53 protein-coding genes, 3 pseudogenes and 2 riboswitches (1 of these 58 only partly in view) are annotated in these 55197 nt (G+C 71.0%); of the genes and pseudogenes, 27 read left to right on the top strand and 29 right to left on the bottom strand.

Annotated features, from left to right (window positions below):
- From ACFVXC_RS18770 to ACFVXC_RS18750, 5 genes are all read right to left on the bottom strand, one after another.
- Window positions 1-901 carry the 5' portion of an acyltransferase family protein gene (locus tag ACFVXC_RS18770; protein WP_389906529.1) on the bottom strand. The gene continues 254 nt to the left of window position 1, outside the view, so 901 of the gene's 1155 nt are visible here — the first part of the coding sequence; the start codon lies at window positions 899-901; the stop codon falls past the left edge of the window.
- A 130-nt stretch (window positions 902-1031) separates the two neighbouring features.
- Window positions 1032-2057 (bottom strand): hemolysin family protein, encoded by a 1026-nt coding sequence (locus ACFVXC_RS18765; RefSeq protein ID WP_389906528.1) that lies wholly within the window; start codon window positions 2055-2057, stop codon window positions 1032-1034.
- Window positions 2054-3391 carry a hemolysin family protein gene (locus ACFVXC_RS18760; protein ID WP_389906527.1) on the bottom strand — a complete coding sequence of 446 codons (1338 nt, stop codon included), beginning with the start codon at window positions 3389-3391 and terminating at the stop codon, window positions 2054-2056. The genes ACFVXC_RS18765 and ACFVXC_RS18760 overlap by 4 nt, the downstream gene beginning before the upstream one ends.
- Before the next feature lie 197 nt (window positions 3392-3588).
- A complete protein-coding gene (locus ACFVXC_RS18755; protein ID WP_389906526.1) occupies window positions 3589-4521 on the bottom strand; it encodes a M56 family metallopeptidase in 933 nt (310 codons plus the stop codon).
- 6 nt (window positions 4522-4527) lie between these two features.
- A complete protein-coding gene (locus tag ACFVXC_RS18750; RefSeq protein ID WP_389906525.1) occupies window positions 4528-4917 on the bottom strand; it encodes a BlaI/MecI/CopY family transcriptional regulator in 390 nt (129 codons plus the stop codon).
- 322 nt (window positions 4918-5239) lie between these two features.
- Here ACFVXC_RS18750 and ACFVXC_RS18745 point away from each other — a divergent pair, with 322 nt between their 5' ends.
- From ACFVXC_RS18745 to ACFVXC_RS18730, 4 genes are all read left to right on the top strand, one after another.
- Window positions 5240-5683 (top strand): VOC family protein, encoded by a 444-nt coding sequence (locus ACFVXC_RS18745; RefSeq protein ID WP_389906913.1) that lies wholly within the window; start codon window positions 5240-5242, stop codon window positions 5681-5683.
- A 339-nt stretch (window positions 5684-6022) separates the two neighbouring features.
- Window positions 6023-6955 (top strand): trypsin-like serine peptidase, encoded by a 933-nt coding sequence (locus tag ACFVXC_RS18740; protein WP_389906524.1) that lies wholly within the window; start codon window positions 6023-6025, stop codon window positions 6953-6955.
- A 10-nt stretch (window positions 6956-6965) separates the two neighbouring features.
- Window positions 6966-7268: a carboxypeptidase-like regulatory domain-containing protein gene (locus tag ACFVXC_RS18735; RefSeq protein WP_389906523.1), complete on the top strand. Its 303-nt coding sequence runs from the start codon at window positions 6966-6968 to the stop codon at window positions 7266-7268.
- A 70-nt stretch (window positions 7269-7338) separates the two neighbouring features.
- A complete protein-coding gene (locus tag ACFVXC_RS18730; protein ID WP_389906522.1) occupies window positions 7339-7599 on the top strand; it encodes a hypothetical protein in 261 nt (86 codons plus the stop codon).
- Between the two features lie 40 nt (window positions 7600-7639).
- Here the strand turns inward: ACFVXC_RS18730 and ACFVXC_RS18725 are convergent, their stop codons facing one another.
- Complete coding sequence (locus tag ACFVXC_RS18725; RefSeq protein ID WP_389906521.1) at window positions 7640-8005, bottom strand: hypothetical protein; 366 nt, start codon at window positions 8003-8005, stop codon at window positions 7640-7642.
- A gap of 425 nt (window positions 8006-8430) precedes the next feature.
- Between ACFVXC_RS18725 and ACFVXC_RS18720 the strand changes: the two genes are divergently transcribed.
- Window positions 8431-9069: a hypothetical protein gene (locus ACFVXC_RS18720; protein WP_389906520.1), complete on the top strand. Its 639-nt coding sequence runs from the start codon at window positions 8431-8433 to the stop codon at window positions 9067-9069.
- Window positions 9066-9452, top strand: a complete 387-nt coding sequence (locus ACFVXC_RS18715; protein WP_389906519.1) for a hypothetical protein — start codon at window positions 9066-9068, stop codon at window positions 9450-9452. Before ACFVXC_RS18720 ends, ACFVXC_RS18715 begins: the two co-directional genes overlap by 4 nt.
- Before the next feature lie 50 nt (window positions 9453-9502).
- Here ACFVXC_RS18715 and ACFVXC_RS18710 read toward each other — a convergent pair whose 3' ends face one another.
- Both ACFVXC_RS18710 and argG read right to left on the bottom strand, forming a co-directional pair.
- Entirely contained in the window at window positions 9503-10543 is a 1041-nt protein-coding gene (locus tag ACFVXC_RS18710) for an NAD(P)-dependent alcohol dehydrogenase (RefSeq protein ID WP_389906911.1), read from the bottom strand.
- A 263-nt stretch (window positions 10544-10806) separates the two neighbouring features.
- Window positions 10807-12255, bottom strand: coding sequence for an argininosuccinate synthase (gene argG, locus ACFVXC_RS18705; protein WP_389906518.1), 1449 nt, complete (start codon window positions 12253-12255; stop codon window positions 10807-10809).
- A 161-nt stretch (window positions 12256-12416) separates the two neighbouring features.
- Here argG and ACFVXC_RS18700 point away from each other — a divergent pair, with 161 nt between their 5' ends.
- From ACFVXC_RS18700 to ACFVXC_RS18685, 4 genes are all read left to right on the top strand, one after another.
- Window positions 12417-12950, top strand: a complete 534-nt coding sequence (locus tag ACFVXC_RS18700; RefSeq protein ID WP_389906517.1) for a GNAT family N-acetyltransferase — start codon at window positions 12417-12419, stop codon at window positions 12948-12950.
- 122 nt (window positions 12951-13072) lie between these two features.
- Window positions 13073-14566, top strand: a complete 1494-nt coding sequence (locus ACFVXC_RS18695; RefSeq protein ID WP_389906516.1) for an ABC transporter substrate-binding protein — start codon at window positions 13073-13075, stop codon at window positions 14564-14566.
- A gap of 7 nt (window positions 14567-14573) precedes the next feature.
- Window positions 14574-16400 (top strand): ABC transporter permease subunit, encoded by a 1827-nt coding sequence (locus ACFVXC_RS18690; protein WP_389906515.1) that lies wholly within the window; start codon window positions 14574-14576, stop codon window positions 16398-16400.
- A gap of 89 nt (window positions 16401-16489) precedes the next feature.
- Window positions 16490-17692 carry an MDR family MFS transporter gene (locus tag ACFVXC_RS18685; protein WP_389906909.1) on the top strand — a complete coding sequence of 401 codons (1203 nt, stop codon included), beginning with the start codon at window positions 16490-16492 and terminating at the stop codon, window positions 17690-17692.
- Here ACFVXC_RS18685 and ACFVXC_RS18680 read toward each other — a convergent pair.
- The 5 genes and pseudogenes from ACFVXC_RS18680 to ACFVXC_RS18660 all read right to left on the bottom strand — a co-directional run.
- Window positions 17681-18595: an energy-coupling factor ABC transporter ATP-binding protein gene (locus ACFVXC_RS18680; protein ID WP_389906514.1), complete on the bottom strand. Its 915-nt coding sequence runs from the start codon at window positions 18593-18595 to the stop codon at window positions 17681-17683. The two genes, ACFVXC_RS18685 and ACFVXC_RS18680, sit on opposite strands and share 12 nt — an antisense overlap.
- Window positions 18592-19341 carry a cobalt ECF transporter T component CbiQ gene (gene cbiQ, locus ACFVXC_RS18675; protein WP_389906513.1) on the bottom strand — a complete coding sequence of 250 codons (750 nt, stop codon included), beginning with the start codon at window positions 19339-19341 and terminating at the stop codon, window positions 18592-18594. The genes ACFVXC_RS18680 and cbiQ overlap by 4 nt, the downstream gene beginning before the upstream one ends.
- Window positions 19342-19347: 6 nt before the next feature.
- Window positions 19348-19722 carry an energy-coupling factor ABC transporter substrate-binding protein gene (locus ACFVXC_RS18670; protein WP_389906512.1) on the bottom strand — a complete coding sequence of 125 codons (375 nt, stop codon included), beginning with the start codon at window positions 19720-19722 and terminating at the stop codon, window positions 19348-19350.
- Complete coding sequence (locus ACFVXC_RS18665) at window positions 19722-20435, bottom strand: energy-coupling factor ABC transporter permease (RefSeq protein WP_389906511.1); 714 nt, start codon at window positions 20433-20435, stop codon at window positions 19722-19724. Before ACFVXC_RS18665 ends, ACFVXC_RS18670 begins: the two co-directional genes overlap by 1 nt.
- Before the next feature lie 29 nt (window positions 20436-20464).
- Window positions 20465-20663: riboswitch (cobalamin riboswitch) on the bottom strand.
- Between the two features lie 93 nt (window positions 20664-20756).
- Window positions 20757-20968: pseudogene (locus ACFVXC_RS18660) on the bottom strand (enoyl-CoA hydratase-related protein); the annotation flags it as partial.
- A 285-nt stretch (window positions 20969-21253) separates the two neighbouring features.
- Between ACFVXC_RS18660 and ACFVXC_RS18655 the strand changes: the two are divergent.
- Together ACFVXC_RS18655 and metE are read left to right on the top strand one after the other, a co-directional pair.
- A complete protein-coding gene (locus ACFVXC_RS18655) occupies window positions 21254-21406 on the top strand; it encodes a hypothetical protein (RefSeq protein ID WP_389906510.1) in 153 nt (50 codons plus the stop codon).
- A riboswitch (cobalamin riboswitch) is annotated at window positions 21400-21618 on the top strand. (Overlaps the previous gene by 7 nt.)
- 170 nt (window positions 21619-21788) lie before the next feature.
- On the top strand, window positions 21789-24149 hold the full coding sequence (gene metE / locus ACFVXC_RS18650) for a 5-methyltetrahydropteroyltriglutamate--homocysteine S-methyltransferase (protein ID WP_389906509.1): 2361 nt from the start codon (window positions 21789-21791) through the stop codon (window positions 24147-24149).
- A 387-nt stretch (window positions 24150-24536) separates the two neighbouring features.
- Here the strand turns inward: metE and ACFVXC_RS18645 are convergent, their stop codons facing one another.
- Window positions 24537-25184, bottom strand: coding sequence for a LuxR C-terminal-related transcriptional regulator (locus tag ACFVXC_RS18645; protein ID WP_389906508.1), 648 nt, complete (start codon window positions 25182-25184; stop codon window positions 24537-24539).
- Window positions 25172-26428 (bottom strand): sensor histidine kinase, encoded by a 1257-nt coding sequence (locus ACFVXC_RS18640; protein WP_389906507.1) that lies wholly within the window; start codon window positions 26426-26428, stop codon window positions 25172-25174. The genes ACFVXC_RS18645 and ACFVXC_RS18640 overlap by 13 nt, the downstream gene beginning before the upstream one ends.
- A gap of 210 nt (window positions 26429-26638) precedes the next feature.
- Between ACFVXC_RS18640 and ACFVXC_RS18635 the strand changes: the two genes are divergently transcribed.
- Complete coding sequence (locus tag ACFVXC_RS18635) at window positions 26639-27073, top strand: hypothetical protein (protein WP_389906506.1); 435 nt, start codon at window positions 26639-26641, stop codon at window positions 27071-27073.
- A 26-nt stretch (window positions 27074-27099) separates the two neighbouring features.
- On the opposite strand, the gene ACFVXC_RS18630 is transcribed toward ACFVXC_RS18635, so the two are convergent.
- Both ACFVXC_RS18630 and ACFVXC_RS18625 read right to left on the bottom strand, forming a co-directional pair.
- Window positions 27100-28278 carry a cytochrome P450 gene (locus ACFVXC_RS18630; protein WP_389906505.1) on the bottom strand — a complete coding sequence of 393 codons (1179 nt, stop codon included), beginning with the start codon at window positions 28276-28278 and terminating at the stop codon, window positions 27100-27102.
- 92 nt (window positions 28279-28370) lie between these two features.
- Window positions 28371-29336 carry a pirin family protein gene (locus ACFVXC_RS18625; RefSeq protein WP_389906504.1) on the bottom strand — a complete coding sequence of 322 codons (966 nt, stop codon included), beginning with the start codon at window positions 29334-29336 and terminating at the stop codon, window positions 28371-28373.
- Between the two features lie 182 nt (window positions 29337-29518).
- On the opposite strand from ACFVXC_RS18625, the gene ACFVXC_RS18620 reads away from it, so the two are divergent.
- Entirely contained in the window at window positions 29519-29866 is a 348-nt protein-coding gene (locus ACFVXC_RS18620) for a tetratricopeptide repeat protein (RefSeq protein WP_389906503.1), read from the top strand.
- 111 nt (window positions 29867-29977) lie between these two features.
- Here the strand turns inward: ACFVXC_RS18620 and crcB (ACFVXC_RS18615) are convergent, their stop codons facing one another.
- From crcB (ACFVXC_RS18615) to ACFVXC_RS18605, 3 genes are read right to left on the bottom strand one after another with little or no spacing between them, the layout of a single operon-like run.
- Window positions 29978-30352 (bottom strand): fluoride efflux transporter CrcB, encoded by a 375-nt coding sequence (gene crcB, locus ACFVXC_RS18615; protein WP_389906502.1) that lies wholly within the window; start codon window positions 30350-30352, stop codon window positions 29978-29980.
- Between the two features lie 22 nt (window positions 30353-30374).
- On the bottom strand, window positions 30375-30797 hold the full coding sequence (gene crcB, locus ACFVXC_RS18610; RefSeq protein WP_389906501.1) for a fluoride efflux transporter CrcB: 423 nt from the start codon (window positions 30795-30797) through the stop codon (window positions 30375-30377).
- A gap of 44 nt (window positions 30798-30841) precedes the next feature.
- Window positions 30842-31207, bottom strand: a complete 366-nt coding sequence (locus ACFVXC_RS18605) for an ArsR/SmtB family transcription factor (protein ID WP_389906500.1) — start codon at window positions 31205-31207, stop codon at window positions 30842-30844.
- Between the two features lie 103 nt (window positions 31208-31310).
- On the opposite strand from ACFVXC_RS18605, the gene ACFVXC_RS18600 reads away from it, so the two are divergent.
- Complete coding sequence (locus tag ACFVXC_RS18600) at window positions 31311-33302, top strand: heavy metal translocating P-type ATPase (protein WP_389906499.1); 1992 nt, start codon at window positions 31311-31313, stop codon at window positions 33300-33302.
- 165 nt (window positions 33303-33467) lie between these two features.
- Here ACFVXC_RS18600 and ACFVXC_RS18595 read toward each other — a convergent pair whose 3' ends face one another.
- Complete coding sequence (locus tag ACFVXC_RS18595) at window positions 33468-34895, bottom strand: dihydrolipoyl dehydrogenase family protein (protein ID WP_389906498.1); 1428 nt, start codon at window positions 34893-34895, stop codon at window positions 33468-33470.
- 144 nt (window positions 34896-35039) lie between these two features.
- Between ACFVXC_RS18595 and trxA the strand changes: the two genes are divergently transcribed.
- Window positions 35040-35429: a thioredoxin gene (gene trxA / locus ACFVXC_RS18590; protein WP_389906497.1), complete on the top strand. Its 390-nt coding sequence runs from the start codon at window positions 35040-35042 to the stop codon at window positions 35427-35429.
- A 65-nt stretch (window positions 35430-35494) separates the two neighbouring features.
- Here the strand turns inward: trxA and ACFVXC_RS18585 are convergent, their stop codons facing one another.
- The gene (locus ACFVXC_RS18585) at window positions 35495-36544 is read right to left on the bottom strand and encodes a LacI family DNA-binding transcriptional regulator (RefSeq protein ID WP_389906496.1); all 1050 of its coding nucleotides are present in this window, start codon (window positions 36542-36544) and stop codon (window positions 35495-35497) included.
- 181 nt (window positions 36545-36725) lie between these two features.
- On the opposite strand from ACFVXC_RS18585, the gene ACFVXC_RS18580 reads away from it, so the two are divergent.
- Window positions 36726-38132, top strand: a complete 1407-nt coding sequence (locus ACFVXC_RS18580; RefSeq protein WP_389906495.1) for an amidase — start codon at window positions 36726-36728, stop codon at window positions 38130-38132.
- Between the two features lie 83 nt (window positions 38133-38215).
- On the top strand, window positions 38216-38668 hold the full coding sequence (locus tag ACFVXC_RS18575) for a type II toxin-antitoxin system PemK/MazF family toxin (RefSeq protein WP_389906494.1): 453 nt from the start codon (window positions 38216-38218) through the stop codon (window positions 38666-38668).
- A 79-nt stretch (window positions 38669-38747) separates the two neighbouring features.
- On the opposite strand, the gene ACFVXC_RS18570 is transcribed toward ACFVXC_RS18575, so the two are convergent.
- Window positions 38748-39716 (bottom strand): TIGR02452 family protein, encoded by a 969-nt coding sequence (locus ACFVXC_RS18570; RefSeq protein WP_389906493.1) that lies wholly within the window; start codon window positions 39714-39716, stop codon window positions 38748-38750.
- A gap of 246 nt (window positions 39717-39962) precedes the next feature.
- Between ACFVXC_RS18570 and egtA the strand changes: the two genes are divergently transcribed.
- From egtA to egtD, 4 genes are read left to right on the top strand one after another with little or no spacing between them, the layout of a single operon-like run.
- Window positions 39963-41297 carry an ergothioneine biosynthesis glutamate--cysteine ligase EgtA gene (egtA, locus tag ACFVXC_RS18565; RefSeq protein ID WP_389906492.1) on the top strand — a complete coding sequence of 445 codons (1335 nt, stop codon included), beginning with the start codon at window positions 39963-39965 and terminating at the stop codon, window positions 41295-41297.
- Window positions 41294-42622 (top strand): ergothioneine biosynthesis protein EgtB, encoded by a 1329-nt coding sequence (gene egtB, locus ACFVXC_RS18560; protein ID WP_389906491.1) that lies wholly within the window; start codon window positions 41294-41296, stop codon window positions 42620-42622. Before egtA ends, egtB begins: the two co-directional genes overlap by 4 nt.
- Window positions 42622-43377 (top strand): ergothioneine biosynthesis protein EgtC, encoded by a 756-nt coding sequence (gene egtC / locus ACFVXC_RS18555; RefSeq protein WP_389906490.1) that lies wholly within the window; start codon window positions 42622-42624, stop codon window positions 43375-43377. The genes egtB and egtC overlap by 1 nt, the downstream gene beginning before the upstream one ends.
- On the top strand, window positions 43374-44336 hold the full coding sequence (egtD, locus tag ACFVXC_RS18550; RefSeq protein ID WP_389906489.1) for an L-histidine N(alpha)-methyltransferase: 963 nt from the start codon (window positions 43374-43376) through the stop codon (window positions 44334-44336). Before egtC ends, egtD begins: the two co-directional genes overlap by 4 nt.
- 16 nt (window positions 44337-44352) lie before the next feature.
- On the opposite strand, the gene ACFVXC_RS18545 is transcribed toward egtD, so the two are convergent.
- Together ACFVXC_RS18545 and ACFVXC_RS18540 are read right to left on the bottom strand one after the other, a co-directional pair.
- On the bottom strand, window positions 44353-45606 hold the full coding sequence (locus tag ACFVXC_RS18545) for an extracellular solute-binding protein (RefSeq protein WP_389906907.1): 1254 nt from the start codon (window positions 45604-45606) through the stop codon (window positions 44353-44355).
- Window positions 45607-45804: 198 nt separating this feature from the next.
- Window positions 45805-45966 (bottom strand): annotated as a pseudogene (locus ACFVXC_RS18540) (hydrolase); the annotation flags it as partial.
- Between ACFVXC_RS18540 and ACFVXC_RS18535 the strand changes: the two are divergent.
- Entirely contained in the window at window positions 45955-46128 is a 174-nt protein-coding gene (locus ACFVXC_RS18535; protein ID WP_389906951.1) for a hypothetical protein, read from the top strand. The pseudogene ACFVXC_RS18540 and the gene ACFVXC_RS18535 overlap by 12 nt on opposite strands.
- Before the next feature lie 49 nt (window positions 46129-46177).
- Entirely contained in the window at window positions 46178-46399 is a 222-nt protein-coding gene (locus tag ACFVXC_RS18530) for a dodecin (RefSeq protein WP_383270185.1), read from the top strand.
- 19 nt (window positions 46400-46418) lie between these two features.
- On the opposite strand, the pseudogene ACFVXC_RS18525 reads toward ACFVXC_RS18530, so the two are convergent.
- Both ACFVXC_RS18525 and ACFVXC_RS18520 read right to left on the bottom strand, forming a co-directional pair.
- A pseudogene (locus ACFVXC_RS18525) lies at window positions 46419-46679 on the bottom strand (hypothetical protein); the annotation flags it as partial.
- Window positions 46680-46695: 16 nt separating this feature from the next.
- The gene (locus ACFVXC_RS18520; RefSeq protein ID WP_389906488.1) at window positions 46696-47442 is read right to left on the bottom strand and encodes a TetR/AcrR family transcriptional regulator; all 747 of its coding nucleotides are present in this window, start codon (window positions 47440-47442) and stop codon (window positions 46696-46698) included.
- Between the two features lie 196 nt (window positions 47443-47638).
- On the opposite strand from ACFVXC_RS18520, the gene ACFVXC_RS18515 reads away from it, so the two are divergent.
- Window positions 47639-49867 (top strand): MMPL family transporter, encoded by a 2229-nt coding sequence (locus ACFVXC_RS18515; RefSeq protein WP_389906487.1) that lies wholly within the window; start codon window positions 47639-47641, stop codon window positions 49865-49867.
- Here ACFVXC_RS18515 and glgX read toward each other — a convergent pair whose 3' ends face one another.
- Window positions 49868-51985 (bottom strand): glycogen debranching protein GlgX, encoded by a 2118-nt coding sequence (glgX, locus tag ACFVXC_RS18510; RefSeq protein WP_389906486.1) that lies wholly within the window; start codon window positions 51983-51985, stop codon window positions 49868-49870.
- 70 nt (window positions 51986-52055) lie between these two features.
- Window positions 52056-52595, bottom strand: coding sequence for a pep a2 (locus ACFVXC_RS18505; protein ID WP_389906485.1), 540 nt, complete (start codon window positions 52593-52595; stop codon window positions 52056-52058).
- A gap of 232 nt (window positions 52596-52827) precedes the next feature.
- Here ACFVXC_RS18505 and ACFVXC_RS18500 point away from each other — a divergent pair, with 232 nt between their 5' ends.
- Window positions 52828-53082, top strand: a complete 255-nt coding sequence (locus ACFVXC_RS18500; RefSeq protein ID WP_389906484.1) for a DUF5133 domain-containing protein — start codon at window positions 52828-52830, stop codon at window positions 53080-53082.
- Window positions 53083-53135: 53 nt separating this feature from the next.
- On the top strand, window positions 53136-55130 hold the full coding sequence (locus tag ACFVXC_RS18495) for a maltotransferase domain-containing protein (protein ID WP_389906483.1): 1995 nt from the start codon (window positions 53136-53138) through the stop codon (window positions 55128-55130).
- Window positions 55131-55197: the final 67 nt, after the last annotated feature.

The raw sequence follows: 55197 nt of genomic DNA, 5'->3' as shown, positions 1-55197 counted from the left end.
CCGCGCCCAGGGCGGTGAACCAGAGCTTGCGCCCGGGGACCCAGGCGAAGAAGCACGCGACGAGGACCACCGAGCAGCCGAACATCGCGAGCGTCATCACGCCCCCGGTCCAGCCGGGCGCGGCCAGCTCCTGTGCGCTGTCCCGGCGGTAGAACCAGGCGGCGTTCATGCGCGGCGCCGCCCAGTAGGCGAACAGCATGACCATCGCGAAGACGGGCAGCGCGATCAGCCGGGCTTCGCGGCGCCGCACCAGCTGGAAGTGCTCGGGCTTCAGACACAGGCCGAGGACGAAGAACGGCAGGAACTGCAGCACCCGTTGGAGGTCCAGGTCGTCACCGATGTCCGGCGAGACCGAGGCCAGCACGGCGATGGCGAGCGAGAGCGGCAGGGGCCAGCGCACCACCTTCCACAGCGGGGTGGTGAGCCGCCAGATGAAGAGCGCGATCAAGAACCAGGTGAGGTACCAGGGGTCCAGCAGGCTGATCGGGTACGTGGGGTCGTCGTCCGCGTAGCGCTTGAAGAAGGTGTACGCGACTTCGAAGATGACGTACGGCACGGCGATGCCGGTCACCAGGCGCTTGAGGCGGCCGGGGCTCGCGTCGAAGCTCCGCGAGAAGTAGCCGGAGATGACGATGAACGCCGGCATGTGGAACGTATAGACGGTGATGTAGAGCGCGGCCGCCGCACGGCTGTCGCCGCGCAGCGGCTCCCACGCATGGCCCATCGCGACCAGCACGATCGCCAGGTACTTCGCGTTGTCGAAGAACGCGTCTCGCTGCTTGACCGGCGGTTTCGGCGCCACGGTGGGGGCTTGTGGCGCCGCCGGAGGGGCACTGCGCGCGGCGGGCAACGGCGTTCGCAGCGCCCCGGTTTGGTCCACCGACCGGACAGGCTCACTCACGGGACCTCCCGGGGGAACCCGGGCCCGCGGTCTCGCGTCTTACAGTATTTGCGGGTGCTACACCTGTGTAGAACATCACCGGCACCCTAGCCACCGAAGCCCCCACACGTACAGTCACGCCGCCTGTGAATCAGCCGAACGCCGCCGGAGAGGGTCCGACCAGCTCGGTCAGGACGTCCTCCATGGTGACGAACCCGAGCACCGTGCCGCTCTCGCCGGTGACCGCGGCCAAGTGGCTGCCCGCCGCCCGCAGCGCGGTGAGGGTGTCGTCGAGCGGAGTGTCGATGTGCACCCGTGTGATCGCGTGCAGCGCGCCGCGCGGGAACGGCCGGTCCCGCTCGGCGATGCCCAGGGTGTCCTTGATGTGGAGGTAGCCGAGCAGGGTGCCCTCCGGCCCTGTCACCGGGAAGCGGGAGAAGCCCGCGTCAGCGGCCACCCGCTCCAGGCGCGCCGGGGTGACGGTGTGTTCGACGGTGCGCATCTTGGCCGCCGGTACGAGGATCTCGCCGACCGGCCGGGTGCCGAGCTCCAGGGCGTCGCGCAGCCGCTCGCCGTCGGCCGCCGACAGGAGCCCGGCCGCACTGGAGTCGATGACCATACGGGCGAGCTGGTCGTCCGTGTACACGGACTCGACCTCGTCCTTCGGCTCGACCCGCAGCAGCCTGAGCAGGGTGTTGGCGAAGGCGTTGATGCCGAAGACGACCGGCCTGAGGGCACGGGTGAGGGCCACCAGCGGCGGGCCGAGGAGCAGCGCGGTCCTGGCGGGCGCGGCGAGCGCGATGTTCTTGGGGACCATCTCGCCGATCAGCATGTGCAGATACGTCGCCACGGACAGGGCGATGACGAAGGCGATCGGGTGCACGAGCGCGTGCGGGATGTGGACCGCTTCGAAGCCGGGTTCGAGGAGGTGTGCGATGGCGGGTTCCGCCACCGCGCCGAGCACCAGGGATGAGACCGTGATGCCGAGTTGGGCGGTGGCCATCATCGCGGAGATGTGCTGAAGACCCCACAGGGTGGCCCGGGCCCGCTTGTCGCCTTCTTGGGCGCGGGGTTCGATCTGGCTTCGGCGTACCGAGATCAGGGCGAACTCGGCGCCGACGAAGAACGCGTTGGTGAGCAGCGTCAGGGCGCCGATGGTGAGCTGGATGGTGGTCATCGTGCCCCCTCCACGGCCTGGCGGGGCACCTGGAGTACCGGTTCGGTGATGCTGATCCGGTCGGCGCGGTGGTGCTCGACCGTCAGGACTGCCAGTTGCCAGCCGTCGAGGTCGAGGGCGTCGCCCTTGGCCGGGATGCGGGACAGGCGGGTGGCGATCAGGCCTGCCACGGTCTCGTACGGCCCTTCGGGCGCGGTGAGTCCTATCGCGGCGAGCTGGTCGATGCGGACGCCGCCGTCGGCCTCCCACACCGTGCGGCCGTCCGGGGCCGTCTGCGCGGGCAGCAGATCGGGGACCTCTACGGGGTCGTGCTCGTCGCGGACCTCGCCGACGACCTCCTCGACGATGTCCTCCACCGTCGCCACACCGGCCGTACCGCCGTACTCGTCGATCACGACGGCCATCGTGCGGGTCTCCCGCAGCCGCTCCAGAAGCCGGTCCGCGGGCAGGCTGTCGGGCACGAGGAGTGGCTCGGTGGCCAGCTCGGTGACCGAGGTGAGCCGCCGCTTCTCGGGGGCCAGGGCGAGCACGTCGCGGATGTGCACGGTGCCGATGACCTCGTCCAGACTGTCGCGGAAGACGGGGAAGCGGGACAGGCCCGTGGCGTGCGTCAGGTTCGCGGCGTCGGCGGCCGTGGCGTGCGCCTCCAGAGCCCGTACGTCCACGCGCGGGGTCATCACGTTCTGCGCCGTCAGCTCGCTCAAGTGCAGCGTGCGGACGAACAGTTCGGCGGAGTCCGCCTCCAGGGCGCCCTCGGCGGCCGAGCGCCTGGCCAGGGCGACCAGTTCCTCGGGGGTGCGCGCGGAGGCGAGCTCCTCGGCGGGCTCGAGACCGAAGCGGCGTACGACGTGGTTCGCGGTGTTGTTCAAGTGCCGGATGAAAGGGCCGAAGGCGGCGGTGAAGCCGCGCTGCGGTGCCGCCACCACCTTGGCGACGGCCAGCGGCCGGGAGATCGCCCAGTTCTTGGGCACCAGCTCGCCGACGACCATCAGGACCACAGTGGAGACGATCACCCCCAGGACGCTCGCCACCGGGGACGCGGCCCCGTCGAGCCCGGCCGCTTCGAGCGGCCCGCGCAGCAGGGCCGCGAGCGAGGGCTCGGCGAGCATGCCGATCACCAGGGACGTGACGGTGATGCCCAGCTGCGCGCCGGACAGTTGCAGGGTCAGGCGCCGGACGGCCTTCAGGGCCCCCTCGGCACCCCGCTCGCCCGCCTCGGCGGCGCGCTCCAGGTCACTGCGTTCGACGGTGGTCAGGGAGAACTCGGCCGCGACGAAAACCGCGCAGGCGAGCGTGAGGAGCAGGGCGAGCAGCAGAAGCAGGATCTCGGTCACCGTGCCACCCCCGTTCCCTCGCGCTCGGACAGCGGGCGGGAAATGGCACGGTTCGTACTGGGAGGCTCACCCATTGCGGGTCCGTGGCTCCTTCTCGTACTCGTACGCGGTGTCGTACGAGGGCGGTGGCAGGGAAGCGGTAGCGCTTCTACAGCCACTGTAAAGGAACGGCAAACTGATCCGGCGGGCCTGTCGGTCTAGAGCGGGGTGGCCGCGTGCAGGATGAGGACCATCGTGACGGCGGAGTTCGCCGACGACATGGCGGAAGCCACAGCCCCCGCGGCGGCCGCCCAGGCCGCGAGCCCCACCGAGGTGAACAGGGACGGCCAGGTGCGCGCGGCGGGCGCAGGGCCGAGGAGGGCCGCGACCCGGCGCGGTACGGGTCCCGGCGCTGCGAGTCCGGCGAGGGTCGGGGCCGGGGCGCCCCGGGAGTGGAGGGCCGCCTTGCCGATCGCGCGGGCGACGGTTCTGCGGTCGCCGACGGCGTGGGCCGCGTCCTCGTCCGCCCACCGCTCGGTGGTGTAGGACACGGCCGTGCGCAGCGGGCGCAGGAACGGATTGGCGCGCGCGGCCAGCTGCACGGCAAGGAGATAGCGGTGGTGCCGGGTCGCGAGGTGCGCGCGCTCATGGGCGAACAGGGCGCGGCGCTCCGCGGGGGCGAGGCAGTCGAGAAGGGCGGTGGTGACCACGACCCGGTCGCGGACGCCGCCGGGGAGCGCGTACGCGTAGGGCTCGTCGTCGGGCAGGACCGCGACGGCGGTGCCGGGGAGCCCGGCCAGCGCCTGGTGGGCGCGGCGGCGTACCTGACGGTGGCGCCACAGTGTTCTGCCGCACGCGACGGCCACGGCGAGCAGCCCGGGAATGGCAAGGCGCCCGGCGACCTCGTCGTACGGGACGGCGGCGCGCACCTCGGGGTCCGACCAGCCGTCCGGCAGCGGGTTACCGGGCAGCTGAGCCGTGCCGACGACCATCAGCAGGCCCAGGCACAGAGTGCTGCAGAGCGCCATGACCGCGGCGACCGTCGTGAGCAGCCGGGTGGCGGTCCGCGGGTGCAGGCGCTGCTCGGCGAGCCGGGCGACCGGCCAGGCCGTCAGCGGAAGGACCAGGGGCAGCAGGACGAACATCCCCATGACGGTTCAGACGTCCTTCTCCGCTTCGGCCTGCCGCAGGAACTCCCGCAGCAGCTGCTCGTCCCCGGGCGGCAGCGCGGTGAGGAAACTGGCCAGAACCGCCTCCCGGTCGCGCTCGCCGTCCAGCACCTTGCGCATCTTGCGTGCCGCGAGACCCGCCTCGTCGGACGACGGCGTCCACGCGAAGGAGCGGCCCGCGCGCTCACGGGTCACCGCACCCTTGTCCAGGAGTCGGGTGAGGATCGTCACGACCGTCGTGTACGCCAGGTCGCTGCCGAGCCGCTCCTGCACCCAGCCCGCTGTCGCGGGGCCTTCCGCCTCACGCAGGGCCGAGAAGACCTGCGCCTCCAGCTCACCCTGCCCCCGCCGCCGGGAACGCCGCTCCTGCTCCGCCACGCCCGTCTCCCTTCCGCTGCCTCGCCGTCAAAGGACGAGGCTAACGCCCGGCCCAGGGGCAAGCCGCCACCCCTTGACCCCACCATGACAGCGGGGCCCGATAAAAACAGCATTGCTCCGCCTCGTAGCGCGCATTAAGGTCACTCAGGTGACTGCCGGGTCGGCCATGGGCCACGTACGAGTGAGGCATCCGGCCTCGGCGTGAGCGCGAGGCGGGCCAGATCCCCGCCGTCCCCTCTTCCGCCTTACCTCCCCGCGCCCCATGCGGCGCACCTTCAGTGGAACCCAAGACCCGGAAGAGACATCGCCCATGACGTCACCCATGCCGCGCGAGCAGCATCCGTACGACCCCAGTTCACCTGGCACGCCCAATTCACCTGTCACGACGGTCCAGTTGAACCACACCGCCGTCTTCGCCAAGGACCGGCGGCTGTCGGCCGAGTTCATCGCCGTGATCCTCCGCCTGAAGGTCGGCGCCCCGTTCGGGCCGTTCCTGCCCGTCGATCTCGGCAACGGCGTGACGCTCGACTATTACGCGCCGAGCGACGAGCACATCCAGCCGCAGCACTACGCGTTCCTCGTGCCCGACGAACAGTTCGACGCCATGATCGCCCGCCTGGAGGCGGTCGGGGTCACGTACTACGCCGACCCCAACCACACCGAACCCGGCCGGATCAACCGGCTGTTCGGCGGTCGCGGGGCGTATTTCGCCGACCCGGACGGCCACAACATGGAGATCATGACGCGGCCCTACGTCCGCCCGTAGCTCCATGGAGACGTGATTGAGGCATCGTGCCCCGCCCGCTCCCGCAGCGGGCGGGGCACGGGTGTGTGGCCGTGACCGCTGAGACCTGGACCGGGCCGCTCGCCGTGAGGCGGCGGGGCAAGCTGACGCCCTGTGTGTCGTACGGTCCCCGGGAGCCGCCTTGTTGACACACGCGGCACCCGTACGGAAGACATGCGCACCCGCTACGGGACGGCGCAAAAGGCTCATTGCCGCTCTTGTCCGGCGGCAGTAAGAAGGGGAACCGACGCTAAAACGTTGCGGCCGCAGCGACCTGAGAGGCATCACATCGCAGCTCCAAGAGAAGCCGGGTGATCCAGAATGGCGCAAGATCCGCACACCCCAGTGACGAACGAGCCGCACGACGGAGCCCAGTCCCTGGCCGCCGAGCAGGAAGCGGTCCTGCAGCCGCCCTCCGAGGGGACAGAGGGCCAGGCCCAGCAGTCGATGGGTGAGGGCCTGGAGAACGTCGAGGGCTACCGGCGCCCTGACCACTTCGCACCGGAGGCCTGGACGGCCCCGACCGCCACGCTCCCCGACATCGGAGAGGCGTCCTACGGCCCACCGCCGCTGGCTCCCGAGACCGTGCACGGCCCCGACGACCGCGTAAAGATCAATGACACCAGCGTGTATCCATGGCGGGTGCACTGCTACCTGCTGATCACCGCCCGCGACAACACCCTCTACCAGGGCACCGGCTGGCTCCTGGGCCCGCACACCCTCGCCACGGCAGGGCACGTCGTCTACATCAAGGGCAGCGGTGTGGCGGGCCGCGACGGCTGGGTGAAGAGCATTCAGGTCATGCCGGGGCGCAACGCCGCCTCCCTGCCCTATGGCAGCATCACCTGCACCAGCTTCCGCTCCGTGACCGGCTGGACGGACAACGGCGACGAGAACTTCGACTACGGCGCCATCATCACGCCCTCCAACATCGGCGCCACCACGGGCTGGTTCGGCTTCGGCGTCTGGTCCGACTCGGACCTGCTCAAGACCACCGGCAACATCTCCGGCTACCCAGGCGACAAGCCGTCAGGGACGCAGTGGTACGCGGCACGCGGGATCGACTCGGTCGCCCCACGCAAGGTGTACTACGACATCGACACCGCCGGCGGGCAGAGCGGCAGCTCCGTCTACCGCATCGACAGCACCGGCCGCTACGGCTTCGGCATCCACGCCTACGGCGGCTCGCGGGTGAACTCGGGAACCCGGTTCACCACCCCGGTCTTCAACAACTACGTGGCGTGGAAGGCGTGAGCTCACCCCGATGAACGGCAGCAGGTCCGCAGTGGAGATCACCGGCGTCGTCCGCGACGCGTCGGGCAACCCGGTGACGGGCGCCCACGTCCTGTTCACCGACGGGCCCCAGCCCCTGCCGGACATCGCTGCCCTGACGGACGCCGAGGGACGGTTCTCCCTCAGCGCCCCCACGACGGGCGTGTACACGCTCACCTGCCGGGCGGACCCTCTCTCGGGCCCGCCCGGCACGGCCGAGGCCACCGTCCGCGTCGATCCGACGGCACAGGCCGCCCTTCCGGGGCCGCTGCGGGTCGAGCTGATCCTCGGATGAGGGGCGCGTGCGGCACCGCGCGGCAGCGGTGGACATGCGTGGTGCGCCACTCCTGTCTAGCGTCGCGAGCATGAACACTGTCCCGCAGCGTTTCGAGATCCTGCTGGTGCCCGAGTTCTCGGGGAACGGCGAGAGTACGACCGATGCCCGCGACGCCCTGCGCTCGGCCGTCGTGGCGGCCACGGGCGAGACCGGAGCCTCCGGCTTCCCCCGGTACACGGGCGACGGGATGGAGGCAGACATCGACCCCGGGACCCGCACCGTCGAGGCGCTCCTCGTGGACGGCTCCGAGCTTGACTACGGGCTCTCGGCGCGGGTCGCGGATCTGTAGCGGGGCTGCCCGGCCCGGCTCGGCCGGAGCACCGGTCCGGTCACAGCGGCGGGGCTTCGGCGGCGAGCCGTGTCAGCGTGTGCACCAGGCCCTGCGGTGAGTCGTCCTGCCCGGGGCCGACCGCTCCGGTGGGCGAAACGGTCCCCACCACGGCGTCGCCCGCGTGGACCAGGATGTGGCTGGGCGGTTCGAGTCGGCGGGCCTGGTCGATGACCGTGGCGGCGTCGCCCGCGAAGCGGGCGCTGAGGTCGATGACCAGGACGTCGGGCAGCAGGGCGCGGGCCCGTGCGAGCGCGAGGAAACTGTCGTCCGCATGGGAGATGACGTACACGCCCGGGACGGTCTCGATCTGCGGGATCAAGTCACTGGCGCGGTGTTCGGCGGCGAGGACCAGCACGGTCAGCACGTCGTTCTTGTCCTTCGCGTGGTTCCTTGGCGTGGCCCGGGTTCCAGCGGCGCTCGCCCTACTGCGGTCAAGACCTGGCCAGTCGTTTCAGCATGTCATCCGACGCTGCGGATCCGGCGGCATCCGCAGTGTGGGCGTGTCTGCGGGCGGGCCGGCAGGCAGGTGTGCGGGGGCGCCGTTCGCCCGGTCCGGCCGCTCGAACGTGCCTTCGGCGCTTCCTGAACAGCGGTCGGACCGGCCCTGCCCGCGGGCGGACCGCTCCTCAGTCGACTGATTGCCGAACATGGGGGTACTCGGCTGCCATGCGAACCCACAACCAGCCGTTCGACCGCTGATCACAGACGCCCCGATCGGTGTCCACGTCGCGTGGGCGCCCATCGGCCGGCCCCGGCGCCGAACGGACCACGAGACAAAGGGAGGCAGCCATGATCACCGCCGTCATCATCGCCGTGGTCGTCATTGCGGCAGCCGCCGTCCTCATCGTCGGACTGCGGCGAGCCCGAGGCGGCGGACGCGGCCTGAAGAACCGCTTCGGACCAGAGTACGACCACACAGTCGCCCGCCACGACGGCGACGTACGGGCAGCCGAGCAAGAGCTCCGTGACCGTGTACGACTTCACGGCTCCATCAAGGCCGAGCCCCTGCCGCCCGGCGCGCGTGAGCGGTACCTGGCTCAATGGGCCGGTGTCCAGGAGCAGTTCGTCGAATCACCGCAGCAGGCGATCGCCGAGGCCGACGCGCTCCTCGCCCGCCTGGCCAGGGACCGGGGCTTCCCCGACGGCGAGCGCTTCGACGAGCAGGTGGCCGCGCTCTCCGTGCACCACGCCCACTCCGTCCACGGCTACCGCAGCGTGCACACGGCGGCATATAAAAAGGGCGGCACCGAGGAACTGCGCGAGGCCATGGTCGAGGCCCGACACCTCTTCGAGGCCCTGACCTCCGAGCACGCGGTCGACTCGAACCGGAACCGCTCGCCCCAGAACAGCCGGCAGTCCCCCGCCGACCGCGGCCACGCACCGTGGGCACTGACCCGACGTCACGCGAAGGGAAGCGGCACATCATGACGGACGCCAAGCACCTCACACCGCACGAGCCGGTCACGGGCAGCGGCTCCCCCGCACCCGCTGCCGTCACTCCCGTCACCCCCATCCCGCCGGTCACCGAGTCCGCCCCCGAATCCGAACTGCTCCCGCGGGACGAACGGGACAAGCTCGGCCTGCGGCTCCAACAGGCCCTCAGCGCCTTCGTCGACGATCCCCGCCAGGCGGTGAGTGAGGCCGACAGCCTCTTCGACGACGCCGTCAGGCATCTGACCGAAACCCTCGCGGAACGGCGGCGCACCCTGCGCACAAGCTGGCAGGGCCAGGACAGCGAGGCGCAGACGGAAGAACTGCGCCTCGCTCTGCGGCAGTACCGCGAATCCGTGGAACAACTGCTGCGCGTCTAGGCACGAGGCAGTCGGCGCGACGGTGCGCCACCGCCTTGGCCCGACCCGGGTCAGCCGTTGGGGAGAATGACCGCCCGGCCGCTGATCCGGCCCTCGTGCAGGTTCTCGTACGCCTTGGGTGCGTCGTCCAGGGCGTACGTCTCCACGTGGACGTCGATCACGCCGGAGCGTGCCAGGTCGAGGACCTCGATCAGCTCGGACCTGCTGCCCCAGTAAGGGGCGCGGACCGCCGCGTCGTAGGGAGTCGTGCCGAAGCCGACGGACGCGACCCCGCCGCCGATGCCGACGATGGTGATGTCCGCCTCCACCGCGGCGCAGGCGGTCGCCGTGGCGATGGTGGGCGGCGCGCCGACGAAGTCGAACACGGCGTGGGCGCCGAGGCCCCCGGTCAACTCGCGGACCTTCGCCGCCGCGTGCTCGTCCGACAGGACGGTCTCGTGGGCGCCGACCTTGTGGGCAAGGCGCAGCTTCTCTTCGGTGACGTCCAGGGCGATCACCCGTGCCGGGGTCAGCGCGCGCAGCAGTTGGATGGCGACGTGCCCGAGGCCTCCGGTGCCGATGACCACGGCGGTGCTGCCGGGGGCCAGCTTGGGCAGGGAGGTCTTGATGGCGTGGTACGGGGTCAGGCCCGCGTCGGTGAGCGGCACAGCGGTCACCGGGTCGAGGTCGCCGAGCGGGACCAGATGGCGCGCGTCGTCCACGATCATGTACTCGGCGATGGCGCCGGGCGCCCCGAGCCCGGGCGGGCGGATGCCGAGCTCGTCGGCGCGCACGCAGTAGTTCTCCTTGCCCTGCGCGCACATCAGGCAGGCCCCGCAGCCCCAGGGGCCGTAGACGGCCACGGAGTCGCCGACCTCGAAGCCGGTGACGCCCTCGCCCAGTGCGGCGACCGTCCCCGCGCCCTCATGGCCGAGGGTGAGCGGCAGTGGGAAGGTCAGCGCCTCGGCGGGCCAGCTCATCACAGCGATGTCGGAGTGGCAGACGCCCGCGGCGGTGACCTTCAGGAGTACCTGGCCGGGACCCGGCTCCGGGCGCGGGACGGTGACCACCTCGGGGGCGGCGCCGACGCTGCGGTACTGGACGGCCTTCATCTCGCTCGGCACGGCGGGGCGTTCTTGCGCTGACATCTGGGATGCCTCTTCTCGTTCTTCGTTCTGTGCGCTTGGATCCCCCCGGCGCTCACGCATCCGACTGTACTCCTCACCATGTCCCAATGGGACATGTGGCCCACTGGGACATCCCTGCCGTTCGAGGACGGCCTCGAAGCCTCTCGGAGCACACGACAACGGGCCCCGGCGGATCAAGTCCGCCGGGGCCCGTTGTCGTGGTGCGTACGTACGACCGGTGCGCGGTGTCAGTCCGTGCCGGACTCCATCGCGGCACGGTCCAGCATCGACTCTTCCTCCGTGACCTCGCCGCGCGAGGCGATCGCCTCGGCGCCGCCGCCGTCCATGGCGCCGATCAGACCGGTCGACGCGGCCTGCGCGGCACCGATCGGGGTCGGGTGGCCGGAGCCGACCAGGCCGAGGCTCGCGTACTGCTCCAGCCGCGCACGCGAGTCGGCGATGTCCAGGTTGCGCATGGTGAGCTGGCCGATCCGGTCCACCGGGCCGAACGCCGAGTCCTCGGTCCGCTCCATGGAGAGCTTGTCCGGGTGGTAGCTGAACGCCGGGCCCTGGGTGTCGATGATCGAGTAGTCCTCGCCGCGCCGCAGCCGCACGGTCACCTCGCCGGTGACGGCCGCGCCGACCCAGCGCTGCAGCGACTCACGGATCATCAGCGCCTGCGGGTCCAGCCAGCGGCCCTCGTACATCAGCCGTCCGAGGCGCCGGCCCTCGTTGTGGTACGCGGCAAGGGTGTCCTCGTTGTGGATCGCGTTGACCAGGCGCTCGTAGGCGATGTGCAGGAGGGCCATGCCGGGCGCCTCGTAGATGCCGCGGCTCTTGGCCTCGATGATCCGGTTCTCGATCTGGTCGGACATGCCGAGGCCGTGCCGCCCGCCGACCGCGTTGGCCTCCATGACGAGGTCGACCGGGGAGGCGAACTCCTTGCCGTTGATCGTGACCGGGCGGCCCTGGTCGAATCCGATCGTCACGTCCTCCGTGTCGATCTCCACCGACGGGTCCCAGAACCGCACACCCATGATCGGGTCGACCGTCTCGAGCCCGGTGTCGAGGTGCTCAAGGGTCTTGGCCTCATGCGTGGCGCCCCAGATGTTGGCGTCCGTGGAGTACGCCTTCTCCGTCGAGTCCCGGTAGGGCAGCTCGTGCGCGACCAGCCACTCCGACATCTCCTTGCGGCCGCCGAGCTCCGTGACGAAGTCCGCGTCCAGCCAGGGCTTGTAGATCCGCAGGTACGGGTTGGCGAGCAGCCCGTACCGGTAGAACCGCTCGATGTCGTTGCCCTTGAAGGTGGAGCCGTCGCCCCAGATCTGCACCCCGTCCTCGAGCATCGCCCGCACCAGGAGCGTGCCGGTCACGGCACGGCCGAGCGGCGTGGTGTTGAAGTAGGGGCGACCGCCCGACCTGATGTGGAACGCGCCGCAGGCAAGCGCCGCAAGGCCTTCCTCGACCAGCGCGGCTCGGCAGTCGACGAGGCGGGTGATCTCGGCGCCGTACGCCGAGGCACGGCCGGGCACGGAGGCGATGTCGGGCTCGTCGTACTGGCCGATGTCGGCGGTGTACGTGCACGGGACGGCGCCCTTGTCACGCATCCAGGCGACGGCGACGGAGGTGTCGAGACCGCCGGAGAAGGCAATGCCGACGCGCTCGCCGGTGGGCAGGGAGGTGAGGACCTTGGACATAGGAAGAGTATGCATGACTTCGCATGACCATGCAACGTTGGTCGCCCAGGACAGCCAAATCGGGCCGCGACGGCTGAGGCGCCGAGCAACGCCGCCGACGGCAGGCCGTACCCACCAATGCGAACGACGGGCCGTACCGGCCTAATGCTTAGGATGTGCAAGTGCACGAATACCGCATCAGAACGACCACCGCCGACGACCTCGACGCCGCACGAGCCGTCATGCTCGACACCGTTTACCACGACTTCGGCACGGGGTACGTGCCGCGCTGGCACGCCGACATCATCGACCTCGACGGCGCGTACCTGAGCCCGGCCCGCCACACACTGCTCGTCGCGGTGGACCAGCAGGACGGGTCGGTCGCCGCCACAGCCGCGCTCGACTCACGCGGCCCGGCGCATCCGCCGAACCCCGGCTGGATCGCCGAACGCTTCCCCTCGGGCGAGACGGCGCAGCTGCGGCGCGTCTACGTACGCGCCGAGCACCGGCGGCGCGGCCTGGCCCGGCGACTGGTCGGCGAGCTCCTTGATTTCGCCGCGGCGGACGGCGGGTACCGGTCCGTGTATCTGCACACCGACCCCGCGGTGACCGGCGCCGAAGGCTTCTGGCGCTCACTGGGAAAGATCGTGCACGACGAGCGCGAGGACTCCGGCGAATCGCGCGTCGTGCATTTCGAAGTGCCGATGCGCCCCTGACCCCCCGACACTCCCCGGACGCGGCTCAGCCACACCCTCCACCCGTAATGGAAATGGTTGTCATATAACCTCGGTGGCTGCTGCCGCACTTACGGACACACACCACCCCGAGAACGAGGACCATGCGCTCCGTCCGCCACCGCCCCCTCATAGCAGGACTGCTCGTCGCTCCCCTGCTCGCCGGCTGTTTCGCCAGCAGGAACGACTCGCCGGGCGACACCGGAGGCGGTGCCAGGCTCAAGGTCGCGCTGGCCTTCCCACCCTCCGAGAACTTCTCTCCGTACGGCGCCGACGCCACACTCCTCAGCCGTCTCGGCGTCACCGAGGGCCTGACCAAGCTGGACGCGAACGGCACCGCCGCCCCCGCGCTCGCCGCGTCCTGGAAACAGGAGAGCGACCGCGACTGGCTGTTCACCCTGCGCCAGGCCGACTTCCAGGACGGCACCCGGGTCACCCCTGCCGCGGTCTCGTCGGCCCTGACCCACGCGGCGGAGGCCAAGCCCGTCACGGCCGCCCTGTCGGGGGCGGCTCTCACCGCCGAGCCCGTCGGCGACGACAGGGTCCGGATCACCACCGCCGACCCGGACCCGGCGCTTCCGCTGCGCCTGTCGAGCCCCGGCCTCGCCGTGCTCTCCGCGAAGGCGTACGAGAAGGGCCACAAGGTCAGTCCGGTCGGCACCGCCACGGGACCCTTCGAGCTCACGAGGACCACCGGCGCCACCGCGGCCACCCTCGACCGCTTCGACGGTTACTGGGACGGTCGCGCCCAGGCGTCCGGCGTCGACGCGAGGTTCATCGCCGACGGCACCGCCCGCACGAACGCGCTGCGCACCGGCGACGTGGACATCGCCGAGGCCGTCCCCGTCTCCCAGGCCGCGTCCCTCGACAAGGGCCACGGCCGCGAGACCGCAACGGCACGCACCACGGCGCTCCAGCTCAACACCGAGAAGGGCGCCTTCAAGGACCCCGGCCTGCGCGCCGCCGCCCGCGCCGCGATCGACACGTCCGCGCTCGCCAAGGACGTGTACGAGGGCCACGCCGACACCGGCAAGGGCATCTTCGGCCCCGCCCTGACCTGGGCCGACGGAAAGCGCGACAAGCCCGAGGGGCAGGCACGGGCCACGGCACCCGCCGGGAAGTCGATCACCCTGGCCACGTACGACAACCGGCCCGAGCTGCCGGAGGTCGCCCAGGTGCTCAAGCAGCAGCTTCAGAGGGCCGGATTCAAGGTGACGCTCGAGGTCCGTGAGTCCTCCCGCATCGAAGGCGACGCACTGGCCGGGAAGTTCGACGCGTTCGTCGGCGCCCGCAACACCATGCTCGACACCGGCGACCCCGTGTCGGTCCTCGCCAGCGACTACACCTGCGACGGCAGCTACAACCTCTCGCTGCTGTGCGACTCATCGGTGGACAGGGCCGTGAAGAAGGCCGAGAACACGGCCGACACGGCGAAGCGGCAGGACGCGACCATGGCCGCCGAGGCCGCGATCCTCGGCACCGACGCCGTCGTACCGCTGGTCCACCAGCGGATCATCACGGGCGTCGGCGGCTCGGTGCGCGGCGAGATCCTCGACCCGTACGAGCGGACGCTGGTCGGCACTGGCACGAGGCGCTGAGAGCCGCGTGCGCAGCCTCACCCGAACGGGCGGACCGGCGCTGCTCTGGCGCGTGGCCATCGCCGCGGCGCTGCTGTGCGCAATCGGCCTGCTGCCCTGGCTCTCACGCACCGACCCGGCACTCACCGTGCTCAAGGCCCGGGCCGCCGAGCGCACCCCCACCCCCGAGGTCCTGGCGTCCATCCGCGCCGAACTCGGCCTCGACGAGGGCCCGCTGCATCTGCTCGGCCAGTGGACGGACGGGCTGCTGCACGGGGACGCGGGGCGATCGTGGATCTCCGGCGAAGCGGTCCTGCCCTCCGTCGTGCAGTCCCTGGGCGTCTCGTTGCTCCTCATGTCCGTGGCGCTGGTGGTGGCCGTCGTCACGGCGGGCGCGGTGTGCGCCCGCACGCTGTGGCTCGGCCCCCGCCGTCGGCTGGCCGGGCGCCATCATTCCGGCGGCGGCGCTGCGGTCCTTGCCGCGCTGCCCGAGTTCCTGATCGCCTCGGTGCTCGCCACCGTGGTCGGCGTGCATCTGGGCCTGCTGCCCGCCCTCGGCTGGTACGGGCCCCAGTGGATGGTGCTGCCCGCCGTATCGCTCGGTCTGCCGGCCGGGGCGCTGCTCGGGCGGCTCCTCGACGACCTGCTGCCCGGGGCGTTCGCCGAACCCTGGGCGCGGGCCGCCGCGGCCCGTGGCATCCCGAGCGGACGCATCGCGTGGCAGGCGCTGCGCCGCTGCGTACCCGGCCTGCTGCCGAACCTCGGCCTGTTCCTCGTGGGCCTGACCGGTGGCGCGGTCGCGGTGGAGCAGATCTTCGACATTCCCGGGCTCGGCCGCTCCACTCTGCAGGCCGCGGTGGCACAGGATCTGCCCGTCCTTCAGGCAGGTGCTCTCGCCCTCGTGCTGCTCGCCGCCGTGGCGGGCGGTCTCTTCCGCCTCGCGGCCCGGCTCACGAGCGGTCCCGCCCTGCGCGACGGCGCCCTGCCGACCCTGCACAGCCCGGCGCCACCCGCGCCGAGCCGGCTGCCCTTCCTGTACGGCGGGGTGCTGTTGGGCATCATCCTGCTCAGCCTGACCCGGGATCCCCTCGCCCTGGACACGGCGGCCCGGCTCCAGGCGCCTTCCTGGGCGCACCCGTTCGGCACGGACGCACTGGGCCGTGACGTCCTCGCCCGGGTCGGGCACGGCGCGCTCCACACCCTCGCCCTGGCCCTGGGGATCAGCGCCTTCGCCCTGGTGGCCGGTGTCCTGCTCGGTCTCCTGCCCCGGTTCTCCGGGCCTCTCCTCGACACGCTCAACGCCCTACCGCCGACGCTCGCGGGCCTCCTCGTCACCGGTGTCGCGGGCAGTGGAGCGGCCACCCCCGCCATCGCGGTGGCCGCCGTCGCCTGGGTCCCCCTGTCCGCCCACACCGCAGCCCTGCTCCTCCAGGAGCGCGCCACCCTCCACCTGGCGGCGACCCGGAGTCTGGGCGCGGGCCGTCGGCACCGGCTCAGGCGCCATCTGCTGCCGGCGGTCCTGCCGCCCGTCACCCGCCACGCGCTCCTTCGACTCCCCGGCGTCGCGCTGGCCCTTGCGGCCCTGGGCTTCCTCGGCCTCGGCGCCCAGCCCCCGTCCCCCGAGTGGGGTCTCCTCCTCGCGGAGAGCCAGCCCTACGCCGAACGCGCCCCCTGGGCACTGCTCGCCCCGGCAGCCGCGCTCGCCCTCCTGGGAGCCCTCGCGGTGACGGCGGCGGGCGGCGTGCCGGTTCCTCGGTGGCTGCGGCGGAGGCGTCGGCCCGACCGTGCGCTCACCGCGGGCGACGTGCGGCCTCCTGAACGCGAGTTGAGCACGGCCGGGGCGGCTGCCCGGTGAAGCGGGAACCGCCCCTTCCCGCCCCGCCACGGACCCGGACCCGGACCCGGACCACGAAACGTCCGCGCCGCGAGCGCACCTGGTCGAGCCTGTCCCCCTTGCTCCGACTGCTGATCCTGACCCAACTCGCCTTCAACATCGGCTTCTTCCTCGTCCTGCCCTTCCTGGCGGAGCACCTGGGCGCGGCGATCGGCATGGCGGGCTGGCTGGTCGGCCTCGTACTCGGCCTGCGGACGTTCAGCCAGCAGGGGCTCTTCGTCGTGGGCGGCGCCCTGACCGACCGCTACGGCGTGCGGCCCGTCGTCCTCACCGGCTGCCTGCTGCGGATCGCCGGTTTCGCCTGGCTCGGTTACGCGCAGCAGACGTGGTCGGTCATCGGCGCGGTACTCCTGATCGGCTTCGCCGCCGCCCTGTTCTCGCCCGCCGTCGAATCCGAGGTCGCCCGGCAGGCGGTGCTCCGGGAGGAGGCAGGGCGCGGCCCGCGTACCCGCGTCCTGGCCCTGCTCACCGTGGCGGGCCAGGCCGGCGCGTTCGTCGGTCCGCTCCTCGGCGCGCTGCTGCTCTCCGTCGACTTCCGCACTGTCTGCCTCGCCGGATCCGGGGTCTTCGTCCTCGTACTGGCCGGGCACCTGTGGCTGTTGCCCCAGCGCATACCGGGGCGGGAGCGGACCCGCGTACGGGGAGGCGTGCACGACATGCTGCGCAACCGCCGCTTCCTGGCGGTGTGCGGTGCGTACGGCGCCTATCTCCTGGCGTACAACCAGCTCTATCTCGCGCTCCCACAGGAGGTGGAGCGCACGGCCGGGTCGCAGGCGCCGCTGGCCTGGCTCTTCGCCCTCTCCTCGCTCCTTGTGGTGAGCGCGCAGCTGCCGGTCACCCGCTGGGCGGCGGACCGGCTCGATCTGCGGCGCTCCATGACGGCCGGGCTCGTGCTCATCTCCGTCGGATTCGCCGTCGTGGCCCTCGCGCGCCCGACCGCCTGGACCGGTGTCGCCGGGCTGCTGCCCGCCGCCGTCTTCGTCGTCCTCCTCACCCTCGGCCAGATGCTGGTCGCACCGGCCGCCCGCGCCTGGGTCCCCGACCTCGCTCCCGACGGCAGGCTCGGCCTCTACACGGGGGCCCTGTCCTCGGTCTCCGGCCTGATCGTCCTCGCGGGCAGCGCCGCGACCGGCTCGCTCCTCGACGCCGGCCTTCCGCCCTGGGCCCCGTGGCTCGCGCTCGCCGCGATCCCGCTCCTGGCCGTGGCACTCCTGCCCCGTCGCAGCCGCGCCCCGGCCCCGTCAACCGGCTGACGCACCGGGCATCGCCGGAGCCATGAGGGCGGCCAGCTCCTCCGGTGTGCGCGGCCCGTCGCCGTCCCCTTCCAGCAGGCCCTTCGTCCGCAGCAGCTCCGAGACGGCGATCCCCCACGGCAGCCGAAGTCCCGCCTGCGCCAGGAGATCCCGTTGGGCGAGCATCTCCGCGACCGGCCCTGTGCGCACTCCCGAAGGGGTGAGCAGCGCCGCGTCGTCGGCCCAGCGGAGGGCCAGATCCACGTCGTGGGTGGCCATGACCACGGTCGTCCCCGCGTCCCGCAGTCCTTGCAGGGTGGTCAGGAGCCGCTCCTGGCCGTCCGGGTCGAGTCCGGCGGTCGGCTCGTCGAGGATCAGTACGCGGGGGCGCATCGCCACGGCACCCGCGATGGCCGTCCGCTTGCGCTGGCCGTAGGAGAGCAGATGGGTGGGGCGGTCCGCCAGGGCGCCGATGTCGAGCGCGGCGAGCGCCTCGGCGACCCGCGCCCGGACTTCGGCGTCGGGCAGCCCGAGGTTCAGCGGTCCGAAGGACACGTCCTGCTCCACCGAGGCGGCGAACAGCTGGTCGTCGGGGTCCTGGACGACCAACTGGACGGTGGTGCGCAACCGGGTCAGACCCAGGCGGTCGTACGTCACGGGGACACCCGCGACGCTCAACCCGCCCTGGTCCGGGCGGAGTCCGCCGCTCAGCAGCCGCATGAGGGTGGTCTTGCCGCTGCCGTTGCGCCCGAGCAGCGCGAGAGCGCGTCCCTCGGTGACATCGAAGTCGAGGCCGCTGAGCACGGTCGGCCCCTCTTCGTACGCGTAGGAAGCAGCGCGCAGAGCGACCAAGGACGCGCCCGGCTCTCGCTCGCGAGGAGCACTCGGCTCGCTCGGGTCGCTCAGGTCGCTCGGGTCGCTCATGGAAGGAGCCTCTCCAGTACGAGGGTGAGGACCGCGAGGCCCGTGAGGAGTGCCGCGCTGGCAGCCACGAACCCGCGGGAGATCCGGGCTTCGGGCACAAGGACGCGCAGGGTTCCGTCGTAGCCGCGTCCGGCGAGCCCGGCCTGCAACCGGGTCGCCCGGTCGAAGGCCCGCACGAACGCGGTGGCCCCCAGGGAGCCGAGTGAGCGCCAGGTGGCGGCCCGGGTGGTGTGGCCGAGCCGAGCGGCCTGCGCCTGCCGGATCCGGCTCATGGAGTCCAGGAGCAGGAAGCTCATCCGGTACATGACCAGGGCCACGTCCACGACCGGCGCCGGAACGCCCGCCTTCACCAGACGGGGCAGCAGATCCGACATCGGCGTGGTGAAGGCGAACAGCAGGACGCCGAGCGAGGCCGCCGACGTGCGCAGGAGCAGACCGCCCGCTCGCGCGGGACCGCCGTCGGCGAGCGTGACGAACCCTTCGGTTCCGCCGAGTTGGACGACCAGGGTCAGGGCTCCGGTGACGGTGAAGCCGAGCGGTACGCGGTAGGCCCGCCACAGTTTGCGCGGCGGCACACCGGCGGGCCCGAGCAGCACGGCGAGCGCCACGATCAGCACCAGGGCGGCGCCGGGCCACGGCGGCAGCGAGACGGCGAGGACAGTGAGGCCGAGCCCGAGAACGGCCTTGTCCACGGGGTGGCGGCGGCGCCAGCGACTGCTGTGCGCCGCCGCGTCGATGGGCAGCACGCGGGCTCAGACCTGCTCGGTCTCGGGCCGGGCGCCCCCCGCGTCGGTGGTCCGCTCCGCGGATGCTTCCTGTTCCCGTGCGATGTCCGCGCCCTGGCGGCGCCCCTTGCGCAGACCGAAGTAGTACGCGAGGACGCCCGCGCCGAGTGCCGCCTGCAGGGCGAAGAGCGCCGACTCGATCTCCCCGGAAGGGGGTTCGTACAGCGGCGAGAACCAGGGCTCGTAGTCCGGCTTGATCTCGGTGATCGCGGTCTCGGCCTGGGCGTCCGCCCCTGCGAACGGTTCCTTTTCGTCGTCGCCGAGGCCGAGGGCCACCGGCAGGACCGCGAGCGCGGCGACGATGACGAGGAGCACAATGTTGATCTTCGCGTTCCGGCTCATCAGGCGCTGGCCCCCGTCTCCGTCTTCTTCGCGGTCGCTGCCGACTGCTTGCCCTGCAGCAGTACGCCGAGCCGCGTGAGTTCGCCCTTGCTGGACTGCACGAGCAACCGCATCACCAGGACGGTGAGGAGTCCCTCGCTGACGGCCAGCGGGATCTGCGTGACGGCGAAGATGCCGCCGAACTTGCCCAGGGCGCCGAGGAATCCGCTGCTCGGGTCCGGGAACGCCAGGGCCAGCTGGACGCTGGTGACGCAGTACGTGGAGAGGTCGGCGACGAACGCGCCGAAGAACACGGCGACCATGAGCGGCACGTCGTACCGCTTCAGGAGCCGGTAGACCGCGTATCCGGCCCATGGCCCGACGATCGCCATGGAGAACACGTTGGCGCCGAGCGTGGTGAGCCCACCGTGGGCGAGCAGCAGGGCCTGGAAGAGCAGCGTGATGGTGCCGAGCACCGCCATGATCGGCGGCCGGAACAGGATCGCGCCGAGCCCGGTGCCCGTCGGATGCGAGCAACTGCCCGTGACGGAAGGGATTTTCAGCGCGGAAAGGACAAAGGTGAAGGCTCCGGAGGCGCCCAGGAGCAGGGTGCTCTCGGGGTGCTCCTTGACTTCACGGGTCAGGGAGCGGACTCCGTGGACGACGAACGGCGCGGACGCTACGCCCCAGGCGATCGCGTGCGCCGGTGGGAGGAAACCCTCGGCTATGTGCATGGCTAAGCAGACCCTCTCCAGCACCTCGTGGATGGACAACGCGCCTTGGCCGGTCTCCTGGCTGACGGGTCATACCGACCGGTCTCCGCCTTCCCGGATGCGTTCGCACCCAGTGGCTGCCGCGAGGGCTGGAGCCGGACTTCCCGATCACAGTGGCGAGGGCCGCACCGGCATCACACCGGATTTCCCGTTCACCAAGGCGTGGTGACCATAGTGCGCGACCGAGTTTCCTGACAACTTGCGGGACGGCCGCGGCTGTGGCGCACGGGGACGCGCACGACCAGGGGCGTACGCCCCTGGTCGGACCTCAGGCCCAAGACCTCATGAATGCGTGAAACCGGCCGGTCGCTTGTCGACGAAAGCGGACATGCCCTCCTTCTGATCAGCGGTCGCGAACACGGCGTGGAAGAGGCGGCGTTCGAAGCGGACGCCCTCCGCGAGGGTCGTCTCGAATCCCGGGACACGGCTTCCTTCGCCATCATCGCCACGGGCGGGGACATCCCCGCGACGGTCTCGGCGACGGCGAGGGCCTCGCTGCCCGGTGCGTCCAGGGCCCGCATCCCGGCCGCCGTCACGGCCGCGTGAGCGCTGCGCGCGTCGGCCACGTCGATGGTCGAGGAGTCGAGGAGTTAGGGCACGAAGGTGCTGCTGTTCTCATCGATCGCCGGCCACGGTCCAGTGGCGGCACCGCCCGCAGCTTGTCGTCGAAGCCGTCGTCGAGAACACCGCCGCGAAGAGGGCGGTCTTCGCCCCCCCCTGGAAGAGGTCGTCAGGACCCCGAGGCGGTCCTGGCCACCAACACCTCCTCCATCCCTGCCATGCGTCCGGGCATGGCGCCCCGGCGTGCCGACCGCGTCCTCGGGCTGCACTTCTTCCCCTTCTCACGTCCCCCGCTCCGTGGATCCGTGTCTCACCTCACGGTCCGGAATGTGATCAGTACTGCCCAAGACGCCGACCACCCCTTAGCCTGACCAGTGCAGCTGGTTCGCCCTGCCCGCCAGGCAGACGCGTCGCAAGAGGGAACCCGGTGGGAATCCGGGACTGCCCCGCAGCGGTGAGTGGGAACGACCGCCGTCATACGCACTGGATCCGAGCGCGGATCCGGGAAGCGACGGCCAGTAGGAACCTGCCTCGGCAGGTGTGCCCGCGAGTCCGAAGACCTGCCCGCTGCCCGTACGTGACCCCTCATGTGCGGACATCCCGGTGACCTCGTGGGCGGGTCGGCGTACAGATCAGGTGGAGTACCGCAGCACCGCGCCGATGGCGCGCGTTCGCTCCGCCCGGTTCGTCACCCCTTCGCGTCCGTGTCCCGTCTCCGGGATCTCAAGGAGTCATCTCGCGAAGGAGATTTCCGTGACACCGAAGTCCGCAGCCGCGGCAGCACGGTCCACCGTGTACGGCTACCCCCGCCAGGGCCCCAACCGGGAACTGAAGAAGGCCGTCGAGGGCTACTGGAAGGGCCGTGTCACCGCTGACGCCCTCCGGGAGACCGCGGCGCAGCTGCGCCGGTCCACCTGGCAGCATCTGGCCGCCGCCGGCATCCATGAGGTGCCGACCGGTGACTTCTCGTACTACGACCACGTCCTCGACACCAGCGTCATGGTCGGCGCCGTCCCCCAGCGACACCGCGAGGCTGTCGACACCGCCCCTTCCCCAAGCGCTCGGCTTCGCTATAGCGGGGGATGCCCCATCGACGTCTACTTCGCGATGGCCCGCGGTACCCAGGACGTGGCGCCGCTCGAGATGACCAAGTGGTTCGACACCAACTACCACTACCTCGTGCCGGAACTCGGCCCCGACACCGTCTTCACCGCCGACTCCGCCAAGCAGGTCACCGAGCTGGGGGAAGCCCTCGCGCTCGGCCTCGCGGCCCGTCCGGTCCTCGTCGGCCCGGTCACCTATCTGCTGCTCGCCAAGCCCGCGCCCGGCGTCGCGGCCGACTTCGAGCCGCTCACGCTCCTCGACCGCCTGCTGCCCGTGTACGCCGAGGTCATCGCCGACCTGCGCGCGGCGGGCGCGGAGTGGGTGCAGCTCGACGAGCCCGCCCTGGTGCAGGACCGTACCCCGGCCGAGCTCAACGCCGCCGCCCGCGCCTATCGCGACCTCGGCGCCCTCACCGACCGCCCGAAGCTGCTTGTCGCCTCGTACTTCGGCCGACTCGGCGAGGCGCTGCCCGTGCTCGCCAAGGCGCCGGTCGAGGGCATCGCCCTCGACTTCACCGAGGCCGCGGCCAGTCAGCTCGAGGATCTCGCCGCCGTCGGCGGTCTGCCCGGCAAGCGTCTGGTCGCGGGCGTCGTGAACGGCCGCAACATCTGGATCAACGACCTGGAGAAGTCCCTCTCCACGCTGGGCACGCTCCTGGGTCTCGCCGACCGGGTCGACGTCTCGGCGTCCTGCTCCCTCCTCCACGTCCCGCTGGACTCGACCGCCGAACGGGACATCGACCCGCAGATCGGCCGCTGGCTGGCCTTCGCGCACCAGAAGACAGCCGAGATCGCCACCCTGGCCCGCGGCCTGGCCCAGGGGACGGGCGCCATCACAGCCGAACTCTCCGCCAATCGCGCCGACTTGGCGTCCCGTTCGGGCTCGGCGCTCACCCACGATCCAGCCGTACGCTCCCGCGTCGCCGCCGTCACAGGCGCCGATGCCCGTCGCGCGCACGCCTACCCGGAGCGTGCGGCGGCCCAGCGGACCCGCCTGGGCCTCCCCCAACTGCCCACGACCACCATCGGGTCCTTCCCCCAGACCACCGAACTGCGCACAGCCCGGGCCGACCTGCGTGCCGGACGCATCGACACGGCCGGTTACGAGGAACGCATCAGGAACGAGATCCGCGAGGTGCTCGCCTTCCAGGAGAAGGCGGGTATCGACGTCCTGGTGCACGGTGAGCCGGAACGCAACGACATGGTGCAGTACTTCGCCGAGCAGCTCACCGGCTACCTCGCCACTCAGCACGGCTGGGTCCAGTCGTACGGCACCCGCTATGTGCGACCGCCGGTCCTGGCGGGCGACATCTCGCGGCCCGAACCGATGACGGTGCGCTGGACCTCCTACGCCAACTCCCTCACCGACCGCCCCGTCAAGGGCATGCTCACCGGCCCGGTCACCATGCTCGCCTGGTCCTTCGTCCGCGACGACCAGCCGCTGGGCGACACGGCGCGCCAGGTCGCCCTCGCCCTGCGCGACGAGGTCAACGACCTTGAGACGGCGGGCACTTCGGTAATCCAGGTCGATGAGCCCGCGCTGCGCGAGACGCTGCCGCTGCGCGCCACCGACCGTCCCGCCTACCTGGACTGGGCCACCGAGTCGTTCCGCCTCACCACCAGCGGCGTACGCCCGGACACCCAGATCCACACGCACATGTGCTACGCCGAGTTCGGCGACATCGTCCAGGCCATCGACGACCTCGACGCCGACGTCATCAGCCTGGAAGCCGCCCGCTCGCACATGCAGGTGGCCCGCGAACTCGCCGCGCACGGCTACCCGCGCGAGGCGGGCCCCGGCGTCTACGACATCCACTCCCCGCGCGTCCCCAGCGCAGAGGAGGCAGCGGCCCTGCTGCGCAAGGGTCTTGAGGCCATCCCCGCAGAGCGCCTGTGGGTGAACCCCGACTGCGGCCTCAAGACCCGCGGCTGGCCCGAGACCAAGGCCTCCCTGGAGAACCTGGTCGCGGCGGCACGCGAGGTGAGGGCGGAGCTGCCCACGGGTTCCTGACCCGAACGCACCAGTCGGGGCGGCCGTTCGAGGGGGATGGCCGCCCCGATCCAGCTCTGGAGCACCGGGCACGATGCACCCGGTCCGGCCGAGCTCCCGGAGTCGCGCCGCACCGCGATCACACGGGCCCGCGCCGCTGGGCGCCCTAGCCCCATCCGTACGAGCCGCCCGCGACAACAGCACATGCAACGTCTCGCGCTCCTCCGGACCTAGCGGGGCGAGGGCGACGATGCGGCAGCGGCGGTCGTCGGGGGCAGATCGCCGTGGACGGCACGACCGAGATCGGGGGCGTCGACAAGCCGACCTGTGTTCTGCGGAGCCTGTCCCGCTTCTACGCCTGAGGAGCCCACGTCAGGGGTTGTTCAGATATCAAGGGTTGTTCAGACATCAGGGGTTGTTCAGATAGGTCAGGACGGCGAGGACGCGACGGTTGTTGTTGTCGTCATCGGTGATGCCGAGTTTCCCGAAGAGGGAGGTGGTGTACTTGCTGATGGCGCTGTCACTCAGGAAGAGCCGACGCGCGATGGCCTGATTGGACAAGCCTTCGGCCATGAGAGCGAGCACGGAGTGTTCGCGTTCGGTGAGCCGTTCAAGTCGCCGGTTCGATGACCCGCTGGACAGCAGTTTCGCGATGACGGCCGGGTCCATGGCGGTTCCGCCGGAGGCGACGCGCTCCAGGGCGTCGATGAACTGGTCGGCGTCGAACACGCTCTCCTTGAGGAAGTAGCCGATGCCACCCGTGCCGTCGGCCAACAGCTCGCGGGCATAGAGCTGTTCGACGTACTGGGAGAGAACCAGGACCGGAAGGCCGGGCCGTTCGCGGCGGGCGGCGAGAGCCGCCCGAAGGCCCTCGTCCGTCTGGGTCGGCGGCATGCGGACGTCGACGACGGCGACGTCCGGGCGCCAGGTCAGCAGCGCGTCGAGCGTCTCGGGCCCGGTTGCCGCCGTCGCCACCACCTCGTGCCCGCACGCTTCGATGAGGCGGACCATTCCGTCGCGCAGAAGGTAGAGGTCCTCGGCTACTACGATTCGCATGGCACCATCATCCTCACCCGGGTCGGGCCCCCTGCCGGGCTGGTGATCTCCAGAGCGCCGTCGAAGGCCGCGAGACGGCGGCGCAGCCCGTCGAGTCCCCCACCGGCTCGCATGCTCGCGCCGCCCCTTCCGTTGTCCTCGACGTCGACGACGAGGCCTGCGTCGTCCCGCGCGACGGTGATCTGTGCCCGGGTGGCATGAGCGTGCTTGACCGCGTTGGTCAGCAGTTCGGCGATGCCGAAGTACGCGGCGGACTCGATCGGTGGGTCCAGGCGCAGCTGAACGTCGGCGCTGACGGTCGCTTCGAGCGGACTGTCCAGGGCAAGCGCGCGAACGGCGTCGACGAGCCCGCGGTCGTTGAGCACCGGCGGGTTGATTCCCTTGACCAGTTCGCGCAGTTCGGCCAGTGAGGTGGTGGCGCCCGCTCGCGCCTCCCGCATCAGTGCTTTCGCCTGGTCGGGGTCGGTCTCCATCAGCCTCTCGGCGGTCGCGAGAGCAAGCCCGAGCCCGACAAGGCGGGCCTGCGCTCCGTCGTGCAGGTCCCGTTCGATGCGGCGGATCTCGGCGGCCTGGGCGATGGTGGTGTCCGCACGCTGGGCCGTCAGCTCATCCACCCGGTCCGCGAGGGCCATCGCAGGCGAGGCACGCAGGAAGCGCGCGGTCACCGGCTCGACGGACCGCCAGGCGTACGGAGCGCCCGCGGCGGCCACGACCAGGCCGAGCACCCCGACAAGGCGTGCGGAGAGCGTCGGCTGGCCGAACCCGATGACCGCCGCGGCGACTCCGGCCGGCGGAACGGCAGCGAGCACGCCCGCGGTGAGCGGCGCGATAGCCGTGAAACGCAGGTCACGCCAGTTCGCCGGGTCGTTCCACCGGATCCGCCGCCTCTGGTCCATGAGGGCGTCACGGCGGGTGCGTTCGTAGGAGAATCCGTTCCACCAGTATCCGGTGGACATCCGCACCACCGGCTCGGCCTGCCGGTATCCGGCGGGAACGACGGTGGCCGTCCACTTCACGACGAGGAAGCGGAACATCCGGCAGACCGGGCGGGACAGGGCGAACGTGCCCACACACACCAGGACGACCGGAGCGACCCACGACCACGGGTTTCCCGCCCCCCACCAGATCCCCAGCGCTACGGCAGCGGCCCACACGGCCGGAACCAGCATGCTGACGACCACCACCACGCATGCCCGGACGAACCCCACGCAGACACTTGCCCCCCACGACGCGAACTGTCGCATGACCCTTCCTTCTGCTTTATGAACCGTGGCCGGTACGGCTCGGTGGTCCCACTGTGCACGGCACAGTGCCCGCTCCCTCCCGGGTCGGCCCAGAAGTGGGTCAAGGCCCACCCTCCTCTACGCCCAGACCCATACCGCGCCTCTCCCGCGCTTCCTAACGTCGACACCAGGCAGAGATACGAGCAGGGAACACGAGCAGAGGAACGAGACATGGAAACCGCGAGCAGCAGCACGGCGAACGCCACTCGACTCGATAACCCCCACCGCGCCAGGGACTTCGGCAGGGTGAAGGTCCTCGTGGCGGCCTACGGCGCGCTGGGCGCCGCCGTCCTCATCACGGTCGCCGCCCTGGCGCTCACCGGACAGACGGTGACCTCGTTCATGTGGGGCCGGTCGGCCGGAGTAGTCGCGAGCGCCGCGGTGACGTACTGGCTGACCGTCCTCGCCGCACGGGGAGCACGATGGGCCTATCTGCGCGTGCGCGTCATCTCGATCGTCATGCCGATCGCGATCATCGCGATCGACATGATCCCCGGCGCTCTGCCGCCATGGTTCGTCGCGCTGCAGATCGCCTGCGCGCTCACCATCGGCGCGACCGCGTTCATCGTCAACGGACGCGGACTGCGCGCCGCCGCCGACCGGTGAGGACGGAGTCCGGGAGCGTTGATCGTTCACGTCCGGACGGGGAGAGACACCAGCCCACGAACAAGGCGGGTGCGCCGCCAGTCAAGTTGATCAGGCGGTACGGCAAGGCGGATTCCTGGGAACCGGGCCAAGGTCGCTCGTAGGGCGATCTCCGCCTCGGCCCTCGCCAGGGGAGCGCCGACACAGCGGTGGATGCCGTGGCCGAAGCTGAGATGGGCGGCGGTGTGCCGGTTCAGATCGAGCTGGTCGGGTGAGGGAAACCGCTGCGGGTCACGGTTGGCGGCGCCGAGGGACACCAACACGGGGGTGCCGCCCGGGATCTCGGTGCCGCCGAGGTGGAGAGCCTCCGTCGTGAACCGGAAAGTGGCCGTGCCGACGGGCGAATCGAATCGGAGCAACTCGTCCAACGCGGCTGGCACATCGTCCAGATTCTTTCGCAGGCGATCCAGCTCGTGAGGGTGCTGGAGCAGCGCCAGGACAGCATTACCGAGGAAATTGGTGGTGGTTTCGTGCCCGGCGACCAGAAGCAGCACCGCGAGGGAGACCAGTTCCTCCTCGCTGAGGTGGTCGTCACCGTCGCGCGCCGAGATGAGACGGTCGAGGAGTGAATCACCCGGCCGCACGCGCTTGGCGGCGATGAGGCCACTCATGTAGTCGGCCATGGCGTGCGATGCCGCGTCAATGAGGTCCGGCCTGCCGGCGGCGAACAACTCTCCGGACCAGCGTTGAACGTCGGTTCGATCTGCCTCCGGTACGCCGAGCAGCTCGCAGATCACGATGACGGGCAACGGCACCGCCAGGTCGGCGACGAGGTCGACCTGCTCGCCTGCGGGCCACTGATCCAGCAGGTCGTTGGTGACTCGGTCGATGAAGGGGCGCAGCGCTGCGACGGCCCCGGTGGTGAACGCTCCGGTCACCAGCTTGCGCAAACGGCTGTGCTGGGGCGGGTCGCTGGCCAGCATGCTGTGCGCAACCGCGGGGTGCAGGCGGCGCCCTGACCCCTTGTCCGCGAAGAACGCGGCCGTGTCCTTCGAGAGCCTGGCGTCGCCGAGAGCTTCCCGTGCTTCCGCGTAGCCGGTGACCAGGTACCCCGCGTGCCCACCGGAACCGGTGGGCAGGGGCTGCACCGGGCAGGTGGACCTCATGGCCGCGTACGTGGGATACGGGTCCTGGAGAAAGCGGGGATCCTGTGTCGGGTCGGTCATGCTCTCGGGCTCCGATCATCACTTCCGGCTGACCATCGTCAGAGCCGAAGCCCAACTCGGTTCGTGTACACCATAGGGCCGGAACCCTCTGGTCAGCGCACCCGTCCCCTCGGCTTCAGCGGCACCGGCGGCAAGTCCGGCGCAGGGATGCGCTCGCCGTCGTAACCCTTCACCTCACCGAAGCGCGAGCCGGCCATCCAGTCCAAACGGGCCTGTGCGATATCCTCGTTCGACCGCCCGATGAAGTTCCACCACATGATCAGCTCTTCGTCGAACGGCTCTCCGCCGAGCAGCATCAGGCCCGCGTCCGACTCGGCGCGCAGCGGCAGTTCGGTGCGGCCACAGCCCAGGTACAGCATCGAGCCCGGCAGTACGGGGACGCCGTCCACCCGGGTCTCGCCGGACATGCACAGGACGGCGTACTCGAAGTCGGGGTTCAGCGGGAGGCGTACGTCGGCGTCGCGGGTCAGGGTGAGGTCTGCGCCGACGATCGGGGTGTAGGTCGTGCCGGGTGAGGTGGTGCCGTCGACCGTGCCCAGGATGAGGGTCGCCGTCAGACCGGGGGCCGTGACCAGGGGCAGCTCGGCGTGGTGCTCGAAGCGCGGGTCGGTGTTGCGGTGGACGTCGGGCAGTGCCACCCACAGCTGCGCGCCGTGCAGGAGGCGGGCGTGCGATCTGGGGCTCTCCTCGGAGTGCGAGATCGCCTTGCCCGAGGTCATCAGGCCCAGTTCGCGGGGGCGGACCGTCTGGAGGCTGCCCGTGGAGTCGCGGTGCAGGACCTCGCCGTCGTGCAGCCAACTGACCGTCTGCAGGCCCATGTGCGGGTGGGGGCCCACCTGCATACCGGGTTCGTCGGCGATGTCGTCCGGGCCGTAGTGATCCACGAAGCACCAGGCGCCGACCATGCGGCGGCCCAGGTTCGGCAGCAGACGACGGACCTCCGTGGACTGACCGAGCTTGACCTTTCGGGGGCTGAGGAGTTCCCGGACCGGTTCGGCGACGACGAACCCGCGCCCGCCGCACAGGGACGGGACCGGTTCGCGATCAAGATTGCTCATGCCGCACAACCTAGACCCGTGGAGCACCTGCCGTCAGGCACGCGCTCCGGTCATTCCGGAGGAACCGCCGCGCCGGTGCGGTGGCGGTGGAAACGACCGGCGAATCAGCGGAACGACCAGCGGGAGTAGTTAGTGGAATTTTTAACTACCTGGGGTCGTTGGAGGGCTCGAAGGAGGCAACAGTGGACACGACGTACTACGACCACGGAACCGCGGCGGAGCGCTGGGAGCGCGCGCGGCAGTTCTTCGACGCCAAGGAGTACGCCACGGCGGCGCGCATCCTCGACGCCCTGGCCGACGAGGTGCCCGAGCAGGTCGCCCCGCGTCTGCTCCTCGCCCGCGCCTACTACCACTCGGCGCAACTGCGGCGCGCGGAGACCGAGTTGCGAGCGATCATCGAGCTCGACCCCGTCGAGCAGTACGCCCGGCTGCTCCTCGGGCGCACGCTCGAACGGCAGGGACGGGACGCGGACGCGGCCCCGCACCTGCGGATGGCCGCGGCCCTCTCGGGCGACTTCGCGGAAGCCTGATCGCCGGGTCGGGACCGGCCGACAGGCCGGTCACCTTCCCCCAGGGCGCCGATGGCAGCGGCCATCGGTGCCCTCGCCGTATCTCCGATCCAGATGTCCCGGCCCAGTCCGTCACACCCACACCGCATCCGCCAACGCGACGCCCACGAAGACCGCGCCGAGTGCCGCGACCACACTGGCCACGACATTGGCCGCCGCATAGAACCGGGCACCGCCCTCGGAGAGCCGCAGCGTCTCGTACGAGAAGGTCGAGTACGTCGTCAGGGCGCCGCACAGGCCGGTGCCGAGGAACAGCTGGGCGTGGGAGGAGGCGGCGCCCGCGACGGTCGCGCCGGTGAGCACGCCGAGGATCAGACTGCCCACCACGTTGACCGCGAACGTCCCCCACGGGAAGACCGTGTCGCGCCTGGCCCGCACGGCACGGTCGGTGAGGAACCGCAGCGGGGCGCCGATCATCGCCCCCGCGATCACGCAGATCCAGTTCACCGGCCCTCCCTGTTCCGGTCCTTCACGGCCGACTCCATGCCACGACACGGCGCGTCGCCCACGACGCGCTCCACACCGCCACGAGGGCCGAGAGCAGCGTCAGCCCCAGATAGGCCAGGCCCGTGCGGGCGTGACCGCGTTCCACCAGGCGCTCGATGTCCACCGCGTAGGTGGAGAACGTGGTGAAGCCACCGAGCACGCCCGTGCCGAAGAAGGGCCGCAGCAGGCGGTGCGGTGTCCTCATCTCGGTGAGGATCACCATGAAGACACCCATGACGGCGCATCCCACGACGTTCACCAGGAGCGTCGCCGTCGGGAAGGCGGCGGGGGCGGTGGGCCAGATCAGGGAGGCGCCATAGCGGGCGGACGCGCCGATCGCGCCGCCGACGGCCACGACCGCCACCGCGGGCCACACGCCGCGCTCCCTCACCTGCATCACCTGCATCACCTGACGGAACCGAGAGATCGCCGCTGAAGATCGTCCTCAGGCTAGCCGCCCGCCGGTGCGTCCCGCAGACCGAGGCGCAGGTGCTCGACATGGAAGAGGGCCTGGTCGAGGAGTTCGGCGACGTGGTGGTCGTAGAGGGCGTAGATGACGGAGCGGCCGTGCCGTTCGCCGGTGATCAGGCCGAGGTTGCGCAGCAGGCGCAACTGGTGGGAGCAGGCCGACTGCTCCATGCCGACCGCCTCGGCCAGATCCCCTGCCGCGCAGGGGCCCTCCTGCAGGCGGGCGAGGATCAGCAGCCGTGAGGGTGTCGCCAGGGCCTGGAGGGTGGCGGCAACGTCGGCGGCCCCCACGGTGTCCAGGCGTTCACGCGTGGTGGCGGTGCTCTTGTCGTCGACTCCGTGACCCATGGCGTCATCCTATCGACGACACCATGACGCATGAAAAGCTGTTCATTCATTCCTGTACGGTGTGGGCGTTGCCGCTTCCCAGCCCGTGAAGGGTTACTCCGTCATGCCCACTGCCCTGCTCCCCCGCAACGACCAGAGGCCTTCCACCGGCCTCGCTCCGGCTGCACGCCGCCGCACCCGCGTCCTCGCCCTCGCCGAGGCCCGCTGGGCGTCGGCGGCGACGGTCGCGTTCCTGCTCGCACTGCCGCTCCAGCTGGCGGGGGCCGCTTCCTGGACGTGGGGTGCGTCGTACGCCGTCGCGTACGTCGCCGGGGGCTGGGAACCCGCCCTCGCCGGGCTGCGGGCACTGCGCGAGAAGACCCTGGACGTGGACCTGCTGATGATCGTCGCGGCTCTCGGCGCCGCCTCGATCGGGCAGGTGATGGACGGTGCGCTGCTCATCGTCATTTTCGCCACGTCCGGCGCGCTCGAGGCCCTTGCCACCGCCCGCACAGCCGATTCGGTACGCAGCCTCCTCGACCTCGCGCCCACCACGGCCACCCGGCTGGCCGACGGGGGTGGCGAGGAGACAGTCGGCACAGCCGAGTTGAAGGTCGGCGACGTCATCCTCGTACGACCTGGTGAGCGGGTCGGCGCGGACGGCGAGGTGCTTGAGGGTGCCAGTGACGTCGATCAGGCGACGGTCACCGGGGAGCCGCTGCCGGTCGCCAAGGAGACCGGGGACGAGGTCTTCGCGGGGACGCTGAACGGAGCGGGTGCGCTGCGGGTGCGGGTGGGGCGTGACGCGGCTGACTCGGTGATCGCGCGGATCGTGGCGATGGTCGAGGAGGCGTCGGAGACCAAGGCGCCGACCCAGCTGTTCATCGAGAAGGTCGAGCAGCGGTACTCGCTCGGCATGGTCGTCGCGACGCTCGCGGTGTTCGCTGTCCCGCTGGCGCTCGGCGACGACCTGACCGGGGCCCTGCTGCGGGCTATGACGTTCATGATCGTGGCCTCGCCGTGCGCGGTGGTGCTCGCCACCATGCCGCCGCTCCTCTCGGCGATCGCCAACGCGGGGCGGCACGGCGTCCTGGTCAAGTCCGCCGTCGTGATGGAGCGGCTGGGGCAGGTGGACGCGGTCGCCCTCGACAAGACGGGCACCCTGACCGGGGGAACTCCGTGGGTGAGCGCCGTCCACACGCTCCCCGCCTGCGGCCTGACCGACGACACCCTCCTCGCGCTCGCGGCAGCCGCCGAGTACCGCAGCGAACATCCCCTGGCCCGCGCTGTCGTGGGCGCGGCGCGCGCTCGCGGCATGGACATTCCACCGGTGACGGACTTCGCATCGGCGCCGGGCATCGGGGTGAGCGCCACGGTCGGGGGCGCCGTCGTCGAGGTGGGGGCTCCGGCGCGGCTGCTCGGTACTCCGCTGGGCGGCGACGCCCGTGACACGGCGAGCACGGAGGCCCTCGCTCGCGCACGGCAGTTGGGCGACAGTGGCCAGACCGCTGTGCTCGTGCTGCGCGGCGGGACTCCCGTGGGCGTCCTCGGCATCGCCGACCGCCTCCGCCCGGACGCCGCGGCGACCGTGACCGCCCTGGAGTCCCTGACCGGCAGGGCTCCGATGCTGCTCACCGGCGACAACGCGCGAGCCGCGGCCCGGCTCGCGGCGGAGGTCGGCATCGGTGACGTACGGGCGGGGCTCCTTCCGCAGGACAAGGTCGCGGCGGTGCGCGAGGCGGAGGGCGCGGGACGCAGGGTCCTGGTCATCGGGGACGGCGTCAACGACGCACCCGCCCTCGCAGCGGCCCACACCGGCATCGCGATGGGCCGGGCCGGTTCCGACCTGGCCCTGGAGACCGCGGACGCCGTCATCGTGCGGGACGAACTCGCCACCGTCCCGAAGGTGATCGCCCTGTCCCGGCGCGCCCGCGGGCTCGTGGCACAGAACCTGGTGATCGCCGGGGCGTTCATCGCCGTCCTGGTCACCTGGGACCTGGTCGGCAGCCTGCCGCTCCCCCTCGGCGTGCTCGGCCACGAGGGCTCCACCGTGCTCGTGGGGCTCAACGGGCTGCGGCTGCTGCGGGACGCGGCGTGGCGGGACGCGGGGGCCTGAGCGGGCGGCCACCCCCGGGCGGCCACCTCGCCGCCTCCCGCCGCCTCCCGCCGCCTCCCGCCGCCTTCGGACGCTGCCCCCCACACACAAGACACCTGGGTCCGTCACCGGGGCGGGTGACGGACCCAGGATCAAACGGCGGCGCGCCGCCGGGCGCCGTGCCGGCTACGCCCCGCGATAGGTCTCAAGGAGCCGCAGCCACACCTCACTGATCGTGGGATAGGCCGGAACCGCGTGCCACAACCGTTCGATCGGCACCTCCCCCGCGATCGCCACCGTCGCCGAGTGGATGAGCTCGCCGACGCCAGGGCCCACGAAGGTCACGCCGAGCAGGACCTCCCGGTCGAGGTCGACGATCATGCGGGCACGGCCTTCATAGCCGTCCGCGTAGAGGCCGGCGCCCGCCACGCCCGACATGTCGTAGTCCACGGCGCGCACGCGGTGGCCCGCGGACTCCGCTTCCTCGAGGGTGAGGCCCGCCGATGCCGCCTCGGGGTCGGTGAAGACCACCTGGGGTACGGCGTCGTGGTCGGCGGTGGCGGAGTGCGCGCCCCAGCGGTCGGTCTCCAGAAGGGGGACGTCCTGGGCGCGGGCGGTGATCGCGGCGCCCGCGACGCGGGCCTGGTACTTGCCCTGGTGGGTGAGGAGCGCGCGGTGGTTGGCGTCGCCCACCGCGTAGAGCCAGGTGCTGCCCTGCACCCGCAGGCTCTCGTCCACCGGCAGCCAGGAGCCCGGGTCGAGGCCGATCGTCTCCAGGCCGAGGTCGTCGGTGCGCGGGGCGCGGCCCGTGGCGAAGAGGATCTCGTCGGCTTCGAGGGTGTCGCCGCCGGTCAGGGTCGCCGTGACGGTGCCGTTCTCCCTCTGTACGGCCGTGACCGAGACGCCGGTGCGGACGTCCGCGCCCGCTTCCCGCAGCGCCTTGGCGACGAGCTCCCCGGCGAACGGCTCCATGCGCGGCAGCAGCCCCTCGCCGCGCACGAGCAGCGTGACCTGCGAGCCGAGCGCCTGCCAGGCGGTGGCCATCTCCACGGCGACGACACCGCCGCCGACCACCGCCAGCCTGCCGGGCACATGGTCGGCGCTGGTGGCCTCGCGGCTCGTCCACGGCTTCACGTCGGCGATGCCCGGCAGGTCGGGCAGCGCGGCGCGGGTGCCCGTGCACACAGCGACCGCGTGGCGGGCGGTGAGGGTCTGCTCGGTCCCGTCGGAGCCCGTGACGGTCACCTTGCGTGCTCCGGCGATGCGGCCGTGGCCTCGGTGGAGGATCACGCCGATCGACTCCAGCCAGCTGACCTGGCCGTCGTCCTTCCAGTGGGAGGTGTAGTCGTCCCGGTGCGCGAGGACCGCCGCCGTGTCCAGGGAGCCCTGCACCGACTGCCGCAGTCCTGGCACCTTGCGGGCGTCCGCCCGGGCGATGACCGGGCGCAGCAGCGCCTTGCTCGGCATGCACGCCCAGTACGAGCACTCGCCCCCGACGAGTTCACTCTCCACGATCGCCACGCTCAGGCCGCCCGCCCGCGCCCGGTCCGCTACGTTCTCCCCCACGGGACCCGCGCCAAGGACCACTACGTCGTACGTCTTCGAATCCGTCATGGAAGACAGTGTGGTCGCAGGTGTGCGACGTGGCCACATGGGTACGCGCGCGGAACGAGCCCGGGTGAGCGCGTGGAATACGTCTGCCGCCCGAGCCGTTGTGCACAGCGGCTCCGACCGACAGCAGCAGGAAGAGGTAACACCATGAGCAGCACGACTGTGGAGCTCACCAAGGAAAACTTCGACCAGACGGTCACGGACAACGAATTCGTCCTGATCGACTTCTGGGCGGAGTGGTGCGGTCCGTGCAAGTCGTTCGCGCCCGTCTACGAGAAGGCCGCCGAAGGCAATCCCGACATGGTCTTCGGCAAGGTGGACACGGAGGCGCAGCCTGAGCTCGCTCAGGCCTTCGGCATCCAGTCGATCCCGACGCTGATGATCGTCCGCGACCAGGTGGCCGTGTTCGCACAGCCCGGCGCGCTGCCGGAGGCCGCCCTGGAGGACGTCATCGGGCAGGCCAGGCAGCTGGACATGGACGAGGTCCGCAAGTCCGTCGCCGAGGAGCAGGCCAAGGCTCAGGCGCAGGAGCAGTAAGGAAGACGGCACCACGCGGAAGACCCCTGAGCAGAGAAAGCAGAGAAGCCCTCTGAACAGAAGGGTCAGCTGGACTCGCGGTGCACCGCCGTCGCACCGAGCACGTCGTGCACCTCGGGCTCCATGCCCGGGTCACGCACGACCCGGTCGACGAGCTCCGCGAGTTTCTGACCCGACGGCAGCTCGATGCGGACCGTGCTGAGCCGCGGCCGCAGGAGCCTGCCGAGCATCAAGTCGTCGGCGCCGATCATCGCCGTCCCCTCGGGGACGGCGATGCCTTCGTCCTGCAGCGCCCGCATCAGCAGCATCGCGTACTCGTCGTTGTACGTGAACACCCCGTCGACGCCCAGCGTGCGCCAGCGTGCCGCGAGGCGGGCCGCCGACTCCTCGTCGTAGGCCAGGGGCAGCTCGGTCATCATGGCGTCCTGGCCGTGCCGGGCGAGTGCGCGGCGAATTCCCTCGGCCCGCGGGCGCGCGAAGGGCTCAAGGCCCCGTTCCTCGGGAATCACGACGCCGATGTGCCGACAGCCGCGCTCCAGAAGGTGCGCCGCGGCGCGGTCACCCACCAGCCGCTGGTCCATGAGCAGCGCGTGGGCGCCCTCGGCCCGCTGCGGGCCCAGTGTGAAGACGGCCTTGGCACCTGACCGCTTCAGGACGCTCACTCCGCGCGCGCCGAGCCCCAGCGCGTCGGGGGCGAGGACGGCCACCGGGCGCAGCTCGGCCCAGGCGCGGGCCGCGTCCTCGCCGGTCAGACCGAGGCTGCCGTACTGCACGACGGTGTAGTCGAACCGGCTGAGCGCCCACTGGAGTTCGTTGAAGAACTCGCTGAAGAGCGGGCCCGCCGGGATCTGCGGCGTGGGCATCAGGACGACACGGGTATGCCCGGCACGCAGGCTGCGGGCCGCGGCGTGCGGGACGTACCCGAGCTCCTTGGCCGCCTCGTGGACGCGGCGGCGGGTGGGCTCGCTGATACGGACGGCGCTCGTGTTGTTCAGGACGTACGAGACGGTCGCGCGCGAGACCCCCGCCAGACGCGCCACGTCGGCGCTCGTCGGCACGGAGTGCTGCTCGGGCTGCTCGGGCTGCTGTGCGGTCTTGTTCGGTATCTGCGCCATGGCGGGGCTCATCCTTCCAGACGGCGCGGGGGCGCTCCCCGGCGGGCGCCGGGGCGCCCCTGACCCGCGTCGGAGCACTCCCGGCCGCCCTGCGCGGCGCGAACTGCCCTTCCCTCGTACCGCGTTCCTTCCGTGCCGGTTAGCGTGCGTGCACCTGCCCGTCGATCAAAGGTGCCCCCACATGACTGCCGACCGTGCCGACGGCCTCGCGCGCACCGCCCGCGCGCTGGCCGCCGGAGAAGTGTCCTCACGCGCGCTGACGGAGCGCACGCTGGCGCGGATCGAGGCCTCGCAGCCCGTGCTCAACGCCTTCAAGCTGGTGCGCGCCGAGGCCGCGCTCGCCGAGGCGGACGCCGCCGACCGGGAGCTGGCGTCCGGCGGGGCGGGGCGGCCGCTGCTGGGGGTGCCGCTCGCCGTGAAGGACGACACGGACGTGGCGGGCGAACCGACCGCGTTCGGCTGCCGTGGCGACTTCCCGCCGAAGGAGCAGGACGCCGAGTCGGTACGCCGGCTGCGGGCGGCCGGGGCCGTGATCATCGGCAAGACCAACACATGTGAGCTGGGGCAGTGGCCTTTCACGGAAGGGCCCGGGTTCGGTGACACCCGCAATCCGTGGCATACGGGGCACACCCCCGGCGGCTCGTCGGGCGGGTCGGCGGCCGCGGTGGCGGCGGGGCTCGTCCCCGCCGCCCTTGGCTCGGACGGCGCGGGCTCGGTGCGCATCCCAGCCGCCTGGACCCATCTGGTCGGGATCAAGCCGCAGCGGGGCCGCATATCGACGTGGCCCTGGCCCGAGTCCTTCAACGGCATCACCGTCAACGGCCCGCTCGCGAGGACCGTCGCCGACGCGGCCCTGCTGCTCGACGCGGCGAGCGGCAGTCACAGCGGGGACCTGCACAAGCCGCCCGCCATCCGCGCCTCGGAGGCGGCCACCCGCGAACCGGGACGGCTGCGGATAGCCCTCTCCCTGCGCATGCCGTTCACCGCGACCCCCAAGCGCCTGCATCCCGTGGTGCGCCGGAAGGTCATCGTCCTCGCGGACCGGCTCGCCGCGCTCGGACACGACGTCGAGGAGGCCGACCCGCGCTACGGCCAGATCGGCCTCGGCTTCCTGCCGCGCGCGACGGCCGGCATCACCGAATGGGCCCGTGAGGTCCCCGACCCGCACCTGCTCGACCCGCGGACCAAGGAGGCGGCCCGTATGGGGCACCTCCTCGGCGGCGCCCCGCTGCGCCTGTCCCGCCGCGCCGAAGCCGTACTGCACCGCCGTGTCGGTGAGATCTTCTCGACGTACGACGTAGTCCTCACCCCCACCACCGCCACTCCCCCACCCCGCATCGGCACCATGGCCGCCCTCAGCGGCTGGCGCACCGACCGGGCGATGATCGCCGCCTGCCCCTACGCGTGGACGTGGAACGTCCTTGGCTGGCCCGGCGTCAACGTTCCCGCGGGACAGGTGTCCGGAGGCCTGCCGGTCGGCGCCCAGCTGCTGGGACCCGCGGGCAGCGAGCCGCGCCTGATATCGCTGGCAGCCCAGTTGGAGGCGGATCAGCGCTGGTACGAACGGTGGCCGACGGCGGCCGCGTGAAGCGCGGCACGTAACCCGACCCCGCGGACCAGCAGGCGGACCCGCCCCGCGGGTTGGGCCGGAAAGGATCTACGGTGGCCCGCGTGACTGCCAACACCGATGACCCGCAGACGACCGCGCACCCGGGCCGCACGGGCCGCACCGCGACCACCGAGGCCGAGCCGCGTGAGGTCGGCCAGGTCCAGACGACGTACGCACCCGCACACGACGGCGATCCCGACCCCGGCGAGATCGTCTGGACGTGGGTTCCCTACGAGGAGAACGACGGGCGCGGCAAGGACCGTCCCGTCCTCGTCGTCGCCCGCGAGGCGCGCGGCACGCTGCTCGCCGTGCAGCTCTCCACCAAGCAGCACGCGAACGAAAGGGTGCCGATCGGCAGTGGTCCCTGGGACCGCGAGGGCCGCGACTCCTGGGTCGACATCGACCGGGTGCTCCGGGTGCACGACGAGGGCATGCGCCGCGAGGCGTGCGCGCTCGACCGGATGCGGTTCAACCTGGTCGTGCGGCGGCTTCAGGAGCGCTACGGCTGGCGCTGACCGCTAGGGCTGTCCCGTGATCCCCGGTGGATCAGCGCGCGTCGTCAGATGCGGTGCGCCGCAAGGCGGAGGAGCGTCCTCATACTGGGCGTATTCGGGCGTTGCGACAACGCGGCGAGGCGCCGTAGCTGTCGTCGTGCGCCCGCCGGGGATTACGGGACAGCCCTTGGGGCAGGGGCATGCCACTGGGTACTGATCGGCCCCTGAACCCCGCGCCGAACGCCTCGTCGAAGGCGGCCCGCGTCACCGCGCCGCGCGTGCGGTCGAGCACCCCGAAGACGGTGTGCGCGAAGTACCCGTGGAACCGGCCGCCTTCGTCGAGCAGCGCCCGGAACGCGCCCGCCACCTGCGCGGGATCGTTCTGGAAGACCCCGCAGCCCCACGCGCCGAGCACGAGCCGCCGGTAGCCACAGGCAGCGGCGGTCTCCAGAACCCGTTCCGCCCGCCCGGCGAGGGCGGCCGGCAGGTGCCCGGCGCGCTCCGGGGTCTGCCGCAGGACGACTCCCGCGTTCGGTGCGGCCGAGGTCAGGAAGCCCACCTCGTACGCCTCGTCGAGCAGCCGCCCCTTGTCGTCGCGGAAGACCGGCACGGCCGGGGAGTGGATCACCCGGTCGCTGTAGAAAGGGTCGCGGTGGGCACGATGGTGGTCGTAGAAGTCACGGGCCGAGCGCACACATGTATACAGCGCCGAGGCGCGGCACAGCGCCTCTTCCTGCGCCTGGGCGCCGTTCAGATAGCCGCCGCCGGGATTGCGCGCGGAGGAGAAGTTCAGGACGGCCACGGGGCCCGGGTCCGCGGCCGTGAGCCGGTGCGCGGCCTCCAAGCTGCTCTCTCCGCTGACCTCGACTACCGTTGAGCTCAGCTCGGGCGGCGTCACGTCCCTCACGACCGTCACGTCAAGGGCCGCCGGACCGAACATCCGCGTGCCGGAGCGCGCGGCGTCCACCGCATCCGCGATCACCACATCGCGGCCACCCGGAGCGGCATACCACCCTGCCGCCACGATCTCCTCGGTCTGCTGCGCGATGCCACGCAGTCGCGCACTCATGCTCGCTCCTCCACGTCGGACTCTGTCCCGTCCCCCGTCTCACACATGAACGCATCGTGAGCTCTTCCCGACATCCGCCGCAACAGAATTCCCTGGCATGAGCGTGGGCCCAGGGGCACTCTTGTGCGAACGGCTGACAAGGTCTTGGGTAGGACGAGCGCTGCCAACTCGGTCAACCCCATATCGAGTTGACCGGACGGTCCGCAACCGCTGGACCAGGCAGAACTTGAACAGGAGGACCTCTGCATGTCCGAGGGTGACTGTACGAAGTACCGCGCGAAGTACGGCACCGCGGTATCCGAGTCCGAGGCGGAGGCGCTGGTCACCGGCATCTGCTTCAAGACCGGACCACCCCGCATCACCGGTGTCGAACTGGAATGGCTGATCCACGAGCCGCACCGGCTCCATCTGCCCGTGTCCCCCGCCCGCCTCGAAGCGGCCTACACCGCTCTGCGGGCCCTGCCCCTGCACTCCCTGATCACCGTCGAACCAGGCGGCCAGCTGGAGCTCAGCTCGCTCCCCGCCGCCTCGCTCATGGAGTGCGTGTCCGACGTATCGGCCGATCTCGCTCTCGTACGCGATCGCCTCGCCACCCTGAATCTGACGCTCACCGGACTCGGTGCCGATCCCTGGCGTCCGCCGTCGCGCATCCTGCACAGGCCTCGCTACGACGCGATGGAGAGCTATCTCGACCGCGCGGGCCCCGCGGGCCGCCGCATGATGTGCTCCACCGCTTCCGTGCAGATCTGTCTGGACGCGGGGCACGAGGAGCCGGGCCCGCTCGGCTACGGCAGACGGTGGCGGCTCGCGCATCTGCTCGGCGCCGTACTGGTCGCCGTGTTCGCCAACTCGCCGGTCCAGGACGGGCGCTCCACCGGCTGGCGCTCCACGCGGCAGGCCGTGTGGGCGTCGATCGATCCGGGCACGTCCGGCGCGCCCCCGCTCGACACGGAGCCACGGGCGGCCTGGACGCGGCACGTGATGGACGCGCCGGTGATGTTCATCAGGGCGGAGGGCGACGGGAACGAAGCGTCCTGGGCCGTTCCGGAGGGGCTGACCTTCCGCGCCTGGGCCCGCTCCGGCGCGCCTCGCCCGCCGACCCGCGAAGACCTCGAATACCACCTGACCACCCTCTTCCCGCCCGTACGCCCGCGCGGCCACCTGGAGATGCGGATGGTCGACGCGCAGCCGGGCGCGGACGGCTGGATCGTGCCGCTCGCCGTGACGAGCGCGCTGTTCGACGACCCGCAGGCGGCCGAGACCGCCTACCGCACCCTGAAGCCGCTGGCCGAGCGCGCGTGCCCGCCCGGCGCGCCCGCGGCGCCGCGCAGCCCGCTGTGGCTGGACGCGGCGCGGCACGGGCTCGCCGACCCGGAGCTTCGCGAGGCCGCCACCGCCTGTTTCGCCGCGGCGGCCGAGGCGCTGCCCCGGATGGGCGCGAGCACCGAGGTGCAAAGAGTGGTCGCCGCGTACGCCGAGCGGTATGTCGCGCGGGGCCGCTGCCCGGCCGACGATCTGCTCGACGGGCACAGGGAAGGCCACCACTACGACCACGAGCACGAGAAGGGCATCCTCCGATGACCGGAACCGTCAGCGACCCCGATGCGCTTCGGCAGCGCGCCATGGCGGCGCTCCTCGCCGCCCGGGACCGCACCTCGCTCCTCACCTCATGCGTCGAAGAACCCGAACTGACCGCGCAGCACTCGCCGTTGATGTCCCCGCTGGTCTGGGACCTCGCGCACATAGGCAACCAGGAAGAGCTGTGGCTGCTGCGGGCGGTGGCGGGCCGTGACGCCATGCGACCCGAGATCGACGGCCTGTACGACGCCTTCGAGCACCCCCGCTCCGAGCGCCCGAGCCTGCCGCTGCTCGCGCCCGCGCAGGCGCGCCGCTACGCCTCCGAGGTGCGCGGGCGCGCCCTCGACGTCCTGGAACGCACACCGTTCCACGGTTCGCCGCTGACCGACGCGGGGTTCGCGTTCGGCATGATCGCACAGCACGAACAGCAGCACGACGAAACGATGCTGATCACCCATCAGCTGCGCTCTGGTGCCACCGCGCTCACCGCGCCGGACCCGGAGCCCGCGCCGCCGTTCGACGGACCGGACGAAGTCCTCGTGCCGGGCGGCCCGTTCACGATGGGCACGTCCACCGAGCCGTGGGCGCTCGACAACGAACGTCCGGCTCACCACCGTCTGGTCCCGCCGTTCTACATCGACACGACGCCGGTGACCAACGCCGGCTTCCAGCGCTTCATCGCCGACGGCGGCTATGCGCAGCAGCGGTGGTGGACCCCGGCGGGCTGGGACATGGTCCGCGGGGGCGAACTCTCGGCACCGCTCTTCTGGCGCCGGGAAGACGGCCAGTGGCTGCGCCGCCACTTCGGCACCGTCGAGGTCGTACCGCCCGACGAGCCGGTCCTGCACGTCAGTTGGTACGAGGCCGACGCGTACGCCCGCTGGGCGGGCCGGCGCCTGCCCAGCGAGGAGGAGTGGGAGAAGGCCGCCCGGCACGACCCGGCGAGCGACCGCTCGACGCGCTACCCGTGGGGCGACGCGGATCCCACCCCCGAGCGTGCCAACCTGGGCCAGCGCCATCTCCGCCCCGCTCCCGTCGGCAGCTATCCGGCCGGTGAGTCGCCGCTCGGTGTACGCCAGTTGATCGGCGACGTATGGGAGTGGACGTCGAGCGACTTCCTGCCCTATCCGGGGTTCGCCGCCTTCCCCTACCGCGAGTACTCGGACGTCTTCTTCGGCGGGGACTACAAGGTGCTGCGCGGCGGTGCCTTCTCCGTGGACGAGGTGGCCTGCCGGGGTACGTTCCGCAACTGGGACCACCCCATGCGGCGGCAGATCTTCTCCGGCTTCCGCACCGCGCGCGACGCGGACGCGACGGAGGCCGCCTGATGTGCCGTCATCTGGCCTTCCTGGGACCCGACGAGCCCCTCGGGAAGCTCCTCGTGAACCCCGCGCACAGCCTGTTCCGACAGTCCTGGGCCCCGCGGCAGCAGCGCTACGGCACGGTCAACGCCGATGGGTTCGGAGTGGGCTGGTACGCCGACGGCGACCCAGTGCCCGCGCGCTACCGCCGCTCCGGGCCGATCTGGGGCGACCAGTCCTTCGCGGACCTCGCCCGCGTCGTCAGGTCCGGGGCCCTGCTCGCCGCCGTGCGCGACGCGACCGAGGCGGGCGCGGACGGGGAAGCGGCGGCGGCGCCGTTCGCCGCCGGGACCTGGCTCTTCAGCCACAACGGCGCGATCACGGGCTGGCCCCGGTCGCTCGCCTCCGTGGCCCGGCTGCTTCCGCCCGCCGAGCTTCTGTCCTTGGAGGCGCGCTGCGACTCCGCGCTGGTGTGGGCGCTCGTCCTGCACCGGCTGCGCAACGGCGACGACGAGGGCCAGGCCCTCGCGGACACCGTGACGGAGGTCGCTCAGGCGGCTCCCGGATCGCGCCTCAACCTCCTGCTCACCAACGGCGAGACGATCGTGGCGACCGCCTGGGGCGACACCCTCTGGTATCTCACCGAACCGGGCCGCCGCACCGTCGTGGCCTCCGAGCCCTACGACGACGATCCGCACTGGCACCAGGTGCCCGACCACACGCTGCTCGCCGCCAGCCGTACCGACGTTCTGCTGACCCCGCTCAAGGAGCCCACCGCGTGAGCCCGTTCCAGCTGACCCGCACCCTGCCCTTGGACGCCACCGGCGCGGCCCTGCGCGCCGACGTCCTGCAGGGCCTCACCAACTCGCCCAAGACACTGCCGCCCAAGTGGTTCTACGACGCGCGGGGCAGCGCGCTCTTCGACGAGATCACCACGCTGCCGGAGTACTACCCCACGCGCGCCGAGCGCGAGATCCTCCAGACCCGCGCCGCGGAGATCGCCGGGGTGACGGGCGCACGCACGCTGATCGAGCTGGGCTCGGGATCGTCGGAGAAGACCCGCCACCTGATCGACGCGCTTCCCGACCTGCACACGTACGTCCCCGTGGACGTGAGCGAGAGCGCGCTCACCGGCGCCGCGAACACCCTGCTCGCCTCGCGCCCCTCCCTGAACGTGCACGCCCTGATCGCCGACTTCACCCGCGGCCTGGCCCTGCCGGGCACACCGGGCCCGCGTCTCGTCGCCTTCCTTGGCGGCACGATCGGCAACCTCCTTCCGTCGGAGCGTTCGGCGTTCCTGACGTCGGTGCGCACTCTGCTCTCGCCCGGTGACGCGCTGCTGCTCGGCACCGACCTGGTCAAGGAGGAGTCGGTGCTCGTCTCGGCGTACGACGACGGGTCGGGCGTCACGGCCTCCTTCAACAAGAACGTCCTGGCCGTGATCAACCGCGAGCTGGGCGCGGACTTCGACCCCGACGCGTTCTCGCACGTGGCCGTCTGGGACCGCGAGCACGAGTGGATCGAGATGCGCCTGCGCTCCCTGGCCGCCCAGACGGTGAAGATCCCGGCGCTCGATCTGGCGGTCGACTTCGACCGCCACGAGGAGATGCGCACCGAGATCTCGGCGAAGTTCCGGGAGGAGGGGGTGCGGTCCGATCTGTCGTCGGCGGACCTGAAGCTGACCCACTGGTGGACGGACGAGAGGGCGCGCTTCGCGCTGTCGCTCAGCGTGGCGCGCTAGCCCCGCACGAAGCCCCTCACGACCCGCGGACGTCCAGTTCCCGGGTGATCCGGCGCGAGGCCGCCTTCGCCTCCGTCGCCGGGTCACCCCCGTCGAGGACCTTCGACATGTACTTCTTGATCGGGTTGTCCGCCTCCACCTCGGCCCACCTCGGCGAGTTCGGCGTCGCACGGCCACGCGCGGCGCCCTCGGCCATCGCGGCGACCCCTTCCTCGTCCGAGACGAGCGAGGCCAGAGTCGTCTTGTTCGGCACGTAGTTCATGGTCCGGGCCAGGTCCTTCTGCCACTTCTTGCTCACGAGAGCCTCGATCACCGCGACCGCGCTCTTGCGGTCCTCGGTCTTCCCGCGCACGACGAGGTCGGATCCGCCGGTGAAGACGGCGCCCGGCTTCGCCGCCGTCTTGCCCGGGACCGGGAAGAAGCCGAGCTTCCCCTTCAGTTCGGGGTTCTTCTCCTCGATGGCCCGCGCCGTCCCCGGCACGGCGACGATCTGCGCCACGTCCCCCTTGGCGAACACCCCGGCCTGCGGCGGATGCTCCTCGTCGGCGTCCCGGGGCCCCTCGCCCAGCGCCTGCAGCTCCTGGTAGAACTCCATGCCGCGCAGGGCGTCGGGCGTGTCCAGGCTGCCCTCCCACACGCCTCGCGACCCCTTGGCCTCCGTGGCAAGATCGCCGCCCTCGTCCCAGATGAACCCGGCCAGGGTGTACCAGTCCTGGCCCGCCAGGTAGATCCCCTGGTCGGTGCCGGCGTCGAGCCGCTGGGTATCGGCGATCCACTGTGCGCGCGTCTTCGGCGGCTGCTCGATCCCGGCCCGCTCGAAAAGGTCCTTGTTGTAGATGACCACGCGGTTGGCGGCGTACCAAGGAATGCCGTACTGACTGCCGTTGTACCGGCCCGGCTCGGCGAGGCCCGGCAGCCAGTCCTTCATGCCGAGGTCGCGCGCGGACTCCAGGGTGAGGTCGTAGAGCCCGCCCTCGTCGACGTACTGGGCGACCTGCGTATTGCCGACCTCGATGACATCGGGTCCGTTCTCGTCCTTGAGCGCGGCCTTGACCTTGCCGCCGATGCCGGTCCACTCCTGGAGGTGTATCTGAAGGTCGATGCCGCTGTTCTGCTTCTCGAAGTCCGTCGTGAAGCGCTCGATGAACTCCGCCGACGCGCTGCCCCGCATGAGCCACACGCTCACGGTCCGCTTCTCCTCCCCCGCGCCCGGCAGGACACCGCAGCCGGGAAGCAGTGCGGTGGCGGCGAGGGTGAGGGTCAAGGACATGGCGACACGGCGGCGCGGTTTCACGTGGGTCACTTTCTTCCTGCGGACAGGGAGGGTCGGCCCGACGTGGGGGGTGAGCTCTCAGCTCGAACGGGTATGGCTGGGAGTTTGGTCTGTACCAATGAGCCGGTCAAGAGGGGACCGGCACCGGATTCAAGGATTCCGGTACCGGTCCCTGATGAGGGATCAGGCGAGGATTCAGCTGCCCGGGACGGTGTCCTTGAACGTGATACCTTCGCTGCGGGCGGCGCTGACCTGCGCCTTTACCGCGTCCGGGGTGAGAACCTGATCCTTGACGTGCAGGACGTAGTCGATCTGTTGGCCGTAGGCGCGCGGAGTCGAGCTCGATTGCCCGGCCAGGCGATCACCACGGACGCCGAGGACCGTCCCGTCGAGTACGTGCGCCCGCTCTACCGCGGCGACCGCCACCGCATCGTCTCGCGGCTCGAACTGGACGGTGCCGCCGAACACCCCGCGCCCACCGCCTCGCGCACCGCCGCGTGGTGGGGCACGGTGGAGTGACGTCACCTCACAGTTGTCAGGTCACCACACGGCGGAGAGGAACACCCTCATGACCGACCACACCTATCGGGTCACCGAAATCGTCGGCACCTCGCACGAGGGCGTCGACGAGGCCATCCGCAACGGCATCGCCCGCGCCTCGCAGACGCTGCGTTCGCTCGATTGGTTCGAGGTCACCCAGGTGCGCGGCCACATCGAGAACGGCGAGATCGAGCACTACCAGGTGGGCCTGAAGGTCGGCTTCCGCCTTGAGGACGGCGACAGCGCCTGACTCCACCGCCGAGCGGCCACGTCCGCCCCTCGTGCTCCTGAGCGTCCTTCAGCGCGGCGGACGCGCCCGCCCAGCGCGCCCGTACGACCGTGCGGCCCGCCCGCTCGGCCTCGTCGCACACCGGCCCCGCACTCTCCCGGGCCGGAGCCACGCCCTGTTCCAGGGGCGGATCGTGCGGAGCAGCCGCGAAGAACGCGCCCCGGTCGCGCGGCTCGCGCTCCAGGAAGCCCTGCCGATACGCGGGGCCCGCGGGAGTGCCGTCCTGGTCGAAGAGGGCCAGCGGCCTGCTGTCGCCGTCACGCGCCCGGCGTAGGCACTTCCCGTGGGGACTCCACCACCGGCGGGATCCGGCGGTGGACGTCCTCGAGCAGGTTCCGCATGGCCATGCGGAAGATCTCGGCCTGATGGTCACCGAGGAAAGAGGTGTGTCCGAACACCTCCAGGACGACGAGGCCGTGCAGGTGTCCCCACCCGCTCATCAGGAGAGCTGTCGCGGGGGGCGGCAGATGTCCCAGACCGTAGTGCGGCAGCTGTTCCAGGTATGCCCGCAGTGAGGGCGAGAGCACGGGGGCGTCGGCGGCGGCGAGTTGGGCCTCGGTGAACCCGTCGAACAGCTCGCGCTCGAAGATCGCGCTCATCCGTCGCGACGCCTGGGTGGTCGGCCCGTCGACCGGGGCCGAGTAGTCCCGCAGCGGCGTTCCGTACAGGAGCTGGAAGTGCTCGGGGTGGGCGATGGCCCAGCGACGGTAGCCCTCGGCCGCTACCACCAGACCCGGCAGGTCCGGGTCGTCCGCCGCGGTGTCGACGGCAGCCTGCACGGCGGCGGCCTGGTCGTCGTACGCCTTGGTGACGAGCGCCGTGACAAGGGCGTCCCGGCTCGGAAAGTAGTGGTAGAGCGCCTGCACGGTCATTCCGAGGTCGCGGGCGACCGCTCGCAGGGACAGAGCGGCGGGTCCGTGTTCGGTGATGTGGCGCTCGGCGGCGTCCAGGATCTCCTGCGTGGCCGCGGCACGGCGTCGCTGGCGCAAGGTGGGCGTGGCCATGGCGAGTTCCTCTGCGGGCTTGCGGGGACCGTACGACGGTCGCTCCTGTGGGCCACCCCGAGGTGTGGGGTGTGAAGAAAATCTAACACTGCCAAATTCTCTGTCTCCTCACTAACGTCGCTCCCGCCGGCCCCCACTGGTCAACTCCGGCCGTTCAGCGACGTTTTCACCGTATGGACATCAAAGGAGAAAGTGCGTGTTTGAACGCATAGCCGAACTGGCGATTCGCCGGTCCCGGCTGATACTCATCGCCACCGCGGTGGCTGTGGCCCTCATGGGTGTCCTGGGCGCCGGCGCGTTCGGCAAGTTGCTGGGAGGCGGCTACGACGACCCGGCATCCCAGTCCACCCGGGCCGGGAAGGTCATCGAGGAGAAGTTCGGCGGGGAGACGAACCTCGTCCTGCTTGTCCGTACCGACGAAGGCCGCGTCGACACCCCGGCCGCCCGGCAGAGCGGCCGTGCCCTGGTGACCGACCTCAAGAAGGAGCAGCACCTCGAGAACCTGATCTCGTACTGGGACACGGCGAGCCCCGAACTCCGCTCCAAGGACGGCCGCGAGGCCATGGTGCTCGCCCATGTGAAGGGGCAGGGCACGGAGCGCGACGAGAACGCCAAGAGCGTCATCGACGCCTACACCGGACCGCGCGAAGGCGCGCTCACGATCCAGGCCGGTGGTGGCAGCGCCGTCACCAGCGAGATGGGCACACAGTCCGGCGAGGATCTCCTGCTGGCCGAGGGCATCGCCGTACCGCTGACCCTCCTGCTGCTCCTGCTCGTCTTCGGCAGCGTCGTCGCGGCCCTGCTGCCGCTGGTGATCGGCGTGATCGCCATCGCGGGCACGTTCGCGGAACTGTTCGTCCTCGGCAGCGTCACCGACGTGTCCGTCTTCGCGATCAACCTGACCACGGCGCTGGGCCTCGGTCTCGGCATCGACTACGCCCTGCTCATGGTCAGCCGATTCCGTGAGCAGCTCGCGGCAGGGGCGACCGTGGAGGACGCTGTCCGCCGGACGGTGAGCACCGCGGGCCGTACGGTCGCGTTCTCCGCCGCGACAGTGGCGGCGGCGCTCGGGGCGCTCCTGGTGTTCCCGCAGTACTTCCTGCGCTCATTCGGCTATGCGGGCATCGGTGTCGTCGTCATCGCGGCCGTCAGCACCCTGTTCGTCATGCCGGCCCTGTTCGTCGCCCTGGGGACCAGGATCAACAGCGGTCGGCTGCCGTGGGCGAACCGTGGGCGCTCCACCACCCGGGCGCCCCTGTGGGGACGCCTCGCCGCCACCGTCATGCGGCGGCCCGCGCTCACCGCGCTGCCCGTGCTCGCGGTCCTGCTCCTGGCGGCGAGTCCGCTCCTCGGCATCACGTTCGGCACACCGGACGAACGCGTACTTCCCGAGAACGCCGAGAGCCGCCAGGTCTCGTCCGTGCTGCGGGAGAAGTTCAACGGCAGCGACGACGCCGCTCTCCACGTCGTCATCGACACATCGGTGAGCAAGGCTCCGCTGGAGTCGTACGCCGGTGAACTGTCCGGCCTCGATGGCGTGATCCGCGTCGAGACCGGCGCGGGGACCTACACCGGCGGACGGTCCACGGCGTCCGACCCGGGCAACAGAGCCCTCGCCCGCCCCGAGGCGCAGCAGATCAACGTGGTGAGCAGCTTGTCACCGAAGTCGGACGAGGCCCAGAGCCTGGTCAAGGAGGTGCGGGCGGTCGCCCCACCTGCCGGGACCCAGCCCCTGGTGGGCGGAGTGGACGCCGAGCTGGTCGACTCCAAGGACTCCATCGCCGACCGGCTCCCCATCGCCGTGGCCCTGGTCGCCCTCACCACCTTCGTCCTGCTCTTCCTGTTCACCGGCAGCGTCGTACAGCCGCTGCGTGCGCTGCTCCTCAACATGATCAGCCTGGGGGCGACCCTCGGCGTCATGACCTGGATCTTCCAGGACGGCAACCTCTCCTCCCTGCTCGGCTTCACGGCCCAGCCCATGGAGGTATCCATGACGGTGCTGATGTTCTGCATCGCCTTCGGCCTCTCGATGGACTACGAGGTGTTCGTCACCAGCCGGATCAAGGAGCTCCACGACCTGGGCGAGGACAACGAGTCCGCCGTGACCAACGGCCTCGGGCACACCGGACGCATCGTCACCGCGGCGGCCTGCCTGCTCGCGGTCAGCTTCTTCGCCTTCGGAACGGCCAAGCTGAGCTTCATGCAGATGTTCGGCCTGGGCAGTGGCCTCGCGATCCTGATCGACGCCGTGGCGGTACGCGGCATCCTCGTACCCGCCGCGATGCGCCTGCTGGGCCGCTCGGCCTGGTACGCGCCCGGCTTCCTGCGAAAGGTCCACGGGCGGTTCGGCCTCAGTGAAGGCGGCCCCGCGTCCGAGGCAGCGGCGGAGCCCGCGCCGGAGAGGCGGGTGCGGTCGGCGCAGTGATCAGTTGGCGGTTCCGGGAGGCCTGGAGAGCATGAGGAGACTGTGGGGCGCCACGGAGACCTCACTGTCCGCCTTGCGCTCCACCTCGTCGGCGACACCTCGGGGTTCCGAGGTGTCGATCCGCGTCGTCCAGCGTTCGCCGTACGCGGCGTCCGGCAGATCGAAGACGACCGGCTCCCGGTGGCTGTTCAACAGGAGCAGGAACGAGTCGTCCACCACGGACCCTCCATGGGCGTCGGGTTCCGCGATGGCGTCGCCGTTGAGGAAGACGCCCACGGCGTGCGCGTCGGGCCGCCGCCAGTCCGCGTCCGTCATCTCGCGCGCGTCGGGCCGCAGCCACACCAGGTCGGGCATCGGCTGACTCTCATGTGTCGCGGTGTCACCCCGGAAGAAGCGGCGCCTTCGCAACACGGGGTGTGCTGCCCTCAGTTCAATGGCACGGTGGGTGAAGTCGACCAACTCCCGCTGCTCGTCGGTGAGTTCCCAGTCGATCCAGGAGATCTCACTGTCCTGGCAGTAGGCGTTGTTGTTGCCGTGCTGGGTGCGGCCGAGCTCATCGCCGTGGGCGAGCATCGGGATGCCCTGCGAGAACATGAGGGTGGCCAGGAAGTTGCGCTGCTGGCGTGCGCGGAGCTCAAGAATTCCCTCGTCGGCGGTGGGCCCCTCGACTCCGCAGTTCCATGAGCGGTTCGCGTTCTCACCGTCCTGGTTGCCCTCACCGTTGGCCTCGTTGTGCTTGTCGTTGTACGAGACCAGGTCACGCAGGGTGAATCCGTCGTGCGCGGTGACGAAGTTGACGCTGGCGCGCGGGCGTCGGCGGTCGTGCTGATAGAGGTCGGACGAGCCGGTGAGACGGGAGGCGAATTCGGCGAGCGTGTGATCGGCACCGCGCCAGAAGTCCCGTACAGAATCACGGTACTTGCCGTTCCACTCCGACCAGAGGGGCGGGAAGTTGCCGACCTGGTATCCCCCGTCGCCGACGTCCCACGGCTCGGCGATGAGCTTGACGCGGCTGACCACCGGATCCTGCTGGACCAGGTCGAAGAAGGCCGAAAGGCGGTCGACGTCGTGGAACTGCCGTGCCAGCGTGGCCGCCAGATCGAAACGGAACCCGTCGACGTGCATCTCGGTGACCCAGTACCGCAACGAGTCCATGACCAGTTGCAGGACGTTGGGGTGCCGCATCAGCAGGCTGTTGCCGGTTCCCGTGGTGTCGAAGTAGTGCGCCGGATCGCCTTCCGCGAGGCGGTAGTACGAGGCGTTGTCGATACCCCGGAAGGCGAGCGTGGGGCCGTTCTCGTTGCCCTCCGCCGTGTGGTTGTAGACCACGTCGAGGATCACTTCGAGCCCCGCCTTGTGGAGCGCCTTGACCATCGACTTGAACTCGGTGACCTGTTCGCCGCGGGAGCCGCGCGCCGCGTAGGCGTTGTGCGGGGCGAAGAAGCCGATGGAGGTGTAGCCCCAGTAGTTGGACAGCCCGCGATCACGCAGGAATCCGTCCTGTACGTACTGGTGGACCGGCATCAGCTCGACCGCCGTCACTCCCAGCGACGTGAGGTGGTCGATGACCGCCTCGGTCGCAAGGCCCGCGTACGTGCCCCGCAGTTCGGCGGGGACCCCGGGATGTGTGCGGGTCAGGCCGCGCACATGCGCCTCGTACACCACCGTCTCGGCGTACGACCGCCGCGGCGGCCTGTCGTCCTCCCAGGCGAAGAACGGGTCGGTGACCACCGAGAGCGGGGTGTGCCCGGCGCTGTCGGCCGGTTCGGGCCCCCGCGCCGCGCGCTCGAAGAGAGCGGCGTCGTTGTCCATCTGCCCCTCGACGGCCTTGGCATAGGGGTCGAGGAGCAGCTTGGCGGGGTTGCACCGGTGACCTGCGGCAGGGTCCCAGGGACCGTGCACCCGGTAGCCGTAGCGCTGGCCCGGGCCGACCCCGGGCAGGTAGCAGTGCCAGACGAAGCCGTCGACTTCCGAGAGCGTCACGCGCCGGTGCGTGCCGTCGTCATCGACGAGCACGAGGTCGACGCCCTCGGCCACCTCGCTGAACAGGGCGAAGTTGGTTCCTTCACCGTCGGATGTGGCGCCCAGGGGGAAAGGGGCGCCGGTCCAGGTGCGCACGCGACTGCCTCCCTGCGGATGGACGGGGCCTACGGGGCCTGGTGAGGCCTGGTGAGGCCTGGCAGAGCGGTCACACGGGCGCCGGGGCGGCCGCGTCGGCCAGGGAGTGCGCCTCGACCGGGTCCGTGCGGACGGGAACGAGTACGGGGATCTCCCGGGGCTCCTCCCGCGGTGCCTCCAGTGCCTCACGCAGGCTGGGTGCGGGCGTCGCGGGGGCCAGCCGGGCGGGTTCGGCCGACCGGACGCGGCGCGAGAACCAGATGATCTTGCCGTTCGTCGCCGGGCAACTGCCCCAGCCGTCGCTCAGCGCGGCGATCTGCGCCAGGCAGCCCTGCGGCCCGTAGTGCCGCTGCGGCAGGTCGGGGTTGTTGTCCGACACCGCGGTGATGAGGTGCTGTCCGTTCCACCACATCTCCACGACGGCCCCCTTGTCCGCTCCGTGCTCCTCGATCGCGTGGAGCAGCACTCCGGAGCAGTGACTGACGGGTTCGGTGAGAACCCCAAGACCCCAGTGCCGCAGATGCGCGGCCAGAATGCGCCTGATCTGCTCGATCCTCTCCGAGCTGACCTCCACGTCGAGGTGGTAGTAGCAAGGGATCGCGGATTTCATCGCTCCTGGCTCCTCTCGGTGAAGCTCCCGCTCCTCCTCGGCCTTGGCGGCCGAGCCCCGAACACGGAACGTGAGCACTTATCACTTCTGGGTCAGTCTCAGCGTGCGAGCACTACTCCATTTGCGCAACAGGAACCCCTGGCGCCCCGGTGGTTGAACTCCCAACAGGACGCTGGGTGCCCACGCGTGCACCATGAGTCATATGGCTTGATCTTCGTGACACGGAACGAGGGTGACCAGCGTGGTGCTGCTGCCTGCCAAGGCCGATGTCGCACGGCGGCTGTGCGACTACCGGGCGTGGGAGCGACTGCTGCTCGCCCGTCCCGCCGACCGTGCCGTGCGGGTGCGCTTCGAGGAAACCGCGTACAGCCTGTGCGCACTGATGGGCGAGGGCAAAGCACGGGTCGCCGCCGACGCGGCCGAGCTCTACCTGCGCCCACGAACCACGCGCCGACCGTCAACACCCCCGGGCCCTTGGGGTCGGTGACGACAGGCTCCCGCGGGAGCGGCCCGCACTCGAACTCGGTGGAGGAGAGACCGATGACGTCAGCTCCGGGGACGACCTCTGTCCCCACCACCGTCGTCATGCCCGTCCTGGACGTCCAGCCGGTCGTCGATCACGGCCGCCGCCCGGCGAAGGCCGTTTCCGGCGAGACGTTCCAGATCACGGCCACCGTCTTCGCCGAGGGCTCGCTGGCGGTCGGCGCCGACGTCGTTCTGCGCGACCCGCGGGGGCGCTCCGGGCCGTGGACGCCGATGCGCGAGCTTGCGCCCGGCAGCGATCGCTGGGGTGCGGACGTGACCCCGGACGTCGAGGGGCAGTGGACGTACCGCGTGGAGGCCTGGACGGACCCCGTGAAGGGCTGGCGGCACTCCGCCGAGATCAAGGTCCCGGCCGATATCGACGCCGGGCTGATGCTCGAAGAGGGCGCGCTGCTGTACGAGCGAGCGGCACGCGGAGCCCCTCAGGGAGCGGAGCGGCAGGTGCTGCTCGCCGCCGCGAACGCGTTGCAGGACGAGCTGCGGTCCCCGGTCGAACGCCTGGAGGCCGCGCTGACTCCGCAGGTGGACGCGGTTCTCGCGCGTCATCCCCTGCGGGAACGGATCTCGCCCTCCCCGGAATTTCCGCTGCTCGTGGAGCGGCAGCGGGCGCTGTTCGGGTCCTGGTACGAGTTCTTCCCGCGCTCGGAGGGTGCCGTCGCAGTCGAGGGCGAGCCCCCGCGGTCGGGAACGTTTCGCACCGCTTCACAGCGGCTTCCGGCCATCGCCGCGATGGGCTTCGACGTCGTCTACCTCCCGCCCGTCCACCCCATCGGCACCACCTACCGCAAGGGCCCCAACAACTCCCTCTCCCCCGGCCCGCACGACGTCGGCGTCCCCTGGGCCATCGGCTCCCCCCAGGGCGGCCACGACACGATCCACCCCGACCTGGGCACCCTGGACGACTTCGACGCCTTCGTCCGCCGCGCCACCGACCTGCACCTCGAAGTCGCCCTCGACTTCGCCCTGCAGTGCTCCCCCGACCACCCCTGGGTGCACAAACACCCCGAGTGGTTCGCGCACCGCGCCGACGGCACCATCGCCTACGCGGAGAACCCCCCGAAGAAGTACCAGGACATCTACCCCCTGGCCTTCGACCACGACCTGCCCGGCCTGATCGCCGAGACCGTACGCCTGCTGCGGTTCTGGATGGACCACGGCGTACGCATCTTCCGCGTCGACAACCCGCACACCAAACCCGTCGCCTTCTGGCAGGAAGTCCTCGACGACATCAACCGCACCGACCCCGACGTCATCTTCCTGGCCGAGGCCTTCACGCGGCCTCCCGTCATGCGGGCCCTGGCCCAAGCCGGATTCCAGCAGTCCTACACGTACTTCACCTGGCGCAACACCAAGCAGGAGCTCACCGAGTACCTGACCGAGCTCTCCGTCGAGACCGCCGCGTACCTGCGCCCCAACCTCTTCGTGAACACGCCTGACATCCTGCCCGCGTATCTCCAGGACGGCGGCCGTGCCGCCTTCGAGGTGCGGGCCGTGCTTGCCGCCACCCTCGCGCCGAGCTGGGGCATGTACGCCGGTTACGAGCTGTGCGAGAACACCCCGGTCCGTGCGGGGTGCGAGGACTACCTGGACTCGGAGAAGTACCAACTGAGGCCGCGCGACTGGGAGTCGGCCGAGCGCTCCGGCGCCGGCATCGCGCCCCTCATCACCACACTCAATCGGCTCAGGCGCGATCACCCTGCCTTGCAACGGCTCAGGAACCTGCATTTCCATCAGTCCGACAACGACGCGGTCATCGTCTACAGCAAGCGCGAGGGCCAGGACACGGTTCTGATCGTCGCCAACCTGGATCCGCATCAGGTCCGGGAGGCCACGGTTTCGCTGGACATGCCGCGACTCGGCCTCGAACGGCACGAGTCGGTGCCGGTGCGCGACGAGCTCACCGGCGAGACCTACCACTGGGGCAGCACCAACTACGTACGCCTTGGTCCGGGCTGCTCGCACGTGTTGATCGGAGGGTCACCCACATCATGATCATCAATGAGCCCGTCCAGGACACCTTCGAGGACACCCCCGCCAAGGACCGCGACCCCGAATGGTT

Source organism: Streptomyces sp. NPDC058257, assembly GCF_042881845.1.
Taxonomy (GTDB): Bacteria; Actinomycetota; Actinomycetes; order Streptomycetales; family Streptomycetaceae; genus Streptomyces.
The sequence above is the reverse complement of the archived record's forward strand: the minus strand, read 5'-3'. Positions and strand labels throughout refer to the sequence as shown.

Coding starts and splice junctions, on each gene's coding strand:
- ACFVXC_RS18640 (WP_389906507.1), bottom strand. CDS start 26,428: ATGCGACAGTTCGCGTCGTGGGGGGCAAGTGTCTGCGTGGGGTTCGTC.
- ACFVXC_RS18730 (WP_389906522.1), top strand. CDS start 7,339: ATGAACACTGTCCCGCAGCGTTTCGAGATCCTGCTGGTGCCCGAGTTC.
- ACFVXC_RS18630 (WP_389906505.1), bottom strand. CDS start 28,278: ATGACCGACCCGACACAGGATCCCCGCTTTCTCCAGGACCCGTATCCC.
- ACFVXC_RS18545 (WP_389906907.1), bottom strand. CDS start 45,606: ATGTCCTTGACCCTCACCCTCGCCGCCACCGCACTGCTTCCCGGCTGC.
- ACFVXC_RS18665 (WP_389906511.1), bottom strand. CDS start 20,435: ATGCACATAGCCGAGGGTTTCCTCCCACCGGCGCACGCGATCGCCTGG.
- ACFVXC_RS18740 (WP_389906524.1), top strand. CDS start 6,023: ATGGCGCAAGATCCGCACACCCCAGTGACGAACGAGCCGCACGACGGA.
- ACFVXC_RS18710 (WP_389906911.1), bottom strand. CDS start 10,543: ATGAAGGCCGTCCAGTACCGCAGCGTCGGCGCCGCCCCCGAGGTGGTC.
- ACFVXC_RS18720 (WP_389906520.1), top strand. CDS start 8,431: ATGATCACCGCCGTCATCATCGCCGTGGTCGTCATTGCGGCAGCCGCC.
- egtA (WP_389906492.1), top strand. CDS start 39,963: ATGTCCGAGGGTGACTGTACGAAGTACCGCGCGAAGTACGGCACCGCG.
- ACFVXC_RS18495 (WP_389906483.1), top strand. CDS start 53,136: ATGACGTCAGCTCCGGGGACGACCTCTGTCCCCACCACCGTCGTCATG.
- ACFVXC_RS18505 (WP_389906485.1), bottom strand. CDS start 52,595: ATGAAATCCGCGATCCCTTGCTACTACCACCTCGACGTGGAGGTCAGC.
- ACFVXC_RS18520 (WP_389906488.1), bottom strand. CDS start 47,442: ATGGCCACGCCCACCTTGCGCCAGCGACGCCGTGCCGCGGCCACGCAG.
- ACFVXC_RS18570 (WP_389906493.1), bottom strand. CDS start 39,716: ATGAGTGCGCGACTGCGTGGCATCGCGCAGCAGACCGAGGAGATCGTG.
- ACFVXC_RS18715 (WP_389906519.1), top strand. CDS start 9,066: ATGACGGACGCCAAGCACCTCACACCGCACGAGCCGGTCACGGGCAGC.
- egtB (WP_389906491.1), top strand. CDS start 41,294: ATGACCGGAACCGTCAGCGACCCCGATGCGCTTCGGCAGCGCGCCATG.
- ACFVXC_RS18680 (WP_389906514.1), bottom strand. CDS start 18,595: ATGAGCGACCCGAGCGACCTGAGCGACCCGAGCGAGCCGAGTGCTCCT.
- ACFVXC_RS18530 (WP_383270185.1), top strand. CDS start 46,178: ATGACCGACCACACCTATCGGGTCACCGAAATCGTCGGCACCTCGCAC.
- crcB (WP_389906501.1), bottom strand. CDS start 30,797: ATGCAGGTGATGCAGGTGAGGGAGCGCGGCGTGTGGCCCGCGGTGGCG.
- ACFVXC_RS18635 (WP_389906506.1), top strand. CDS start 26,639: ATGGAAACCGCGAGCAGCAGCACGGCGAACGCCACTCGACTCGATAAC.
- ACFVXC_RS18595 (WP_389906498.1), bottom strand. CDS start 34,895: ATGACGGATTCGAAGACGTACGACGTAGTGGTCCTTGGCGCGGGTCCC.
- ACFVXC_RS18745 (WP_389906913.1), top strand. CDS start 5,240: ATGCCGCGCGAGCAGCATCCGTACGACCCCAGTTCACCTGGCACGCCC.
- egtC (WP_389906490.1), top strand. CDS start 42,622: ATGTGCCGTCATCTGGCCTTCCTGGGACCCGACGAGCCCCTCGGGAAG.
- trxA (WP_389906497.1), top strand. CDS start 35,040: ATGAGCAGCACGACTGTGGAGCTCACCAAGGAAAACTTCGACCAGACG.
- ACFVXC_RS18605 (WP_389906500.1), bottom strand. CDS start 31,207: ATGGGTCACGGAGTCGACGACAAGAGCACCGCCACCACGCGTGAACGC.
- ACFVXC_RS18600 (WP_389906499.1), top strand. CDS start 31,311: ATGCCCACTGCCCTGCTCCCCCGCAACGACCAGAGGCCTTCCACCGGC.
- ACFVXC_RS18645 (WP_389906508.1), bottom strand. CDS start 25,184: ATGCGAATCGTAGTAGCCGAGGACCTCTACCTTCTGCGCGACGGAATG.
- ACFVXC_RS18695 (WP_389906516.1), top strand. CDS start 13,073: ATGCGCTCCGTCCGCCACCGCCCCCTCATAGCAGGACTGCTCGTCGCT.
- ACFVXC_RS18580 (WP_389906495.1), top strand. CDS start 36,726: ATGACTGCCGACCGTGCCGACGGCCTCGCGCGCACCGCCCGCGCGCTG.
- ACFVXC_RS18670 (WP_389906512.1), bottom strand. CDS start 19,722: ATGAGCCGGAACGCGAAGATCAACATTGTGCTCCTCGTCATCGTCGCC.
- ACFVXC_RS18655 (WP_389906510.1), top strand. CDS start 21,254: ATGCGTCCGGGCATGGCGCCCCGGCGTGCCGACCGCGTCCTCGGGCTG.
- argG (WP_389906518.1), bottom strand. CDS start 12,255: ATGTCCAAGGTCCTCACCTCCCTGCCCACCGGCGAGCGCGTCGGCATT.
- ACFVXC_RS18735 (WP_389906523.1), top strand. CDS start 6,966: ATGAACGGCAGCAGGTCCGCAGTGGAGATCACCGGCGTCGTCCGCGAC.
- ACFVXC_RS18765 (WP_389906528.1), bottom strand. CDS start 2,057: ATGACCACCATCCAGCTCACCATCGGCGCCCTGACGCTGCTCACCAAC.
- ACFVXC_RS18625 (WP_389906504.1), bottom strand. CDS start 29,336: ATGAGCAATCTTGATCGCGAACCGGTCCCGTCCCTGTGCGGCGGGCGC.
- ACFVXC_RS18755 (WP_389906526.1), bottom strand. CDS start 4,521: ATGGGGATGTTCGTCCTGCTGCCCCTGGTCCTTCCGCTGACGGCCTGG.
- ACFVXC_RS18585 (WP_389906496.1), bottom strand. CDS start 36,544: ATGGCGCAGATACCGAACAAGACCGCACAGCAGCCCGAGCAGCCCGAG.